The sequence below is a fragment of the Variovorax sp. LjRoot290 genome (assembly GCF_964253985.1).
Lineage (GTDB): Bacteria > Pseudomonadota > Gammaproteobacteria > Burkholderiales > Burkholderiaceae_C > Variovorax.
In genome coordinates this window covers 2,183,306-2,238,599 of record NZ_CAXURW020000001.1, presented here as the reverse complement: position 1 = coordinate 2,238,599, position 55,294 = coordinate 2,183,306, and the positions used below count along the sequence as shown (strand labels likewise).

Here is a 55,294-nt window from a genome sequence, read left to right as displayed (position 1 = left end):
CTTCGAAAGAACAGCCATGGCCACCACCCCACCCGTCGTCGCACGGGCCCGCAAGCATTTCTCGATGATCCGCGGCTTCCACCTGGCCGACGTGTTCACGCTCGGCAACGCGGCCTGCGGCGTCGGCGTCGTGTTCCTTTCGATGGCCTATGTGGCGAGCCAGTCGCTCGCGCAGTTCCTCTGGGCCGCGGCGCTGGCGCCCGCCGCCTTCGTGTTCGACGTCTTCGACGGCCGCATCGCGCGCTGGCGGCAAACCCAATCGGCGCTCGGCCGCGAGCTCGACTCGCTGGCCGACGTGATCTCCTTCGGCGTGGCGCCCGCCGCGCTGGCCTTCGCCGCCGGGCTCGACGGCGGCTGGGATTGCGTGATCCTGATCTATTTCGTCGGCTGCGGCGTGAGCCGCCTGGCGCGCTACAACGTCACGGCCGAAGCGCTCTCGGCCGGCGCCGACAAGGTCAAGTACTTCGAGGGCACGCCGATCCCGACCAGCGTGGTGCTGGTGGGCGTGCTCGCCTGGGCCGCCTGGCAGGGCCGCATCGGCGACGCGGTCTGGGGCGGCGTGTGGATGCTCGGCCCCTGGGCCCTGCATCCGCTGACGCTGCTGTTCGCGCTCTCGGGCACGTTGATGATCAGCAAGACGCTGCGCATTCCCAAGCTGTGATGCGCGCCGCCCGCGTTGTCGCTTGCGTCGCGCTGGGACTGGCTCTCTCGGGCTGCGCCAGCCTGCCCGACCGTGTCGAGCGCAGCGAGTCGGTGGCACTCGCCGACACCGCCGGCACCCGCCTCGGCCAGGCGCTCGCGCCGGAGCTGGCGACGCATGCGGGCAAGTCGGGCATCCTGCCGCTGGTCGCCGCGCAGGAAGCTTTCGCGGCCCGCGTGGTGCTGGCCCAGGCCGCGGAGCGCAGCCTCGATCTGCAGTACTACATCTGGCGCGGCGACACCACCGGCCAGCTGCTGTTCGAGGCCGCGTGCAAGGCGGCCGAGCGCGGCGTTCGCGTGCGCCTCTTGCTCGACGACAACAACACCAGCGGACTCGACGCCACCCTCGCCGCGCTCGATGCGCATCCGAACATCGAGGTCCGGCTCTTCAATCCCTTCGCGAATCGCGGCTTCCGGGTCGGCGACTTCGCGCTTGACTTCTCGCGCGTCAACCGCCGCATGCACAACAAGTCCTTCACGGCGGACAACCAGGTCGCGATCGTCGGCGGGCGCAACGTGGGCGACGAGTACTACGGCGCCGATCTGCAGCTCGGCTTTCAGGACCTGGACGTGATCGCGATCGGGCCGGTGGTGCGCGAGGTCTCGCGCGAGTTCGACCTGTACTGGAACAGCGAGGCTGCTTATCCGGTCGCGAGCCTGCTGCCGTCGGCGCCTGCGGATGCCGCAGCGCGGCTGCGCGAGCAGTGGGCGCAGCTGCGGCAGCAAGCCGAGACGCAGCGTTACCTCGAAGCCGTGCGCCAGACGCCGCTGATGCGCGAGGTGGCCGAGCGCCGCCTGCCCTTCGAGTGGGCCGATGCGCGCGTGGTGAGCGATGTGCCCGCCAAGGTGCAGTCGGCGGCGGGGCAGGAAGAGCAGCTCATGTTCCCCCTGCTCAAGGAGGCCATGGGTGAGCCGAAGCGCGAGCTCGACCTGGTGTCGCCCTACTTCGTGCCCGGCGCCGGCGGCACGCGCGAGCTGGCCGCGCTCGCCGCACGGGGCGTGAAGGTGCGCATCCTGACCAACTCGTTGGCCGCGACCGACGTGGGCGCGGTCCATGCAGGCTACGCCCGCTACCGCAAAGAGCTGCTCGTCGGCGGTGCCGTGCTCTACGAGCTCAAGCCGAGCGCCGCTGCGCCGCCGCGTCCGGAGGAGGAGAAGCGCCAGAACCCAGGCGGAAGTTCGGCCGCGAGCCTGCATGCCAAGACATTCGCGGTGGACCGCAGCCGCATCTTCGTCGGCTCGCTCAATCTGGATCCGCGCTCGGTGCACCTCAATACCGAGATGGGCGTCGTGATCGACAGCCCCGTGCTCGCCGAGCGGCTGGCCGTTGAGATCGACAATGTCGTTCCGACGCTCGCCTACGAGGTGCGCCTGCCGGCCGACGGACGCGGCATGGAGTGGATCGACCGCGGCCCGGCGGGCGAAACCCGCTACACGACGGAGCCGGGCGCCGGCGCCATGCGGCGCCTGTGGATCGACTTCCTCTCGATCCTGCCGATCGAGTGGCTGCTGTAGCGCTGGCTCGTCGGCGACAGCTCACCCGGGTTATCACGCAATCGTCACCTGCAAGCGGCAACCTGTAATCGACAGCTTCGTTTTCACTGCAAGGCCTCGACCATGACAATCACGACATCTTCCCGGTTTGCACCGAGCGCGATCGCCCTGGCCTTCGCCGCCTTGCTCGCGGCTTGCGCGAGCAACCCTGCGCCGGGCTCGCGCAGCGTGACGATCGAACGCACCACCTACGGCATCGCGCACATCACTGCGCCGGACTACGAAGGCATCGCCTACGGCGTGGCCTACGCGCATGCGCAGGACAACGTGTGCCAGACCGCCGAGCATCTGCTCACCGTGCGCGGCGAGCGCGCGCAGTTCCTGGGCGCGCAGGCCACCGGCGAACTCGGCCTGGGCCGGCTGCCGAACACGCAGATCGACCTGTTCGTGCGCGCCCACATGGACGACGCCGCGCTGGCGCGTGCCGCCGCCGCCAACAACGAGGACGTCAAGGCCTCGCTGCGCGGCTACGTGGCCGGCTACAACCGCTACCTGCAGGATGCGGGCCCGAACGGCCTGCCCGAAGCCTGCCGCAACAAGCCCTGGGTACGGCCGATGTCGCTGGCCGACCTGTCGCGCACCACCGAGATGTCGATGATCCAGGGCGGCATCGGCGCGCTGGCCGGCGCGGTGCTCGCGGCAGCGCCGCCCGCGCCGGGAACGCGGAACGCCGCAGAGCCGGTCGCGTTGCAGCAGGCGGTCGCGGAGATCGGCCGCCACAGCTTCAATGCGAACCCCGAGGGCGGCGAGCTCGGCTCCAACGGCTGGGCCTTCGGCCGCAACGCCACGCCCGACGGCCGCGGCCTGGTGCTGGGCAATCCGCATTTCCCGTGGGCCGGCACCAACCGCTTCTGGGAGATGCACCTCACCATCCCCGGCCAGCTCGACGTGATGGGCGCCACCGGCGGACTGAGCCCGGTGGTCGCGATCGGCTTCAACAAGGACGTGGCCTGGACGCACACGGTCTCCACCGGCAAGCGCTTCACGCTGTATGAACTCAAGCTCGACCCGGCCGACCCCACGGTCTACATCGTCGACGGCCAGCGCGAGAAGATGACGACCAGGAACGTCAGCCTGCCCGCCGTGGGCGGCCCGGCACCGCCGAAGACTTTCTACGGCACCGAATGGGGCCCGGTCGTCTCGCTGCCGCGCGCCGGCCTCGGCTGGACCGCCACCACCGCCTACGCGATCCGCGACGCCAACACGCAGAACGTGCGCTCGGCCCAGAGCTGGATGCAGATGGCGCTGGCGCGCAACGTCGGCGAACTGCGCGCCGCGATGGGCAACCAGGGCATGCCGTGGATCAACACCATCGCGGCCGACCGCGAGGGCAATGCGATGTACGCCGATCTCTCGGTGGTGCCCGACGTGTCGGCCGAAATGCTGAAGGCCTGCGCGCCCTCACCCCGTGCCGCCGCGCTGCTCAACGCCGCCGGCCTGCCGGTGCTCGACGGCTCGCGCTCGGCCTGCGCCTGGAACCGCGACGCCGCAGCCGCGATGCCCGGCGTGACCGCTCCGGCGCGCATGCCGGTCGTCGTGACGCCGGACTGGGTGCAGAACAGCAACGACAGCTTCTGGCTCAGCAACCCGCACATCGAAGCGCCCGCCGGCATCTCGCCGCTGGTTGGCTTCACCGGCACGCCGCAGCGGCTGCGCACGCGCAGCGGGATCATGGAAATCGAAGCCCGGCTGGCCGGCAACGACGGCCTGCGGGGCGACAAGATGGGCGCGGCCGAGCTGCGGAGCGTGATCTTCCGCGACCGCAACCTGGCCGGCATGCTGGTCGCCGATGACCTGGTGGCGGCCTGCAACGCCGGCGCCTCGGCGCTCACGCCGGACCAGGCGCTCGGCTGCCGCGTGCTCGCCGCCTGGGACCGCACCAGCAACGGCGCATCGAAGGGCGCGCCGCTGTTCCGCGAGTTCTGGCGCAAGGCCAAGGACGTGCCGAAGGTCTGGCGCGTGCCCTTCGACCCGACCCGTCCGGTCGCGACACCGGCCGGCCTCGACATGGCCACGCCGGCCACGCGCGAGGCCGTCTTCAAGGCGCTGGGCGACGCGGTCGCCATCGTGCGCACCGCCGGCTTCGCGGCCGACGTGCCGCTGGCCGAAGTGCAGACCCGCACGGTGCGCGGCCAGAAGGTCGCGATCCACGGCGGCGACGAGTTCGAGGGCGTGCTCAACAAGGTGGAGAGCCAGGGCCAGTCGCTGATCGATCCCAAGGGCTACAACATCAACTACGGCAGCAGCTACATGCAGGTGGTGGGCTTCGACCAGCGCGGGCCGGTGGCACAGGCCATACTGACCTACGGCCAGAGCAGCGACCCCGCATCGTCGCGCGCCTACGACCAGTTGCCGCTGTTCGCCGCCAAGCAATGGCATCCGCTGCCCTTCCACCGCGCCGACATCGAGGCGCAGCGCGTGGGCGCCCCCCTCCGACTCGCCTATTGAAAGAAACTCGATGAACGACGGTCTGGATCAACTGGTGCAACTGGCCGCCGCAGTGCCGCTGGCGCCGGCCTGCGATCACTTCTACTTCCTGCGTCACGGGCAGACCGAAGGCAACGCGCGGCGGATCTTCCAGGCGGTCAACACGCCGCTGAGCGTGCTCGGCCTGCAGCAGGCCACGCGCGCGGCCGAACTGCTGGCCGGCGAACCGATCAGGAGCGTGGTGTGCAGCGATGCGAAGCGCGCCTTCGACACCGCCCACACGGTCGCGGCCGGCCTGCGCATCGCGCCGCTGGTGCTCGAAAGCCTGCGCGAGCGCAATTTCGGCGCGCTGATCGGCACCTCCTCCGCCAACCTGGACTGGGCCTGCGAACCCGAGGGCGGCGAGACGCTGGCCCAGTTCATCGCCCGCAAACGGGCCGCGCTCGAAGTCGCGCTGGCCCATCCGGCACCGGTGCTGGTGGTGGCGCATGGCGGCTCGCTGCACGTGCTGGCGGCGCTGCTCGGCGTGGCTATCGACCTCGGCGTGATGGGCAATGCCCAACCCTTGCGTTTCGAGCGAAACGGTCCTACATGGCGGGTGAAGCCCCTCCTGCAACATGTGGATGGCGGAGCGGCGGTGGCCTAAAGGCCGCACCACGCATCCTCCACCCACCACCATGGAATTCAAGGACTACTACCAGGCACTGGGCATCGAACGCGGCGCGTCGGACGACGAGGTCCGCAAGGCCTACCGCAAGCTCGCGCGCAAGTACCACCCCGACGTCAGCAAGGAACCCGACACCGAGCGGCGCATGCGCGAGATCAACGAGGCCAACGACGTGCTGCGCGACAAGGAAAAGCGCGCCGCCTACGACGCGCTGGCCGACCAGGTCGCGCAGGGCCGCTACGCCGGCGGCCGCCCCGGCGAGGGCTTCCAGCCGCCGCCGGGCTGGGACGAGGGTTTCGAATTCCATCGCGGCCCGGGCCAGGGCCCGGCCGACCATGCCGAGTTCAGCGAGTTCTTCTCTTCGCTCTTCGGTGCGGCCGAACGGCGCAGCGCCGAGCGCCGCCACTACCGCGCACGCGGCGAGGACCACCACGCGGCCATCGAGATCTCGCTCGAAGACGCGCTGCACGGCGCCGAGCGCGAGATCACGCTGCGCTCGCAGGAGATCGACGCCCGGGGCCGGCCCGAATGGAAGACGCGCACGCTCAGCGTGAAGATTCCCGCCGGCGTTCATCCGGGCCAGTACATCCGGCTCGCCGGCCAGGGCATGCCGGGCCATGGCGGCGAGCCGGCCGGCGACCTCTACTTCGAGGTGCGCATCGCGCCCCACAAGCTCTACCGCATCGAGGACCGCGACCTCTACATGACGCTGCCCGTGACGCCGACCGAAGCCGCGCTCGGCGCCCAGGTGAAAGTGCCGACGCCCGCCGGCGGCGTGGTCGAGGTGACCGTGCCGCGCGGCGCGCGCAACGGCCTCAAGCTGCGGCTCAAGGAACGCGGCCTGCCGGGCAAGCCGCCGGGCCACCTCTACCTGCTGCTGGAGATCGCGCTGCCGCCGGCCGACACCGAGGCCGCGCGCAAGGCTTACGAGCAACTGGCGCAGGCCGCGCCCTTCGACCCGCGCCGCCATCTCGGAGTGTGACGAACATGGCTACCCATTCCTTCACTGCCACGATACTGAGCAGTTCGCACCCGCTCCCCGCGCACGAACTGGCGCATGCCTGCGGCGCCGAGATCGAGTGGGTCGTTCAACTGGTCGAGGTCGGCATCGTCGAGGTGCGCACGCCGGCCGAGCGCCCGGAGGACTGGTGCTTCCACAGCGCCGACCTGCAATGCGCGCTGGCCGCGCGCCGGCTCGAGCGCGACTTCGGTGTCGGGCTCGACGCCGCGGCGCTGATCCTCGACCTGGAGCACGAGGTGCGCCGGCTGAAGGCGGTGCTGCGCGCCCGGGGACTCGAACGCGAAGCCTGAGCGTTTTGCAGGGCGGCGCATGTCGCCGCAAAATCGTTATTTCACATACCATTCGCCCGCGTTGCCGCGCGGTTCGAAACATCACACCATGCAAAAGACATCCGTTGTCAAAGGAGTGCGCTTCGACGCTGCCGTGGCGCCACTGGTGTCGCGCATGGAGCTGGTGAACGACCATCGCGAGTCCCTGCAGCGCCTTGCGGACATCTGGGACCAGCTGGCGCTGCTCGGGCAGATGAGCGACAGCGGCACCGACATCGCATCCACGGGCGCCCGCTTCCACGAACTCACCGGCGTGCTGCTCGATTCGCTGGCGCGCAGGCTGCTGCAGGACGCGCTGCGCACCGCGCGGGCCAAGGCCCAGACCGGCATCGACATCCTGGTGCGCAACCTCTATGAGCGCACGGCCGACATCGGCTTCCTCGCAACCGACTCGGCGCTGCGCGATGCCATCGCCGGAGGCGCCCAGGTGCGCCAACGGCTGCGCGCCTACGCGACCAAGTACAGCGTCTATGACGACGTGATCCTTCTAGGCACGGATGGCGCGGTGCTCGCTCGCCTGGACGAGAGCGTTGCCGCTACGGCTGCCGACGGCGAGCTCATGCAGGCCGTGCTGCACTCGGGCGCCCCCTTCGTCGAATCGTTCGGACGCTTCGAACTGCTCGGCGGCCGGCGCGGCCTGCTCTACGGTGCGCCGGTACGGGAGAGCGATGCCGGCGCCGTGATCGGCGCCCTGTGCCTGTCGTTCCGCTTCGACGACGAGATGCGCGCGATCTTCGCCGCGCTGGCCTCGCGCGACGACGCCTCGGTCGTGCTTCTGCTGGACGCTGGCCGCACGGTGATCGCCAGCTCCGACCCGCAACAGGTCCCGGTCGGCGCCGTCCTTCCCCGTGCCAATGCGCTGGGCCATGGCCTGCGCTTCGGGGGCCGCGATTACCTGGCGGCGCAAACGCCGGCAGCGGGCTACCAGGGTTATCGGGGCCCCGGCTGGGATGGCTGCGTCCTGGTGCCCGTGGATCTGGCCTTTCGCGCCGACATCGCAGGCAGCACGAGCGATGCGGCGCTGTCGAGCCGCGTCGTGGCGGCCAGCCGCCTGTTCGGCGAGGAGCTGCAGGCCATTCCGGCGCACGCCAAGAGCATCCAGCGCGGGCTCGAACGCCTGGTGTGGAACGGCCAGGTGCGAATCCGCCACGAGCAGGACGGCCATGCCCCCAATGCGCACTTCGCTGGCGCGCTGCTGGAGCGCGTGACGCGCACCGGCCAGCGCATCAGCGCGGTGTTCGAGCACGCGATCGGCGACCTGCAGCAGTCGGCCGTGGCCTCGGTGCTCGAAGAGGTGCGTGCCTGCTCGGCGCTCGGCATCGACATCATGGACCGCAGCTTCTACGAGCGGGCCAACGACTGCCGCTGGTGGGCCCTGGACAGCAACTTGCAGCGCGCCGCCCGCGAGCGCGACGCGCGGGCCTGCAGCGAAGCGACGGCGGTGCTGGGCCGCATCAACGGCTTGTACACGGTCTATTCCCAGTTGCTGCTGCTTGACCCGCAAGGGCATGTGCTGGCGGCCTCCAACGGCACGCCCGCCACTGCGCCGCTCGTGGCCGCATGGCTTCCGGCCGCGCTGGCCTTGCGCGACGAACAGGCCTTCGTGCGCTCGAGCTTCGCCGCCTCGCCGCTCTACGGCGACCGGCACACCTACGTGTTCGCGGCGCCGGTGCAGGGCGCCGGCGGCAACGCCGGCTGCGTCGCCATCGTGTTCGACAGCGAGCCGCAGATGCAGGCCATGCTGCGCGACGCCCTGCCGGTGGACGCCGAAGGCCGGCCGATGCCGCAGGCACTGGGCCTCTTCGTCGCACGCGGCGGAGCCGTGGTGGCCAGCACCGGCGGAGCCTGGAAAACCGGCACCACGGCCCCCTTCGCGGACCGCCTCGCGCAACTTGCGCGCGGCGCCTCCAGCGGCACGGTGCTCGAGATCGATGGCATGCTGTATGCCGCCGGCATCACCATGTCCTGCGGCTACCGCGAATACGAGAGTGGGGGCACCTGCGGACCGGACGACGTGGCTTGCGTGATCCTCATTGCCCTCTGCGAACGTGCGGCCCAGGATGGCGCGGCAGCGTTGGAACCCTTCGATCCGCCGGCGGGTTCACTCCCCGGCACGGACCGCGTCGCCATCGCCAGCGCGCTCGTCGGCGACCAATGGCTGGGGCTTCCGGCCTCACAGGTGATCGAGGCCGTGGTGGTGCCGCAGGTCGCATCGGTGAGCGGCGTTGCCGCCGGCACGACAGGCATCGCGATGCACGATGGCCAGGCGCTTGCCGTGGTCGATCTGCAACGGCGGCGCGGCCAACCCTCGACGGCTTCGGGCGCCGACCGCCTGCTCGTGGTGTGCAAGACGGCTTCGGGCCAGCGATTCGCGCTGCGGGTCGACGAAGTCGGCACGGTGTTCGACGCGCAGCGATCGGCCCTGCAGGATCTGCCAGCCGCGCTGGCGGCGCATGATCCGCTCGCGACCGCGGTCGTGCGCGGGGGCAATCCCTCGGATCAGCGCATGCTGACCGTCATCTCGGTCGACAAGCTGATTTCGAAGTAGGAGGCGGCTGGCAGACAGCGGCCGCCGGTCGTGCAGACTCCTAGGGCCTGTTAACGCTAGCATTCCGGCTTCGAAGGAGTTCCCCATGTCCGTGGTCTGCGCCGCCTGCAAGACCGAGAACCGCGCCAATGCCATGTTCTGCCGCGGCTGCGCGGCCAAGCTGCCCGGCTTTGCCGCCACCGGGCCGTCCGCGCTCGAAGGCATGAAGCCGGTGCGGACGGCGCCCGCACCGGCGCAGGCCGCGGGCCCGACGCCCGGCATGCTGCCGATCGAGACGCGCGCCTTCTGGATCCGCTTTGCGGTGTTGTCGATCGTGATCACCGCCTGCTTCGGCAGCTGGGTGGCCTATGTGACGCGCAAGCCGCCGGCACCCGCGCCCGCTGCCGTGGCGGCCGCTCCAGCGTCACGCGCGGCACCGGTGCGCGCATCGGCGCCTCCGGCGGCGCCGCTCGATCGCGTGCCCATGGTGCCGTCCGTGCCGGTGCGGACCGTGGAAACGCTCGGCCCGGCCGAGACGATCGTGGAGCCGGGCCCCGTGCGCTCGGAGCCGGAACGCCCCATCGCCTCCTACCAGCCCACCGTCCCGGTCGAGCGGACGGTTCCGCCCCGAAAGATCGTGGCCCGCAACGACGGCAACGGCGGCAACGGCGCCGCCGATCCGCGGCCCGGCTGCGCGCACCTCAACTTCATCGCCGCGGCCCGTTGCGAGGCGGCGCAATGCGCCAAGAGTCCGTTCAACCACCACCCGCATTGCAATGCGGTGCGAGAGCAGACGCGGCGCGACATCGCACGGCGCAACCCGAGCTTCTGAGCCCTACTGCATCTGCCCCAGGTTGCCGATGCGCACCAGCATCTCGGTGAACATCTGCATGTCGGCGTCGAGGTCGGCGACTTCCTTGAACTCCTTGGCGTTGTGCGCGGTGTACTTCTTGCCGGGCATGGCCGGGCCGAAGTTGATCGCGTTGGGCATCAGCTTGGCGGTGGTGCTGCCGGCCGTGGACACCGGCTTGGCTTCGAGGCCGGTGGTGTCGCCGAAGATGTTGAGCAGCGTGGACAGCCACGCGCCCTTGGGGTCGCGCGCCATCCAGTCGCCCTGCTGGTAGTCGATCTCGACCTTGGCCTGGCTCTCGGCCGCCCAGCCCTTGACCCTGGCCGTGATGGCCTGAGTCAGCTTCTCGGGCGTGTTGCCGCGCGGCATGCGCACGTTGGCCGTGACTTCGAGCTTGCCGTCCTTCTCGCGGATCAGGTTGGGCGACATGGTGAGCGGTCCCATGAAATCGTCCTTGTAGCCCACGCCCATCTTCTCGCCGAGATAGTCGGTGCCGTAGAGCGCGTTCAGGTACTTGACGGCCTTCGCATGGTGGTTGTCGTCCAGCGCCACGCCGGACTCCTGCAGGAAGAGCGCAAGGCGCGGGAGGGGATTGACGCCCTCCTCCGGCCGCGAGCCATGGGCCGAGACGCCGACGACCTTGATCTCGATGCTGTCGGCACTTTTCGCGATGTCGATGCCGAACTTGCCGCCCTGGCCTTCGTACTTCTGGATGAAGGCGGCCTTCGCGCCTTCCAACTGCGACGCGGCCCGCGCGAGATCGCCAGCCTTGAGCGTGGCGGTGGCGTTCTGCGGCACCGCGTTGGCGGCCGCTGCGCCGGCCATCGCGGTGATGGCGGTGCGCTTGCCGTCCGATGCTTCGACCGGAAAGAACACCTTGAGGGCGCCCGATCCCTTCTCCGCCACCACCGCCGGGTACTTGCTGTCGAGCACGATGTTGTACTCGGGCAGCGACGTTTTCTCGCGGTAGTACTTCATGGCGTCGCCGCCGGTTTCCTCGGTGGTCTCGATCATGAGGCGGATCGTGCGGTCCAGCGGCAGGCCGCTCTCCTTCACCGTTTTCATTGCATAGAGCACGGCCGCGATCGAGCCCTTGTCGTCGATGGTGCCGCGGCCGTAGAGGTAGTCGCCCACGCGCGTGAGCTTGAAGGGGTCGAGCCGGGTGCCGTCGTCCAGCACCCATTCCGCGAGCACCGCGGGCACCACGTCGGCATGGGTGAGGATGCCAAACTCCTCCTTGCCGCGGCCCGGCAGCTCGACCTCGAAGATCCGGTTGTCGACGTTGCGGTATTGCAGGCCGAAGTCACCCGCCATCTTCTCGACCAGCCGGCCGAACTCGATGATCGCCTTGTTCTCGTGCGGCGGCACGCGGTCGATGCGCACGGTGGGAATCGCCACCATGGTCTCCATGCTCGCGATCACGGCCTTCTGGTTGTGCAGGCGGTTGTAGAGACCGAGCAGGCGGGCGATGTTGACCAGGTCGTCGCCGGCCAGCGGCGCCTTCTTCTCGTAGGCCGCGACGCTGGCCTTGAGCTTCGGCTGGGTCTTGGCGGCCTGCGCGAGGAAGGCGCGGAAGCTCGGCGACGACTTGGCCTGCTGGGCTGCGGCCAGCTGGTCGAGCTCGGGTTTCTTGAGAGTGTCTGCTTGCGCCGGCAGGCCGAGCGCGAGGGCCAGGCCCAGGGACAGGATGGACAAGGAGAGATGCTTCATGGGTGACTCCCGGGGAGGGAAATTCGCTTGGGAGCGGCGAGTCTACAAAGCGCAGTCCGCCCGCGTGGTCAACACATCTCCATGCAGAAGGCTTTGCGCAGGATGGTGGTTGTCGGCGCCCGGCCGGACTCCGAATACTCGGGTTCACATGAATGAAATGTCTATCCGTCACCCAGTCGACGGGACTAGACTTTCCATGCTCGCGCATCGCGAGCGGCACGGAACGCTGGAAGGAGGGTTGTGGCCATGGCTTTCTATCTGACGCGCTTCAGCTACACGCCGGAAACCTGGGCTCGATTGACGAAGAAACCCGAAGACCGTCGCGAAGCTGCACGCAAGTACATCGAGTCGGTCGGCGGGAAGCTGCACGGCTTCTGGTACGCGTTCGGCACCTACGACGGCTACAACCTCTGGGAGGCGCCTGACAACGTCTCGATGGCCGCAGTCGCGATTGCCTTAGGTGCAGGCGGCGCGCTGTCGAAAGTCGAGACGACGCCGCTGCTCACCGTCGAGGAGACCCTGGACGCCCTCGGCCGTGCGCAGGCGGTCGGCTACCGGCCGCCCGGCGCGTAGTTGTCGATGTCAGATCGGCGACAGACCAGGTCCGTAGCGATCCAGCTTGAGGGCTTGCATGAGCGCCACAAAGCGTGGCTCCGAACGCAGGCCCGTCCAGTGGGCATCGCCTTTCAGAAACACCATTCGAGTGTCTCGCAGCACCAACCCCTGTTCCAGTGCAGTGAGAGCCGACCCGACTTCACCCAGCGCCGCATGCAACGATGCAATTGAAGTCGGGGTGACATAGCGCGACTTCGATGCGGTCAAGAGCTGGTTCAGGATCGATCGAGCCTCTTCGGTTTCTCCAAGGCGCGCCAATTGCACGCCCAGCACCGACCAGGACCGGGTGGTGGCATCGGACAGCGCCACCGCGCGCCGGATCGAGGCAATGCCTTGTTCCGGTCGCGCATCGGACATGTGCATCAAGCCCGCTGCGAGATGGGTAAGCCAGAGATCCGGAGAAATATCGAGCGAGCGGTTCAGCCGAATTCGGGCTTCTTCTCGTTGACCGTTTGCCAGCAGAAGGCTTGCTTCCACGGTGTTGTAGACCGGGGACATCGGGTCGAGTGATCGCGCTGTCCGCAAATGGACGAACCCGTCGGCGAGGCGGCCTTGGCTCAGGAGCAGCAGTGCCAGGCCCCAGTGCGCAGTGGCCGTGTTCGGGTTGATGGTCAACCCGCGACGAAATGCATGCTCGGCGCCCACCCAGTCGAAGTCGAACCAGAAGCGGCTGAAGCCGAGACCCGCGTGAGCCTCCGCCAGACTGGGGACCAGCGCGAGCGCATGCTTCAAGGCAGCGTTCGCCGGCTCGAACACCTCGGCAGCCAAACCATCGGAATTCCACAGCTTGCGCCGATGGACCTGGGCCAGTTCCACCCACGCCATCGCATATGCAGGATCGACGCTGAGCGCCTGATTGAGCAACGCCACGCCCTTGTCGACTTCATCGGCCCGGCCTCCCTGCGCCCGCCATCGCGCGGCCAGATAGAGCTGGTAGGCGTCCATGTCGCGCGTGCCACCGATGTCCGCAAGCCGCGCAGGGGTACCCAGCCCCACGCGCAGCACGGGCAGCAATGCCTGCGTCACCAGATTCGAGATCTGATCCTGCACGTCGAATACGCTCGTGAACTTCTCGTCGAACCCGCCGCTCCAGGCGGCGACACCATCGGCGGCATGCAGCAGGCGGGCCGTGGCGCGCACCAGATCGCCGCGTCGCTGCAGCGATCCATCGACGATCCAAGTCACTTCGAGTTCCCTTGCGGCACGCACCGGGTCTTGCATGGGACCGGCGTAGCGCTGCACCGAGCCGGTCGAGCGCACAACCAGCCCGGGTACCGTGGATAGCCTGGCGATCAAACTGTCTGCCATTCCGACTTCAAGCAGCTCGTCCCGGCTTTCTGTCGCCAGTGGCTTGAAGGGCAGTACAGCAAGGGTGGCCGTTGATTGCCCAGCCGGCGGGCGACTCCGGATCCACCAGCCCGCAGCTCCCAATGCTGCGGCCGCAGCCGCTCCCAATGCCAGAAGGATCTGGCGACGTCGGCCGGGAGCCGCATTCGGCAAATCAGGAGCCTCCTCAGGGGCCGGACTCGAAACATTCGCCGTGGATCGTGTGGTGGACCGCCTCGCAACGGGCGCAACAAAACGGAATCCGTGTCGCGGCACGGTCTGGATGAAGCGGCCGCCTTGAGCGTCGTCGCCCATCGCCCGCCTCAAGCCCGCTACTACCTGGCTCAGGTTGTTCTCCTCTACGACCAGGCCAGGCCAGAGGGCCTGCAACAGCGCCTCCTTGTGGAGCAACTCGCCCGGATGCTGGACAAAGAACAGGAGTGCACTGAACAGGCGCGGCGTGAGGTCGACGGACGTGCCGTCGCTGCGCAGCACCCGCCGCTGGGACGGCTGCAGCAGGAACCCGCCGAATTCGTAGTCCTCCTCGTCAATCATGGCCGAATTTCATCCTTTTTCAGGATTCTTTCAAGGCCCGCTTCGTGACGAGCGGACTGCAAGCCGCGATGGTGAAAACCTCTGATCAGCGCCTTGCTGATCAGAGTACCCCCAACTCCTGGAGTCAGTCATGATCAAGCCTCAAGCTCTCTATACAGTCACCCTCGTGAGCGTATCGGTCGCTGCAACCATGTTGATGATCCAAGCCTGCGGCGGTGGGGAAGGCGGTTTCGGAAACGCCTTCGCTGCCGGTGAAAGCAGTCCGAACAGCGCACCGGACCCCATCGTCGGAGTGTGGGAGTCAACGGCCACCGGCAAGGACTGCAACACCGGCGCGGTGCTTGCCGGCTTCAAGGGATTGGCCGTGTTCAATAGCGCAGGCACGGCGTCGTTCGACAATTCCCGCCCTCCTACCTCTCAGGGCTCTGCGTTCGGAACATGGAAGCGCGAGGCCGGCGACAACTACAGCTTGACACTGGTGTTCATGCGCTTCAATCCCGACGGCACGCTCGCCGGCACGCAAAAGGCAAAGGTAGTTCGTACCCTGTCAGCAGATGGCAACAGCTACACAGGCACAGTGGCCGGTCAGATCATCGACACCGCGGGCAATGTGATCTCGTCATACTGCGCAACAGATGCAGGTTCGCGCGTGAGTTGGTGATCGCTGCCGGAAGGTCCTATCGAACCCGCCACAGAAAAGGAAGAAACACATGCCCAGCGCCGAAACACTGGAACGCTTCATCGCCCGCGTCGAAGAGAACGCACATGCCGAAGCCGTCGAGGAGTTCTACGCCCCGAATGCCTCGTTGCAGGAGAACCAGGAAGCGCCGCGCGTCGGCCGCGACGCGGCCGTGGCACGCGAACGCGCCATGCTGGCCAAGGCCTCGTCGATCTCCTCGACCTGCGTGCGCCCGGTGTTCGTGAACGGCGACCGCGTCGTCATCCGCTGGATCTTCCACTTCGAGTGGAAGGACGGCACGGCCACGCACATGGAGGAACTCGCCTACCAGCGCTGGGAGGGCGAACGCATCGCCGAGGAGACCTTCTTCTACGACCCGGCGCAGCGCGTGCCAGTCAAGTCGAAACTCTAGAACGCCGGATTCCTGCGCAGCGCGTAGGAAGCTGCCGACAGACATGCGGCAGTCTCTATGGAAAGTGGGGAACCTTGGTTCAATTCAAGGAGTTCCCCCATGTCCGTGGTCTGCGACGTCTGCAGAACCTCCAACCCCAACAGCGCGATGTTCTGCGACGGCTGCGCCAGCGCGCTGCGAGGCCTCGCGCCCACCGGCTTCTCCGCGATGGAATGGAGCAAGGGGCCGCGCCTGAACGGCTGGCCGATATCGAACAGGGCGCCGCTGCTTGCTGACAGGCAGCCCGGCCAGAAGACCACGGGGTTGCGAACGCGCCTCGGCCTGCTGGCGTTCGCGGTGGGCACCGCCTCGCTGGCGGGATTCCTGTTCCTCCAGCGCGTTCACATCACGTAGAGATCGACGTACTCGTGCACCGGCAGCGCTTCGAGCGCCTGCTGGTCCAGCGAGACGGCGAGGATCGCGTCCTGCTGCTTCTTCGGGAAGCGCCGCGCGAGGTTGGTACGGAACTTGGCTTCCAGCAACGGGATGCCGTCCGCGCGGCGGCGCTTGTGGCCGATCGGGTACTCGACCACCACTTCCTCCAGCGTCTTGCCGTCCTTGAACTCGATCGTGAGCGCGTTCGCGATGCTGCGCTTCTCGGGGTCGTGGTAGTCGCGGGTGAACTGCGGGTCCTCCACGCAGGCGATCCTGTCGCGCAGCGCATCGATGCGCGGATCGGCCGCCACCGCGTCTTCGTAGTCGCCGGCAGTGAGCCGGCCGAAGATCAGCGGCACCGCCACCATGTACTGGATGCAGTGATCGCGATCGGCCGGGTTGTCGAGCGGTCCCTTCTTGTCGATGATGCGGATGCAGGCCTCGTGCGTGCGGATCGTCAGGCGCTCGATCTCCTCCACCGTCCTGCCGGCCTTCTTCAGCTGCGCCTGCAGGGTCATCGCGGCCTCTACCGCCGTCTGGCTGTGGAACTCGGCCGGAAAGCTGATCTTGAACAGCACGTGCTCCATCACGTAAGAGCCGTAGGGCCGCTGGAACTTGAAGGGCTGGCCCTTGAACAGCACGTCGTAGAAGCCCCAGCCCTTGGCCGTCAGCACGCTCGGGTAGCCCATCTCGCCGGTCTTCGCGATCAGCGCCAGGCGCACCGCGCGGCTGGTGGCGTCGCCGGCGGCCCAGCTCTTGCGGCTGCCGGTGTTGGGCGCGTGGCGGTAGGTGCGCAGCGACTGGCCGTCGACCCAGGCCAGCGACACCGCATTGACGATCTCGTCGCGCGAAAGGCCGAGCATCTGCGCCACCACCGCGGTCGAGGCCACCTTGACCAGCACCACGTGGTCGAGCCCGACCTGGTTGAAGCTGTTCTCCAGCGCGATGCAGCCCTGGATCTCGTGCGCCTTGATCATGGCGGTGAGCACGTCCTTCATCGTCAAGGGCTTCTTGCCGGCGGCCACCGCGTTGCGGCTGAGCCAGTCGGCCGTGGCGAGGATGCCGCCCAGGTTGTCACTCGGATGGCCCCATTCAGCCGCGAGCCAAGTGTCGTTGAAGTCGAGCCAGCGGATCATGGCGCCGATGTTGAAGGCCGCCTGCACCGGATCGAGCTGATGCTGCGTGCCCGGCACCCGGGCGCCGTGCGGCACCACCGTGCCGGGCACGACGGGGCCGAGCAGCTTGGTGCAGGCCGGGTACTCGAGCGCCTCGAGGCCGCAGCCCAGCGTGTCGATCAGGCAGTTGCGCGCGGTCTGGTAAGCCAGCGCGCTGGTGATTTCGTAGTCGAGCACGTAGTCGACGATGTCGACGAGCACGCGGTCGGGTTCGGGGCGGATGTTGCTGATGGGGGCGGACATGGTTCCTTCTTCAAACGCGTTCTTCGATCGGCACGAAGCGCAGGTCTTCGGGCCCGGTGTAGTTGGCGCTCGGCCGGATGATCTTGTTGTCGATACGCTGCTCGATGATGTGCGCGGCCCAGCCGCTGGTGCGGGCGATCACGAACAGCGGCGTGAACATCGCGGTGGGCACGCCCATCATGTGGTAGCTCACAGCGCTGAACCAGTCGAGGTTGGGGAACATTTTCTTGGCATCCCACATCACCGTTTCGAGCCGCTCGGCGATGTCGAACATCTTGGTTGACCCAGCCTCCTGCGACAGCTTCTTCGCGACCCGCTTGATGACCTCGCTGCGCGGATCGGCCACCGTGTAGACCGGGTGGCCGAAGCCGATCACCACCTCCTTCGCCTCGACGCGGCGGCGGATGTCGGCCTCGGCCTCGTCGGGCGAGTCGTAGCGCTTCTGGACTTCGAAGGCCACTTCGTTGGCGCCGCCGTGCTTGGGCCCGCGCAATGCGCCGATGGCGCCGGTGATGGCCGAGTACACGTCGGAGCCGGTGCCGGCCACCACGCGCGCGGTGAAGGTGGAGGCGTTGAACTCGTGCTCGGCATACAGGTTGAGCGAAGTGTGCATCGCGCGCTCCCAACTCGCCGTCGGCGCCCTGCCGTGCAGCAGGTGCAGGAAGTGCGCGCCGATCGAGTCGTCGTCGGTCTCGACCTCGATGCGACGCCCCTGCGTCGACCAGTGGTACCAGTAGAGCAGCACGGAGCCGAGCGAGGCCATCAGACGATCCGCGATGTCGCGCGCGCCGGGCGCGCCATGCTCGTCCTTCTCGGGCAGCACGCAGCCGAGCGCCGAGACGCCGGTGCGCATCACGTCCATCGGATGCGCGCTCGCCGGCAGGTGCTCCAGCGCTTCCTTCACGCTGGCCGGCAGGCCGCGCAGCGCCTTGAGCCTGGCCTTGTAGGCGCGCAGCTCGGCGGCGGCGGGCAGCTTGCCGTGCACCAGCAGGTGCGCGATCTCCTCGAATTCGCAGACCTCGGCGATGTCGAGGATGTCGTAGCCGCGGTAGTGCAGGTCGTTGCCGGTGCGACCCACCGTGCACAGCGCCGTGTTGCCGGCGGTCACGCCCGAGAGCGCCACGGACTTCTTGGGCTTGAAGCCAGGCTGCAGGGTTTCTTGCGTCATGCGGGTACTTTCATTTCGTTGAGCGGGTCGTGCGCGGCCTCGGCGATCGGCGACGGCCGGCCTGCCGCGTCGACCGCCACCATCTCGAACACCGCCTCGAGCGCCACCCCGGGCTGGTCTGCGGCCAGGTCGTCGGCGAAACCCGTGACATGGACCGTGAGCGAGCTGCGGCCAACGCGCAGCACCTGCGCATTGAGCGTCAGCACGCTGCCCAGCCGCACCGGCACATGGAACTGCGCATCGCTGCAGCGCGCCATAACCACGTCGCGCCGCGCGAAGCCGCGCGCGGCCAGGAAGGCGGCCTTCGCCATCAGGTGCAGCGCGTTGCCGCCGAACAGCGTGCCGTAGTGGTTGGCATGTTCGGGAAACACCACCTCGGTGAGCTGCGCGTGGCGCTTGCGGGTCGTCATGCTTCGCAATTTACGCAACATCCGTCCCATAATGAAGGACTGAATTAGCGAATGATTGCGAATGCAGCAGCCTCGAGTTGCGAAGTTTGCGAATCCACGGACGATGAAAAAGACCTTCATGGGCGTACGCCTGCGCCGCCTGCGCGAAGAGCGCAACCTGAGCCAGGTGGCGCTGGCGCAGCAGTTGGGCCTCTCGCCCAGCTACCTGAACCAGATCGAGCAGAACCAGCGGCCGCTCACGGTGGCGGTGCTGCTGCGCATCAGCGCCACGCTGGGCGTGGACGTGCAGGCCTTCTCGGACGACGAGGAAGCGCGGCTCATTGCGGGCATGCGCGAAGCGCTGGCCGACAACCCCGGTGGCGAGGCCGTGTCGCTCGCCGAGCTGCGCGAACTCGCCACGCAGATGCCGGCGGTCGGCCGCAGCCTGGTCGCGCTGCACCGCCGCCAGCGCGAGGCGCTGGAGCGCATCGAGGCGATCGCCGGCGTTCTGGGCGACGGCCGCGACGAACTCGCGCAGTTGCGGCCCATGCCTTTCGAGGAGGTGCGCGACTTCTTCTTCGCCCACCAGAACCACATCGCACCGCTCGACGATGCGGCCGAGACGCTGGCCGCAGCGTGGCGGCTGCGCGAAGGCAATCCCGGCGACCGTCTGGCCCGGCGCCTGCTGGAACAACACGACGTGCGCGTGGTGCCGATGGAAAGCTTCGGGCCCGAGGACCAGCGGCGCTACGACCCCGCGACGCGCGTGCTGCGGCTCTCACCCGATCTCGAGCCCGGGCAGTACGCCTTCCAGATGGCCACGCAGCTCGCCTTTCTGGAGATGGACGACGTTCTGCGTCAGCTCGTCGAGGCGGCGGCCTTCACCGGCGACACCGCGCGTGAGCTGGCGCGCATCGGCCTGGCCAACTACTTCGCAGGCGCCCTGCTGCTGCCCTACGGCACCTTCCTCGCGGAGGCCGAGGCGCTGCGCTACGACATCGACTTGCTTGCGCGCCGCTTCGGTGTCGGCTTCGAGACCATCTGCCACCGGCTCAGCACGCTGCAGCGGCCCGATGCGCGCGGCGTGCCCTTCTTCTTCGTGCGAGTCGACCGGGCCGGCAACATCTCCAAGCGCCAGTCGGCCACGCATTTCCACTTCTCGAAGACCGGCGGCACCTGCCCGCTATGGAACGTGTACGAAGCCTTCGCGCAGCCCGGCCGCATCCTGCCGCAGCTCGCGCGCATGCCCGACGGCCGCGTTTACCTGTGGATCGCGCGCACCGTCTCGCGCGGGCACGGCGGCTGGGGCGCGCCGACCAAGACCTTCTCGATCGGCCTGGGCTGCGACATCAGCCACGCGCCGCGGCTGGTGTACTCCAAGGGCCTGGACCTGCGCGACCCCGAGGTGCCGACGCCCATCGGCATGGGCTGCAAAGTCTGCGAACGCGCCGCCTGCCCGCAGCGCGCCTTCCCCTTCCTCGGGCGGCCGCTCGATGTCGACGAGAACCAGAGCCGGTTCGCGCCTTATGCGGTGGCGGAGCTGCGGCCAGCGGGCGCAATCGGGACGAGACAGGGTGCTGGCCGCAGCAAAGCCATATAATTCCTTACCCTTCGTAAGGAGCTCAAGAAATGGCCGTCGCCACAATGACCAGCAAAGGACAGATCACCATGCCGCAGGCCGTGCGCACTGCACTCGGCCTGCGTCCTGGTGCCAAGGTGGATTTTGTCGCCGAGGGTGACGGCTTCAGACTGGTCCCGCTCAAGACCGATGTCTCTGCTCTCAAGGGCCGCTTTGCTGGACGCGTCGCAAAACCCGTCAGCATCAAGGCAATGAACGACGCCATCGGCGAAGCAGCATCGGCTCGGCAACGCAAACCCGGCCGGTAGCCTTACATGATCGGCCTCGACACCAATGTGCTGGTGCGTTACCTCGCGCAAGACGATCCCAGGCAATCCGCGAGCGCCACACGCTTCATCGAAACGCGCCTTAGCGAACGTTCGTCCGGCTTCATCAGTCTGGTTGTGCTGGTCGAACTTTGCTGGGTGCTGGAGCGAATCTACAGCGCGACGCCTAGAGAAATCGGCGAAACCATCAGCGACCTTCTGGAGACGCCACGGTTCCACCTGCAGCAGCGCGAAGTCGTCCAACAAGCCGTTCGCCGCTTTCAAGACAAGAAGGCGGGAAAGGCTGGTTTCGCGGATCTGCTCATCGCACAGATTGCTTTGGACGAAGGCTGCAGCTCGATCGTCAGCTTCGACCGAGGAGCTGTTCGCACGGCGGGCATGACACTGCTCGACTGACTCAAGGTTCAAGCGCCAGTTCCTGGCGCAGCACCTTCGCTGCCGCCACCATGTTCACCAGCGCCGCCTCGGTCTCCGGCCAACCGCGGGTCTTCAGGCCGCAATCGGGGTTGACCCACAGGTTGCCCGGCGGCACCACCGCAGCGGCCTTGCGCATCAGGCGCAGCATTTCGTCGACGGCCGGCACGCGCGGCGAATGGATGTCGTAGACGCCCGGGCCGATCTCGTTCGGGTACTTGAACTCGCCGAAACCGCGCAGCAGCTCCATGTCGGAGCGGCTGGTCTCGATGGTGATGACGTCGGCATCCATCGCCGCGATCTCGGGCAGGATGTCGTTGAATTCCGAGTAGCACATGTGGGTGTGGATCTGCGTGCGGTCGGCCACGCCCGAGGCGCTGATGCGGAAGGCGCGCGTTGCGCTCTCGAGGTAGGCCTTCCAGCCGGCGCGGCGCAGCGGCAGGCCTTCGCGGATGGCCGGCTCGTCGATCTGAATGATGCCGATGTCGGCGCGCTCCAGGTCGACCACCTCGTCGCGGATCGCCCAGGCGATCTGCTCGGTGGTCACGCTGCGCGGCTGGTCGTCGCGCACGAAGGACCATTGCAGGATGGTGACCGGCCCGGTCAGCATGCCCTTCATGGGCCGCGCCGTGAGGCTTTGCGCATAGACGGTCCATTCGATCGTCATCGGCGCCGGGCGCGCGACGTCGCCGTAGATGACGGGCGGCTTGACGCAGCGCGAACCGTAGGACTGCACCCAGCCGTTGGCGGTGAAGGCGAAGCCGTCGAGCTGCTCGCCGAAGTACTCGACCATGTCGTTGCGCTCGGCCTCGCCGTGCACCAGCACGTCGATGTCCAGTTCTTCCTGCTTGCGCACCGCGAGCGCGATCTCGGCGCGCATCTTCTCGCGGTAGCCTGCGGCATCGAGCGCGCCGCGCTTGAAGGCGGCGCGCGCGGTGCGGATCTCGACCGTCTGCGGAAAGGAGCCGATGGTGGTGGTCGGCAGCGACGGCAGCGTGAAGCGCACGCGCTGTACGGCCTGGCGCACGGCGAAGGGCGAGGCACGGCTGTCGTCGCCCGCCACGCGGCGCGCGAGGCGCAATGCGACGTCGGCGCGGTGCACGCGCGGGCTGGCGCGGCGGGCAGCCACGGCGGCGCGGGCTGCCGAAAGCGCGTCCTGCACTTCGGCCTCCTTGCCGTCGAGCACGGCGCGCAGCATGCGCAGCTCGTCCAGCTTCTCCACCGCGAAGGCGAGCCAGCTCTTCAGTTCGACATCGAGCTTGTTCTCCGCCGCGAGGCTGAAAGGCACGTGCAGCAGCGAGCACGAAGGCGCGATCCACAACTCGCCCTGGTGCTTGTCCGCCACGGGCCGCAGGCGCGCGAGCGCGGCATCGGGATCGGCGCGCCAGATGTTGCGGCCGTCGACGATGCCGATCGACAGCACCTTGTGCGCCGGCAGCCAGTCGGCCACGCCGGTGAGCTCGTCGGGCGCGCGCACCGCATCGACGTGCAGGCCGGCCACCGGCAGTTGGCAGGCCAGGCGCAAGTTGTCCGAGAGCGGCGAGAAGTAGGTGGCAAGCAGCAGCTTCGGCGCTCGGCGCGCGAGCTGCCAGTAGCTGCGCTCGAAGGCATGGCGCCAGGCGTCGGGCAGGTCCAGGCCGAGGATGGGCTCGTCGATCTGCACCCATTCGACGCCCTGCGCCTTGAGGCGCGCGAGCACCTGTTCGTACACTGGCAACAGCGATTCGAGCAGCGTGAAGCGGTCGAAGCCGGCCTCCTTCTCCTTGCCGAGCCAGAGAAAGCTCAGCGGCCCGAGCAGCACCGCCTTGACTGCATGGCCGGCCTTCTGCGCCTCGGCCACCTCGTCGAACAGGCGGACCGATTGCAGGCTGAAGCGCGTCGCCGGCGAGAACTCGGGCACGAGGTAGTGGTAGTTGGTGTCGAACCACTTGGTCATCTCGAGCGCGAAAGTGCCGTGCTCGGCGTGCGCGCAGCCGTGATCGTGCACCTCGTCGGCCACGCCGCGCGCCATGGAGAAATAGCGCGAGAGCTCGGGCTCGTCGCCCCGGAAGTCGAAACGCGCCGGCTCGCAGCCCAGCAGCTGGATGTGGTTGGCCACGTGATCGTAGAAGGCGAAGTCGCCCACCGTCACGAAGTCGAGGCCGGCGTCGCGCTGGGCCTGCCAGTGGCGCGCACGCAGCTCGCGGCCGACGGCTTCGAGCGCATCGCGGTCGATCTCGCCGCGCCAGTGTTGTTCGAGAGCGAGCTTGAGTTCGCGTTGTGCGCCCATGCGCGGAAGGCCGAGAGTATGGATACGTGTCATCCCACGATGGTCGGCGTTCCTCGCCTATGATTCAAACGAAAGCTTTTGCCAGTCAACTTGAATTTCATTCATGGCCCAATCCATCCTCGAGATCCGCCACCTGCGCACCCTGGTGGCGCTGCGCGACACCGGCAGCCTGGTGCGCGCCGCCCAGCTGCTCAACCTCACGCAGTCGGCGCTGTCCCATCAGGTCAAGCTGCTCGAAGACCGTTACGGCGCGGCCTTGTTCGAGCGCAAGTCGGTGCCGCCGCAGTTCAGCGGCGCCGGCCTGCGCCTGCTGCAGCTTGCCGATGCCGCGTTGCCGCTGGTCGAGGAGGCGGAGCGCGACGTGTCGCGCCTGGCGCAGGGCGGCGCCGGCCAGCTTCGCATCGTGGTCGAGTGCCACACCTGCTTCGACTGGCTGATGCCGGCGATGGACGCGTTTCGCAACCGCTGGCCCGAGATCGAGCTCGACATCGTCTCGGGCTTCCATCCCGACCCGATCGCGCTGGTGCTGCAGAAACGCGCCGAGGTGGCCATCGTTTCCGAGCAGGACCCGGACGAAACCGTCGACTACCACCCCCTCTTCCGCTTCGAGATCATGGCCCTGCTGGCCAACGAGCATCCGCTCACGGCAAAGACGCATCTCACGGCCCGCCACTTCGCCGACCAGACGCTGATCACCTACCCGGTGCCCGACGACATGCTCGACATCGTGCGTCAGGTGCTGGCGCCGGCCGGCGTCGAGCCGGCGCAGCGCCGCACCACCGAGCTCACGGTCGCGATGCTGCAGCTGGTGGCCAGCGGCCGCGGGATCGCGGCGCTGCCGCTGTGGGCGGTGCAGGGCTACCTGGACCGCGGCTACGTCACCGCCCGGCCCGTGGGCCGCAAGGGATTGACCGGCGAGCTGCACATGGCCTGCACCGCATCGACCTCGGCTCGGCCCTGGCTGGAGGATTTTGTTCGCATCACGCGCGAGAGCTGCTTCAAGAGCCTGCCGGGGATCGAGCTGCTCTGAGGATGCTCAGGCGACCAGCGTCATCGGCCCGCGGTGCCCGACCAGTTCGAGCACGCGCTCGCCCGACACGGTCTCGTGGGCGAGCAGTTCGTCCGTGAGTTCGTCGAGCGCGCGGCGGTGCGTGCGCATGATCTGCTGGCATTTCACGTTGAGTCCTTCGAGCAGCAGGCTGGCCTGGCGCACCGCGGCCGAGACCTGCCGCGATGCGTGCTGCGCCGGCAGCGCGCCCAGGCTGAACAGCGCGCCGTCTTCGCCGAAGCCGTAGCGCCCGACCATGTCGAGCGCCAGCTTCGAGGCTTGCTGCAGGTCGTGGCTGGCGCCGCTCGATGCTTCCTCGAACACGGCCAGCTCGGCATTGCGGCCACCCAGCAGCATCTGGATGTGCTTTTCCATGTCGCTCTTCAACACCAGCGTCATGTCTTCTTCCTGCGTCACGAGCGTGGCGCCCAGCGACCCGCCGCGCGGCAGGATGGTGACCTTCTCGACCTTGCCGTAGCCCAGCACGACGGAGACGAGCGCGTGGCCGGCCTCGTGCACCGCGATGTAGCGACGCTCGCGCTCGCCGAGCGCACGCTGCGCGCCGTTGAGCTCGCCGATGCGGGTGGTCTCGATGGCTTCCATCAGGTGGCCCATCGACACCGCCTCCGCGTTCGCGCGCGCCGCCACGAGGGCCGCATGGTTGACGACGTGCGCGATGGTCGCCGGCGACAGCCCGGTGGTCAGGCGGGCCAGCTGCTCGTAGTCCACCTCGCCGGCGAGGCGCAGCTTGGCGGCATAGAGCCGGAAGATGGCGGCACGGTCGCGCACGTCCGGCAGCTTGACGTTCACGCGGCGATCGAAGCGCCCTTCGCGCAGCAGCGCCTCGTCGAGGTTGTCGACCAGGTTGGTGGCACCGACGACGATGACGCCCTCGTTGGCCTCGAAGCCGTCCATCTCGACCAGCAACTGGTTGATGATGCGGTTGCCCTCCGATTCCGCCGGTCCCGAGCCGCCGGCGCTGCGCCTCGAGATGCCGTCGATCTCGTCGATGAAGAGGATGCAGGGCGCGTTCTTGCGTGCGGTCTCGAAGAGCTTCTTGACCTTCTGCACGCCGACGCCATAGAACTTGGAAGTGAACTCGCTGCCGTTGGTGGCGATGAAGCGGGCGCCGCACTCGCCGGCAAGCGCCTTGGCGAGCAGCGTCTTGCCGACACCGGGTCCGCCGAGCATGAGCACGCCGCAGGGCGGTCGCGCGCCGAGCGCGCTGAAGCGCTTCGGGTTCTTCAGGTAGTCGACGATGTCCTGCAGCGCGTTCTTGGCCTCACCGGCGCCGATGACGTCGTCGAAGCGCAGGCCGGTCGGCTTCTCGACCAGCTTGGCGCTTGCACCGATGCTGTCGCGCATCATGTAGACAAGGACCGCGACGAGCAGGATGGGGAGGAACACCCCCACCAGATCGCGCGCCGCACTCAGCGTGCGGTCGTCTGCGGCAGGTGCGCCGACCGTGGTGTCCGGCAGCACGACCAGCTGGAACGATTTCGAATCGCCGGCCTTCGCCGCCTCGCCGACGACCAGTGCGGCGAAGGAGCCTCGGCCGTCGACCACGAAGTAGCGCTCTCCGACGGTCGTGGACACGAGGATGGCATTGGCCGCGATGCCGACAGTGCGGACCGCGCCGGCGCGCAGGTCGCGCATCAGTTCGGAGCCGTCCTTCTCGGTGGCGGTCCAGTCGGCCGGCGACGTGCGCATCTGCTGCGCGGCGCCGCCGAGCTGATGAAGCTGCGGCGTTTCGCGCAGCGCCAGGTACAGGGCGGCGATGGCCAAGGCGCCTAGGAAGGCGGCGAAAGCAAATCGAGCCACGCCCGATCGAACAAGTCTGTGGAGCTGCTTCATGGACGGCGGACGGGGCGCGGCATCCGACGATGGTAGGCAGCCCGGCAGCAATCGACACCGCCACAGCGGCGGCGGCGCAGCTTAAACACCGCTTGCGTGGAGTACTTCGCGGCCGGCCCGGCACCGGCGTTGCGCGCTCGCGTCAGCGCGGGCGGCGCAGCACCCTATTTCTTCTGCACCAGCTTGATCACACTCGAAAAATCGAGCGCTCCATTCCCAGCCAGGCTGTGCGCGGCATACAGATTGCGCGCCAGCCCGCCGAGCGGCGTGGCGGCGCGCACCGCGGCGGCGTTCTCCTGCGCGAGGCCCAGGTCCTTGAGCATCAGGTCAGTGCCGAAGCCGCCGGCATAGCCCTTGGAGGCCGGCGCGTTTTCCATCACGCCGGGCAGCGGGTTGTATTTTTCGAGCGCCCAGTTGCCGCCCGAGCTGCGCCGCATGATCTCCGACAGCACCTTGGGATCGAGCCCGTTGGCCACGCCGAGCGCGATCGCCTCGGAGGTGCCGATCATCAGGATGCCGAGCAGCATGTTGTTGCAGATCTTGGCCGTCTGGCCCGCGCCCGCCTCGCCGGCGTGGAAGATGTTGGCGCCCATCTTCTCCAACACCGGGCGCGCGCGTTCGAGGTCCGCCGACGAACCACCGACCATGAAGGTCAGCGTGCCCGCGATCGCGCCGCCGGTGCCGCCGGACACGGGCGCATCGATCACGGCCACGCCGCGCTTCGCGCCCGCTTCCGCCACCTTGCGCGAAGTTGCCGCGGCGATGGTGCTGCTGTCGATCACCAGCGTGCCGGCCGCGATCTTCTCCATCAGGCCGGGCTGGCCGTCGCTGCCGAGGTAGAGCGACTCCACATGCTGGCTTGCAGGCAGCATGCTGATCACCACCTCGGCGCCGGCGAGCGCGTCCACCGCCGACTTGGCGATCGGCAGTCCCTCGGCGCCGAGCTTCTTGCAGGCCTCGGCCGAAAGGTCGAAAGCGCTGAGTGCGTGGCCGGCCTTGTGCAGGTTGAGGGCCATCGGGCCGCCCATGTTGCCCAGGCCGATGAATGCGATCTTCATGTGTGTCTCCGTTTTGTGCTCTTCCCACCCGTTCGGGCTGAGCTTGTCGAAGGGCTCAGGGTGAACGGAGTCGGGGGTTGTTGTCATTCGCTCACACGAGCCCGGCGAGTTCCGGCGCCATCTCGCCGCGGACCTTCAGGTGATCTTCAATGAAGGCTGGCGTGATGTCGTCCAGCGTGGCCGGGTTCCACTTCGGATTGCGGTCCTTGTCGATCAGCACGGCGCGGATGCCCTCGGCAAAGTCCTTGTGCGCGCAGAAGCCCAGCGAGGACCAGTACTCGAGCCGGAAGACTTCGGCCAGCGACATGCGGTGCACGCGCTGCCAGAGTTCGAAGCTGAGCGCCGCCGAGCTCGGCGCGCCCTTGGCGAAGGTCTTTGCCGCGGTCTGCAGCCAAGGGTCGTCGCTTTGCAACGCGCGCAGCCGCTTGGCGATGTCGCCCAGGTCGTCGCCGGCCATCAAGGCGTTGATGGTGTCGAAATGCTCGCGCACCTTGGAAGGCGGCAGTTCGGTGCCTTCGCCCGCACGCAGCAGGATGCGCGAGAGCGCGGCGCGATCGGCCTTGGCCTCGCCGGTCCATGTGCCTGCGGCGATCTCGTCCAGCACCTGCGCCTTGCGCTCGTGCGGCACCAGCAGGTCGGCCAGGCCGCAGAAGATGGCATCGGCTGCATTGAGGTGGGCCCCGGAGAGCGCGAGGAACAAGCCCACGCGCCCCGGCATGCGGCGCAGGAACCAGCTCCCGCCCACGTCGGGGTAGAGGCCGATGCTGATCTCGGGCATCGCGAGGCGGCTCTGGGCCGTGGCCACGCGGTGCGAGGCACCCGCCATGAGCCCGATGCCGCCGCCCATCACGATGCCGTGTCCCCAGCACAGGACGGGCTTGGGAAAGGTGTGGATCAGGTAGTCGAGCTCGTACTCCTCGGCGAAGAAACGCTCGGCGTAGGGGTTGCGTTCGGGTCCGCATTCCAGCAGCGTCTGGTAGAGCTGGCGCAGGTCGCCGCCGGCGCAGAAGGCCTTCTCGCCCGCGGCCTGCAGCAGCACGCCGGCAACGCCCGCATCCTGCGCCCACTCGCGCAGCTTCGGCGTGAGCAGCCGCACCATCGCGACCGAAAGCGCGTTGAGCGCCGCCGGCGTGTTGAGCGTCGCCATGCCGAAGCGCCGGCCGCCGGTCGTTTGGATCTCGTCGAACAGGACCACTTCATCGCTCATCGGATATCACTCTCGCCTTCCAGCAATTTGCGCGCGATGATCACGCGCATGATTTCGTTGGTGCCTTCGAGGATCTGGTGCACGCGCGTGTCGCGCACCAGCCGCTCCAGCGGGAACTCGCTCAAATAGCCGTAGCCGCCGTGCAGCTGCAGCGCGTCGTTGCAGACGTTGAAGCCGACGTCGGTCGCAAAGCGCTTGGCCATCGCGCAATAGGTGCTCGCATCGGCATGCCCGGCGTCGAGCCTGCTCGCGGCCAGCCTCACCATCTGGCGCGCGGCCACCAGTTCGGTCGCCATGTCGGCCAGCTTGAACTGCAGCGCCTGGAAGCTCGCGAGCGGCTTTCCGAACTGGCTGCGTTCGTGCAGGTAGCGGCGCGACGCGTCGAGCGCGCCCTGCGCCGCGCCGACCGAGCAGGTCGCGATGTTGATGCGGCCGCCGTCCAGCCCCTTCATCGCGATGCGAAAGCCCTCGCCTTCGCTGCCGAGCAGGTGGGCGGCGGGCACGCGCACGTTGTCGAAGTTGATGGTGCGCGTGGGCTGGCTGTTCCAGCCCATCTTGTGCTCTTTTTTGCCGTAGCTGATGCCGGGCGCATCGGCAGGCACCGCGAAGGCCGAGATGCCGCCCGCACCGCCGCCACCGGTGCGCGCCATCAGCACCAGCACGTCGGTCGAGCCGGCGCCCGAAATGAAGGCCTTGCCGCCGTTGACGACGTACTCGGCGCCTTGCAACTCGGCGCGCGTCTTCAGCGAGCCGGCGTCCGAGCCGGCGCCCGGTTCGGTCAGGCAGTACGAGGCCAGCTTGCGCCCGCTCGTGAGATCGGCGCCCCATTGCTCGCGCACGGCGGGCCCGCCCCAGGTGCCGAGCATCCAGGTCGCCATGTTGTGGATCGTGATGAAGGCCGTGGTCGACGGATCGACCGCGGCCATCTCCTCGAACACCAGCGTGGCGTCAAGGCGCGGCAGCGCCAGGCCCTCGATGCTTTCGGGCGCATAGAGGCCGCAGAAGCCGAGCTCGCCCGCCTTCGCGATCGCCTCTTTCGGGAAGATGCCTTCGGCGTCCCAGCGCGCGGCATGCGGCGCGAATTCGGCCGATGCGAATTCGCGCGCGGTCTGCGCAAAGGCCCGCTGCTCTTCGGAGAGTTCGAAGTCCATGCGCCCTGAGATTACTTCAGGCTGATGGTCGTGTTGAGCCCGTGCGCCGTGTCGTCGTCGAACCAGCGCTCCGTCACCGTCTTGGTCTGCGTGTAGAACATGATGACCTGCTTGCCATAGGGGCCGAGGTCGCCGAGCTTCGAGCCGCGCGAACCGGTGAAGGAGAACATCGGCACCGGAACCGGGATCGGCACGTTGATGCCGACCTGCCCGACGTCGATGTCTTCCTGGAAGCGGCGCGCCGCGGCGCCCGACTGCGTGAAGATCGCGGTGCCGTTGCCGTTCGGGTTGGCGTTGATGAGCTCAATGGCTTCGTCGATGCTCTCGGCATTGGCCAGGCACAGCACCGGGCCGAAGATCTCCTGATCGTAGATGGTCATGCCGGGCTTGACGTCGGCGAAGACCGTTGGGCCGACGAAGTTGCCCTTTTCGTAGCCGGGCACCGTGGGGTTGCGGCCGTCCAGCGCCAGCGTGGCACCGTCGGCCACGCCGCGTTCGATCAAGCCGTTGACGCGCTCGTAGGCCGCGCACGACACCAGCGGACCGACGTCCACGCCCTTCTCGGTGCCGGCGCCGATCTTCAGCGTCTTGGCCTTCTCGACCAGTTCGGGCACCCACTTCTGCGCCTCGCCCACCAGCACCGCGACCGACACCGCCATGCAGCGCTGCCCGGCCGCACCGAAGCTCGCGCCGGCCAGCGCATTGAGCGTCTGCTCCTTGTTGGCATCGGGCATCACGATGGCGTGGTTCTTGGCGCCCATCATGCATTGCACGCGCTTGCCGGCGAGCGTGGCGCGGTTGTAGACGTGGGTGCCGACCTTGGTCGAGCCGACGAAGGAGATCGCCTTGATGTCCTTGTGATCGCAGATCGCGTTGACCACCGCCTCGCCGCCATGCACGACGTTGAGCACGCCGGCCGGGATGCCGGCTTCGAGCGCGAGCTCGGCCAGGCGCATCGTGACCATCGGGTCCTGCTCGGAGGGCTTCAGCACGAAGGTGTTGCCGGTGACGATGGCCATCGGGAACATCCACAGCGGGATCATGGCCGGGAAGTTGAAGGGCGTGATGCCCGCGCACACGCCCAGCGGCTGCAGCAGCGTGTAGGTGTCGACGCCGTTGGCGACGTTGTTGGCCAGCTCGCCGAGCTGCAGGTTGCCGATGTTCGATGCGTGCTCGACCACTTCGAGGCCTCGGAACACGTCGCCTTCGGCATCGGGCAGGGTCTTGCCCTGCTCGGCCGTGAGGGTCGCGGCCAGCTCGGCCATGTTCTCGCGGATGAGTTGCTGGTACTTCAAGAAGATGCGCGCGCGCGCGCCGATCGGCGTCTTGCGCCAGGTCTTGAAGGCTTCCTTGGCCGAGGCCACGGCGGCATCGACTTCGGCTTGCGTGGCGAAGGGCACGCGGGCCAGCACTTGCTGCGTGGCCGGGTTGACGATGTCGCGCCACTCGGTGGTTTTCGACTCGACGAACTTGCCGCCGATCAGCAGCTTGACGGTCGCGACCTGGGTCGCGGGTGTGGTGGTGGCGTCCATGAACTTTGTCTCCTGATGGGGTGCAGCAACCGATGCTAGCTTTGCACTTTTGCCATGGCAATAGACAAATACGCACCCACGATCTGCATAATTGCAAAGCATGGACTGGGACAACCTGCGCTTCTTTCTGGAGCTCGCGCGCACCGGCACGTTGGTGAGCGCTGCACGCCGGCTCGCGGTCGACCACACGACGGTGGCGCGCCGCATCCAGGCGCTCGAGAAGGAAGTCGGCAGCGCCCTCTTCTCGCGCGAGGCCGGCGGCCATCGCCTCACCGAAGCGGGCCGCCGGCTGCAACCGCAGGTGGAGGCGATGGAGAGCGCCTTTCTCGCGGTCGAGAGCGCGGCGCCCGCTTCGCGCGAGGGCCTGTCGGGCCTGGTGCGCATCGGCGCCACCGAGGGCTTCGGCACCATCGTGCTGGCGCCGAGGCTCGCGCTCTTCGCGCAGCAGCACCCCAAGCTCGTGATCGACCTGCTGGCGATGCCGCGGCTGGTGCACCTGTCGCGCCGCGAGGCCGACATCGTGATCTCGCTCGAACGCCCGGCGCGCGGGCCGGTGGTGGTGACCAAGCTGACGGACTACGTGCTGCGTCTCTACGCGTCGGAGCACTACCTGGCATCGCACAAGCCGATCGCTGCGCGCGAGGACCTGCGCGGCCACAGCTTCATCAGCTACGTGGACGACCTGCTCTTCAGCAAGGAGCTGCAGTACCTCGACGAGCTGTACCGGCCCGATTCGTTCGCGCTGCGCAGCACCAGCATCCTCGCGCAGCACCAGGCCGCCGCGGCGGGTGCCGGCATCGCGGTGCTGCCGGCCTTCATCGCCGAGCGCGACGCCTCGCTGCGCCGCGTGCTGCCGGGCGAGGCGAACTTCACGCGCACTTTCTGGATGTCGGTTGCGGCCGAGACGCGGCACCTGGCGCGCATGCAGGCCACCTGGAACTTCCTGCGTGAGACGGTGGAGGCGCAGCGCGAGGTGCTGCTGCCGGCGGATGCCGCCGCCGGCTAGTTGCGATGCTGCGAGCCCTGGCGCCTGCGGTACCAGTCCGCCGCTTCTCCGCGCGAGGCCAACTCCAGCCGCTCGAGGATGCGCGCCAGGTGTCGCTTGACGGTATGGGGACTGAGATTCAAAAGGCGACGGCGAAGGCCGGCATCCCGGAGTTGCTGAAACGGTTGGCGCCGCTGGGCCTTGCTGCCCGGGCGCGCCGGGTCTGGCACAGGCTCTCGCACAGAGCCAGGCTCCTGTGCGCCGCGCTCCTCATGACTGCGTCGAGCTTTGGCTTGTCGATGGTGGTCGCTTTTCTTGGCGCGCTTTAGGACTTACGGCCAGATCGGCGGGTGGCTGCCGGGTGGCATCGAGGGACGCGCCCAGCCGGCCGGCGTTCGCGCCAGCCGCGCGCTGTGGCGCATGGCGCGGAGTTCGCCGAAACCCGATGACGCGCTCTCGAGCCAGGGCTCCCTGTCGGGCTTGACCAGCGCCAGGCCGCCACGCACCCGCCCGAGCCCGCGCAGCCAATGCCCGGTCTGCGCCAGCGAGACCTGCACATGCCAGCTGCCGCCCTCCTGCTGCTGGCGCCACAGCGCAGCGGCTGCGCCCATCGCGATCAGGTAGCCGGTCGCCTCGTCGATGATCTGCATCGGCAAGGGCCTGGGCTTGCCGTCGCCGGCCGCCTCGCCCTCGGCGTGGTTGAAGCCCATGGCGGTCTGCACCAGGGAATCGAAGCCGCGGCGCTGCGACCAGGGCCCCTCGGTCCCATAGGCCGAGAGCGAAACGTAGACGATGCCCGGACGCCGGACTGCCGCGTCCTGGGCCCCGAACCCGAGCGCCGCCAGGCCGCCGGGCCGGTAGCCCTGCACGAACACGTGGGCATCGGCCAGCAGGCGCGCGAGCGCGTCGCGTCCCGCCTCGCTGCGCAGATCCGCGTGGGCCGAGAGCTTGCCGCGGCTGGTGTCGGCGATGGCTTCGATGTTGGGCAGTTGCGGCGAATTGACCAGCATCACGTCGGCACCGTAGGCCGCGAGCGCGCGGCAGCCGACCGGCCCCGCGAGCACACGCGTGAGATCGAGCACACGCAACCCGGCCAGGGGCCGTTCGTGGACGTGCAGCGGCGGCAAACCCAGCGGCGGCGCGTCGCCGATGCGCTCGATGGTGAAGAGCGGCTGTACCGCCACGGCCCGGCCCTGCGGCGTCGCGTCCCATTCGTCGAAGCGGCGCAAGGCAGTGGCCACGAGGCCGGCTTCGGCCGCCGCCTGTTCGAAGTCGTTGGCCCTCCACGCCGCCATGGCCGCCTCGGCGTCGGCGCGCTGCGCGGTCGCCGGCGCCAGCCCCATCAAGCGCAGCGCGCCGTCGCGATGGTGGGCAAAGTTGGCATGCACGCGCACCCAGCCGTCTGCGCAACGGTAGAGGCCGGAGAATGGATCCCATTGCGGCGGCACGTGGCCATCGATGCTGAACCAGGCCGTGCAATCGAGCGCGGCATGCAGCATGTCGACCACGACCTGCTGGCGCGGCACGCCGCGCAGGTGGCCCAGCTCGCAGGCCGCGAGCGCGGCAGCCGCGATGGTGCTCTGCGCCGCCGCGCCGACGGCGAATGACGAGGGCAGCACCGGATCGGCGCCGCTCAGTTGCACGAAGTCCAGCGCATCGGCGGGCAGGCCGGCCTGCTGCCAGAGCCCCTGCAACGCGCCGATGACCTTCATCTTCAGTGAAGCAGCTTCACACCCGTCTTGGCCTGTAGCGCCTCGAAAGTCACGCCGTCGGCGAGCTCGATCACCTTGAGACCCTCGGGCGTGACGTCCATCACGGCCAGGTCGGTGATGACGCGGTCGACCACGCCCACGCCGGTGAGCGGCAAGGTGCACTGCTCGAGGATCTTGAGGTCCTCGGTGCCGTCCTTCTTCTTCGCGACGTGTTCCATCAGCACGATCACGCGCTTGACGCCGGCCACCAGGTCCATGGCGCCACCCATGCCCTTGACCATCTTGCCGGGGATCATCCAGTTGGCGAGGTCGCCCTTGGCGCTGACCTGCATGGCACCGAGGATCGAAAGGTTGATCTTGCCGCCGCGGATCATCGCGAAGCTTTCGTGGCTGCCGAAGATGGCCGAGCCGGGAATGGTGGTTACGGTCTGCTTGCCGGCGTTGATCAGGTCGGCGTCGACCTGGTCCTCGGTGGGAAAGGGGCCAATGCCGAGCATGCCGTTCTCGCTCTGCAGCCAGACTTCCTTGTCGCCGACGAAGTTGGCCACCAGCGTGGGGATGCCGATGCCGAGGTTGACGTAGAAACCGTCTTCGAGTTCTTGCGCGGCGCGTGCCGCCATCTGGTCTTGGGTCCAGGGCATGTCAGGCTCCTTTGTTCTTGATGGTGGCGGGACTGCCCGTGTTCACGGCAGCCTGCGCGATGGCGGCCTGCGCCTCGACCTTGGCGGCAGCGACATCGACCGCGGCGCTCACGGTGCGCTTCTCGATGCGCTTTTCGGGCTTGTTGTTGAGCACGATGCGGTGCACGTAGATGCCCGGCAGGTGGATGTCGTCCGGCGCGAGCTCGCCGATCTCGACGATCTTCTCGACCTCGACGATGCAGATCTTGCCGGCCATGGCAGCGGCCGGATTGAAGTTGCGCGCCGTGAGGCGGAAGCGCAGGTTGCCCGACTTGTCGGCCACGTCGGCCTTGACCAGCGCCACATCGGGCACCAGCGAGCGTTCCATCACATAGGTCTCGCCATCGAACTCGCGCAGCTCCTTGCCCTCCGCGACCATCGTGCCCACGCCGGTCTTGGTGAAGAAGGCCGGGATGCCGGCGCCGCCGGCGCGCAGCTTCTCGGCCAGCGTGCCCTGCGGCGTGAACTCGAGCTCGAGCTCGCCGGCCAGGTACTGGCGCTCGAACTCCTTGTTCTCGCCCACGTAGCTTGCGATCATCTTCTTGATCTGGCGCGTGCCGAGCAGCTTGCCCAGGCCGAAGCCGTCGACGCCGGCGTTGTTGGAGATGCAGGTCAGGTTCTTGACGCCCGAGTCGTGCAGCGCATCGATCAGCGCCTCGGGAATGCCGCAGAGGCCGAAGCCGCCGACCGCGAGTGTCTGGCCGTCGGCGACGACGCCCTTGAGCGCTGCGTCGGCGGAGGGATAGATCTTGTTGGCCATGGTTCCTCGTTCGGAAATGGTTGATGAAGCGCCTGAGACGATACTACGTACAGGCATACGTAGTATTTCGTAATGGAGACACCCGACACTCTTTTGCACGCGATCGACTACCGGCTCGCCTTCGAGCAGGCACCGGTTGGCATGGTGCTGTCGCGCCACCGCATCATCGTCGACTGCAATGCGCGCCTGTGCGAGATGTTCGGCACCACGCCTCATGACCTCGTCGGTGAATCGTTTCGCGTGCTCTACCCGAGCGTCGCCGAATTCGAGCGCATCGGCAAGCGCATGGAGCCGATTCTCAACGCGAGCGGCCGCTATGCCGACAACCGCATGATGAGAAGGGTCGGCAGCCTGCATGGCGCCTTCGCGGGCGAGACCTTCTGGTGCCACGTGAGCGGCCAGGCGCTCAACCGCGCCGCACCGCACGAAGCCGGCATCTGGACCTTCGAGGACCTCGGCTCGCGCAGGGCGGCCAAGGCCGAACTCACGCCGCGCGAGCGCGAGGTGGCGGCCCAGGTGATGCAGGGCCTGACCTCGAAGGAAATCGGCAAGGTGCTCGGCATCAGCCACCGCACGGTCGAGATCCACCGCGCGCGGCTGATGCGCAAGTACGCGGCGGCGACCACGGCCGAGCTGGTGCAGAAGCTCATCGCCGGCTAAGCCGGCTACGGCACGATCCGACACCATGTCTTCGTCCCCCGGCCCCACCAAGCCGCCGCACCATCGCGCGCGCGGCTTCCAGAACAACTACATCGAGTTCCAGCCCAAGAGCCTCGCCGAGCTGCTGCGATGGCGCCGCGAGGCCGCGCGCGCCGGCCTGCCCCGCTCGCCGCTCGCGCCCATCCCCCAGGCGGCGCCCGATCTGCCGTGGCTGCACGCCAACGCAAAGGCTGGCGCACGGATGGCGCCCGCCGTCACGTGGATCGGCCACTCGACCGTGCTGGCCCAGCTCGGCGGCCTCACGCTGCTGACCGACCCGATGTTCTCCGAGCGCGCCTCGCCCGTGCAGTTCGCGGGGCCGCGGCGCCATGTGCCGCCCGGCATCGCGCTGCCCGAGCTGCCGCATGTGGACCTGGTGCTGGTCTCGCACAACCACTACGACCATCTCGATGCCGCGTCGGTGACGGCGCTGAACCGGCAGCCCGGCGGCCCGCCGCTCTTCGTCGTGCCGCTGGGCCTCCAGCCATGGTTCAGGGCGCAGGGCATCCGGCATGCCGTGGAGCTGGATTGGTGGGACAGCCATCGCATCGCGACGCCGCAGGGCGAGGCCGAGGTCGTGCTGGTGCCGGCACAGCACTGGTCCTCGCGCGGACCGCGCGATGCGCTCGCCACCTTGTGGGGCGGCTTTGCGGTGTTCGCGCCGGACTGCCATCTGCTCTTTGCCGGCGACACCGGCTACTCGCGCGACTTCAGCGACATCCGCCGGCATTTCGAGAACAGGCAGACAGCCGCACAAGGCGGCGGCTTCGACATCGCACTGCTGCCCATCGGCGCCTACGCGCCGCGCTGGTTCATGAGCGCGCAGCATGTGAACGTCGAGGAGGCGCTGCAGATCCACGACGACCTCGGCGCCAAGCGCTCGCTCGGCGTGCACTGGGGCACCTTCGAACTGACGGACGAGTCGCTGGACGAGCCGCCGCGGAAGCTGGCCGAATTGCGCGTGGCGCGCGGCATGCCGGAAGACGAATTCTTCGTGATGGCGATCGGCGAGACGCGCAAACTCGCTCCCCGGGTTGCCGCAACGAAGAGAACTTGAACCATGACGAACATGCCGCGCGCCGCCAGCTGCATCCTGGCAGCCATGGCCTTGCTGGCCGGCTGCAGCAACGCGCCGCCTCGCGAGGCCCGCGCCGCGCCGCCATCCACCGACTGCACGGCGCGCGTCGGCACCGACCGCAATGCCGAACTTCCCGGCTACCTCCTGCCGACCGCGGCCGGCGGCACGGTCTGCGTTCCCTTGCTGTTGACCGCAAACCGCCAGCCGAAGGACTACGCAGGCCGCGACTTCCACGTCGATGAATTCACCGACGCCAAGCTCAAGGCGCGCTGGAACGCTTGCAAGGCCGATGCCGCCTGCTTTCGCCGCATCGATGCGCAGATGCAGCGCTGGCTGCCGCCCAACAAGGAGCGCGCGACGCGCTCGACCGGCGTGGTCGATCCCTCGGGCCGGATCGATCCCGACGGCCAGGTCGACCTGCGGCAGATCCGGCGCCCGGCCTTCTTCGCCAAAGCGCCCTACAACGAATCGATCGCCGAGGCCGAGCCGCGCAGCTACACGGTCGAATTCAGCGCACCGCGCGACAGCTTCGAGCGCATCGACCTGAAGATGCACGACACCATCAAGCTGCGCGGCTGGTACATCGAGGGCAGCGGCGTGGACGACGGCAAGGGCGGCAAGCTGCGTGCGCTGGTCATCATGGCCAGCGGTGGTGGTGGCCAGCTCACGGCGATCCAGCATCCTGACGAGAAGTCCTACCGCATCGATCTGGCCACCGGCAAGACGGTGGACATCGCCTTCCCCAACGCCACCACCGAGACCATGGGCCAGCGCTGGTGGCGCGAGAACCTGCATGCGCTGAACATGGCCGGCTTCGACGTGCTGGGCTACGACCGCCGCGGCGAAGGCCTCTCGGGCGGCTTCAGCGACACCCACACGCTCGAACAGGGCGAGGACGTGTTCCGCGTGCTCGAGCAACTCGAGAGCGGGCGCGGCATGCGCATGCTGACGCCTTCGGGCCAACTGCTCGAAGGCAGCGCGGCCGGCGGCCGGCTGCTCGCGGGCATGAAGGCCGACCGGATTCCGATCATCCTCGCCGGCTATTCGCGCGGCTCGATGTCGACCGCCTGGGCCATGACGAAGAACTTCGTCGAATCGTGCAGCTACGACATGCCGAGCGTGACTTGCACGCCGCCCAAGGGCCTGAAGAACATCAAGGGCGCGATCCTGCTCGCGTCCTTTGCGAGCGGCGCGGGCTACGTGCCGGCATCGCCCGACCTGGCCGACCGCAACCTCTTCGCGGCCGGCATGGCGGCCGACCATCACATCGTCTTCTATCCGAGCTCGGCCACGCTCGCGGGCATGGACAAATGGCCAGCAGCCTTCTTCGGCAAGGGACTGTGGGACCGCGCCGAGAGCGTGGAAGGAACGATCGCGGCCTACGACCGCATCCGCGGCGCGAAGGAGATCGTGGTGGCCCGCGGGCCGCATTCGATGGAGACCTGGGCGCCGGCCGACCTGCGCTACCTGCGGGAGCGCATGGTGGCCTTCGCAAAGGTGGCGGTGACGGGCGGCACGCGCGTGCCGGGTGCGAAGCCGTGGTCCGATCTCAGGTCGCTCGTCGCGACCACGCCCGATTCGTGGGAGCCTTCCTCGCGCCCCCGCTAACCGGCTTTGCGAAAGGTCAGGTTGATGCGGCAGGCGCCCATGAAGGGATGCGCCTCTTCCTTCAGCGGCAGCACGCCGTGGTAGTGCAGCCGCGCCGGCCCGCCCCACACGACCACGTCGCCATGCGCGAGCGGCACGCGGCGCGCCTTGTCCGTGCGCTTCGCGCCGCCGAACAGAAAGACCGCCGGCATGCCGAGCGACACCGAGACGATGGGCCAGCGCATGTCGCGCTCGTTGCGGTCCTGGTGCAACGAAAGGCGCGTGCCTGCTTCATAGCGGTTGAGCAGGCAGGCATCCGGCACAAAGCCCTCGAAGCCGGCGGCCGCCGCGGCCTCGGTCGCGAGCTGCGAGAAGGCCTCCGGCATACATGGCCAGGGCCGGCCGGTGTCCGGATCGATGGTGTCGTAGCGGTAGCCCGTGCGATCCGTGACCCAGCCCAGCGCGCCGCAGTTGCTCATCGCGACCGACATGCGAAAGCCGCCCGGCGTGACCATGTGGCGCAGCGGCGCCTGCGCCGTCACTTCGTTCACGCCGGCCAGCAGCGCGGCTTCATGCGGCGTCGCAAAAGCACGCAGCCACACCGCGCCCGGGCCCAGCGATTCGACAGACGATTCAAACAGATCCTCTGTCACGCGCGGCTCCTTCGGGGAACACCGCGGAACCGGCTTTGCCGGGCCGCTGGTGTTGCCCCCCGGTGAGGGGGTTGGCGTAGCGACACGAAGTGCGCGAAGCCTGGGGGTGAGCTTCATGTCGCGTCGTGGAAGATGATGCCGGCCGTGTGGCGCTGGCCCGAACGCACGCGGCTCACACCATGCCGCAGATTGACGCGGTAGACGCCGCGCGTGCCCTGCACCGGACGGTGGTGCACCGCGATGACGGCCGCGTCGCCCTGGCGCAGCGGCAGCACCATCGGCCGCGACTGCATGCGCGGCCGCTGCTCGGTCATCACGAACTCGCCGCCGGTGAAATCGCGGCCGGGCTCCGACAGCAGGATCACGAGCTGCAGCGGGAACACGTGCTCGCCGTACAGGTCCTGGTGCAGGCAGTTGTAGTCGTCGGCGCCGTACTGCAGCAACAACGGCGTGGGCCGCGTCTGGCCCGCCGCATGGCAGCGCGCGATGAAGTCGGCATGCCGTGGCGGATAGCGCACCTCGATGCCCATGACCTGGTTCCACCGGTTGGCGATGGGCGCGAGCTGCGCGTAGACCGCTTCGCGCAAGCCCGCCAGGCGCTCCGGCAAGGGATAGTCGAAGTACTTGTACTCGCCGCGCCCGAAGCCGAGCCTTTCCATCACCACGCGGCTGCGAAACAGCGGATCGAGCGGGTACAACGCCGACAGCGCCTCGCACTCCTCGCGTGTCAACAACCGCTCGATCAAGGCGCTGCCCTCGGCATCGAGGTCCAGCGCCACTTGGTCCCAATCGATCATGCGGCGCTCGCCTCCCGCTCGAGCAAGGCACTCTTGCGCTCCACACCCCAGCGATAGCCCGACAGGCTGCCGTCGCTGCGCACCACGCGGTGACACGGGATCGCCACGGCAATCGCATTGGCGCCGCAGGCCTGGGCCACGGCACGCACCGACTTCGGGCTGCCGATGCGCCGGGCGATCTCGGCATAGCTCGCGGTCGTGCCGGCCGGGATCTCGCGCAGCGCCTGCCACACGCGCTGCTGGAAGGCGGTGCCGCGCACGTCCAAGGGCAGGTCCAGGCCCAGGCCCGGTGCCTCGACGAAGCCCACCACCTTGGCCACCAATTCCTCGAAGGCCGCATCGCCGCCGATCAACCGTGCCTGCGGGAACTGGTCCTGCAGCGCGCGCACCAGCGCATCCGGATCGTCGCCCAGCGCGATCGCGCAGACGCCGCGCTCGCTCTGTGCGACCAGGATCGCGCCGAGTGCGCATTCGCCGATCGCGAAGCGGATATCGGTGTTGGCGCCGCCGGCGCGCCACGCGGTCGGCGTCATGCCGAGCATCTTGTTCGAGCTCTCGTAGAAACGGCCGTTGGAGTTGTAGCCGGCGTCGTAGATCGCATCCGTCACCGTGTCGCTGCGCGCGAGCTCCTGGCGCACGCGCTTCGCGCGGTGCGCGGCCGCGTAAGCCTTGGGCGTGAGGCCCGTGACCTCCTTGAAGATGCGATGCAGGTGGTAGCTGCTGAGTCCGGCACGCTCGGCGAGCTGGCCCAGCGTGGGCGCCTCTTCGGCGCCCTCGATGAAGCGGCACAGCTCGGCCACCTGCGCCGCATGCTGTTCGGCCAGCGCGGGCTGGTCGGGCTTGCAGCGCTTGCAGGGCCTGAAGCCCGCACGCTCCGCGTCGGCGGCCGTGGCGTGGAAGTCCACGTTCTCGGGCCGGGCCGAGCGCGCGCCGCAGGAGGGCCGGCAGTACACGCCCGTGGTCCTGACCGAATAGAAGAACTTGCCGTCGGCCGCCGGATCGCGCGCGGCCACCGCCGCCCAGCGCGGATCGCTCACGGTCGCGAGGGCGCGGATTTCGTTGGGGTTGCTCATGTTCATGTGGATCCTCTAGCAGTGTCGTTGATCGATGCATCCACTCTAGGGATCAGGGGTTGCATGCGCACTCCGGCTCTTGCTTTCGAATTCGGACATTTCCGGCCTTGGCCTACGGGCCAGCGCGTCGGGCCTCGTTACCATTTCGGCCAATGATCGATCGCCGCTCACTCCTCACCGCCAGCGGCGCCTCCATGGCGCTCGCCGCTCTCGGATTCCCTCCAGATGCCCTCGCAGCCGGCGGAATCAAGCTCGCACAACCCCGGCCCTTCTCTTTCGAACGTCTTGTTACCTTCGCGAAATCGCAGGCCGCCAAACCCTATGTGGCCGACAACACGCTGCCGGCCGACGTGCTCCAGCGCATCGACTACGACGCGCACGGCAAGATCAAGTACAACCCCGACAACGCGCTGTTCCGCGACGGCCCCGGCCCCTTCCCGGTCACCTTCTTCCACCTCGGGCGCTACTTCCAGACGCCGGTCCACATGTATGTGACCGAGGCCGCGAGCGGCGACGGTTTTGCGCGCGAGATCCTCTACGACAGCGCATATTTCTCGATGCCGGACGACAGCCCCGCGCGCAAGCTGCCCGACGGTGCCGGTTTCGCGGGCTTCCGCCTGCAGGAAAGCCGCAACGGCGATCAGAAGAAGCTGCCCTGGCAGACCAACGACTGGGTCGCCTTCCTCGGCGCCTCCTACTTCCGCGCCATCGGCGAGCTCTACCAGTACGGCTTGTCGGCGCGCGGCATCGCGCTCGATGCGGCCATGCCCGACCGGCCCGAGGAGTTCCCGAACTTCACGCGCTTCTACTTCGAGCCGCCGGCTGCGCCGGATGCGAACACGATGACGGTCTATGCGCTGCTCGAGGGACCGAGCATCACCGGCGCCTACAAGTTCGTCATGCAGCGCGGCAAGGCGGTGCTGATGGACATCGAGTCGCGCCTCTTCCTGCGCCGCGACATCGGCCGCCTCGGGCTGGTGCCGCTGACCTCGATGTACTGGTACTCGGAAAGCAGGCCCACCGGCATCGACTGGCGGCCCGAGGTGCACGACTCCGACGGCCTCGCGATCTGGAACGGCGCCGGCGAGCGCATCTGGCGACCGCTGAACAATCCCACGCAGACCCGCGCCTCGTCCTTCAGCGACACGCGCCCGCGCGGCTTCGGCCTCCTGCAGCGCGACCGCGCCTTCGACCACTACCAGGACGGCGTGTTCTACGAGAAGCGCCCCAGCCTCTGGGTCGAACCGCTGGGCGACTGGGGCGAAGGCTCGGTGCAACTGGTCGAGATACCGACCGACGACGAGATCCACGACAACATCCTCGCCTGCTGGGTGCCTAAGGCGCCGGCCGCCGCGGGCTCCAGCTACAACCTCAAGTACCGGCTGCACTGGACCGACCAGGAGCCCTTTCCCTCCCCGCTCGCGCGCTGCGTGGCGACGCGCCTCGGGCGCGGCGGGCAGCCGGGCACGCAGCGGCCGCAGGGCGTGCGCAAGTTCATGGTCGAGTTCATCGGCAAGCCGCTGGAGACGATCCCCTTCGGCGTCAAGCCCGAACTCGTGCTCACGGCTTCGCGCGGCAAGTTCTCCTACATCTTCTCGGAAGCGGTGCCCAACGGCGTGCCGGGCCACTGGCGCGCGCAGTTCGACTTCACCGTGGATGGCAGCGAGCCGGCCGACATGCGCTTGTACCTGAAGAACGGCGACCAGACGCTGACCGAGACCTGGCTGTACCAGTACCAGCCGGGCTGATCCCCACGACCGACTTGGACGCTTCGTCCAATGTTGGATACATTCGGCCGATGAAGAAAAAGCCGAACAAACTCCTGCTGCGGGAGCTGCAGACCATCGCGCAGGGCCTCGGGAAAACCTTCGCTCCTTTCTGCGAGGTGGTCGTCCACGACCTCACCCATCCGAAGAACGCGATCTTCGCGATCGAGAACAACCTGAGCGGGCGCCGCGTGGGCCAACCGGTGACGGAGCTGGGCCTGGCGCGCATCGGCGACCCGGACTACCCGGCCGTCATCACCAACTACGCCAACCAGTTCGCCGACGGCCGCAAGGTCAAGAGCACCTCGATCGGCATCAAGGACGAGAGCGGCGAGTACGTCGCCGCGCTGTGCCTGAACGTGGACCTCACGCTGTTCCAGGGCTTCCAGGCTGCGCTCGCGCAGTTCACCCGCATCGAATCGAGCGAGATCAGTGAAACGCTGGACGCGCGGCATGCCGACCGCATCTGCGAGCGGGTCGACGAGTTCGCCGCCACGCGCGCCACCAGCGCACGATCGCTCAAGCCGGCGGACCGCAGGCAGCTTGTGCAGGACCTGAAGAAAGCCGGCTTCCTCGACATCCGCCGCGGCATGGAGATCGCCGCCGCACACATGGGCGTGTCGCGAGCGACGGTGTACAGCGACGCGAAGTAGGGCCTGTTAACTTGTCACGGCGTCGTCACCCGGCGCCGGCATGGTGCAAGGCTTTATCTCAAGCCACCCGGAACATGATGCGCATCGCCTCCCTCTCCTTCACCGCCCTGGCCGCCGCCCTTGCCTGCGGCAGTGCCATGGCACAGACCGCCTACCCCACCACGCTCGCCGGCCATGCGCTGCTGCCGGCGCAAAGCTTCATTGCCGCGCCGAAAGACGCGCCGGCCGACCTGCAAGTGAGCGGCAAGTTCACCAGCGGCAAGCGCGTCGAGGCGTTGGGCAGCATCGAAGGCCTGTCGGCCGGGCGCGGCACGGGCGTTTCGCTGCCCTTCAAGGGGCAGCCGGTACAGGGCCATTCGGGCATCAAGAAGATGGACGACGGCAGCTTCTGGATCCTCACCGACAACGGCGCCGGCGCCAAGGCCAACTCGCCCGACTTCATGCTCTACCTCAACCACTACAAGGTGGACTTCAAGAGCGGCAAGTTCGAGCGCACGGGCACGGTGTTCCTGCACGACCCGGACAAGAAGGTGCCCTTCCGCATCGTCCATGAAGGCAGCAAGCAGCGCTTGCTGACCGGCTCCGACTTCGACCCCGAGAGCTTCCAGTTCGCGGGCGGCGCGCTGTGGATCGGCGAGGAGTTCGGCCCCTACCTGGTCAAGGCTGATCTGAAGGGCAAGGTGCTCGCGGTGTTCGAGACCCAGGTCGACGGCAAGACGGTGCGCTCGCCCGATCATCCCGCCGTGACGACGCCGGGCGCCCCCGGCGGCGCGGTCGATTTCCAGATCCGGCGCTCCAAGGGCTTCGAAGGCATGGCTGCATCGAAGGACGGCAGCAAGCTCTACGCCCTGCTCGAAGGTCCGGTGTGGAACGCCGAGGCCAAGGACTACGAGCGCATCGACGGCAAGGAGGCGCTGCGCGTGCTCGAGTTCGACGTCGCGAGCGAGAAGTGGACCGGCCGCCACTGGAAGTACCCGCTGGAGGCCAACGGCCACGCGATCGGCGACTTCAACATGATCGATGCGACGACCGGCCTCATCATCGAGCGCGACAACGGCGAAGGCACGGCCGACAAGGCCTGCCCCGAAGGCCAGAAGCGCAGCGACTGCTTCCACGACCTCGCGAAGTTCAAGCGCGTCTACAAGATCGAGCTGAACGACGCCAACGCCGGCCAGGCGGTGCGCAAGATCGGCTACATCGACCTGCTCTCGATCGCCGATCCCAACAAGCTGGCGCGCAAGCCGCTCAACGACGGCGTGCTCAAGTTTCCCTTCTTCACGATCGAGAACGTCGAGGTGGTCGATGCCACGCACATCGTGGTGGGCAACGACAACAACCTGCCCTTCTCCAGCAGCCGCGAGCCGAACAAGGCGGACGACAACGAGCTGGTGCTGCTGGAGGTGGGGGAGCTGCTGAGGGCCAAGTAGTGCAATTGCCCAACCAACCGTTCGGCCTGAGCTTGTCGAAGGCGGGGCGAGCCCTTCGACAAGCTCAGGGCGAACGGCTGTTGGCGCCTCACACCGCCCGCGTTCATCCTTCGACCTGCTGCGTCAGCTCGCCGCTCTGCAGCTGTTCGATGCTGCGGCTCAGAAAGCTCCAGAGCCGCTCGTCCTCGCTGAATGCGACATTGAAGCGCAGCCAGCCGGTCGGGTGCGGGTTGACCAGGAACAGCTGGCCCGGGCCGAGCATGATGCCCTCGGCGGCCGCGCGCGTGGAGAGTTCGGCGCTGTCGACGATGTCCGGGTGCCTGGCCCACAGGTACATCCCCGCCGATGCCTCGTGGAACAGCTCGAAGCCGAGCGCGTCCAGCCTGCGCGCCACGCCGGCCTGCGCCTGGGCCAGCCGGTCGCGCAGCGACTTGAGGTGCTTGCGCCAGCGGCCGTCGGTCACGGTGCCGAAGGCCAGCCGCTCGGTGATGTCCGAGGAGGTCAGGCCGGAGACCATCTTGAGCTGCGCCAGGTCTTCGAGCAGTTCGGGCCTGGCGACGACGTAGCCGACGCGGATGTTCGGCGAGATGGTTTTCGAGAAGCTGCTCACGTAGACGACCTGGCGCAACTGGCCCAGGCTGGCCAGCGACGGGCGCATCGAGGCGTCCATGTCGGCGTAGATGTCGTTCTCGACCAGCATGAAATCGTGCGCCTGGGCAAGTTCCAGCAGCCGCACGAGTTGCGGCAGGGAAGCCGTCGAGCAGGTCGGGCTTTGCAGCCGCGGCTGCGTGAAGAAGGCCTTGGGCCGGTGCGCCGCCAGCAGCGCCTCCAGCGCCGGGAGGTCGTAGCCGGTCGGCGTGCGCGGCACGCCGATGAGATGGACGCCCAGGAAGCGCAGCATGAACATCAGGTTGGGATAGCCGGGGTCGTCCACCAGCACCGCTTCGCCCGGCTTCAGCAGCCGGCGAGCCACCAGGTCCAGCGCCTGGCTGGAGCCCTGGGTCAGCAGCACCTGCGCGGCGTCGACCACGATCTGGCGCTCCGAAAGCGATTCGGCCACCGCCATGCGCAGCGCCATGTGCCCGAAGGGCAGGCCGTAGCCGCCGATGTCGGTGCCGCCGGCAGACAGGTGGCGCAGGCTGCGGCGCATGCCGTCCTCGAACAGCCAGTCGTGCGGCAGCCAGCCGCAGCCCGGCTTGAGCTGCAGGTTGCGGTTCTCGAAGATCTGCTGCAGGTACCACCGGGCGTCGAAGCGCGGGTCGGCGCGCGGCGTGCCGGCCGCACCGGCGGCGCCCTCCTCGCTGCGTCGCTTGACGAAGAAGCCCGCGTTGGCGCGCGACACCAGCAGGCCCTGCGCCACCAGCCGGTCGTAGGCCTCGACCACGGTGAAGACGCTGACGCCGTGGGCGGCGGCAAAGGCCCGGATAGACGGCAGCTTGCTGTCGGCCTTGAGTTTCTGGGTGCCGATCAGCCCGCGCAGCCCCTCCACGATCTGGCTGACCAGAGGTGTCGGAAGTTCGGGGCGAAGAATGAGCATCGGGTGTGCCTCGGCAGACCGATCTGCACCATATGGAGGAAAGTATGTACAGGATACAAGACCAGTACAGTCCGCCGAACGAGCGCTCCGGCTGTACATGGCCGCGCCGGCTTGCGAAACCTAAAGTGCCGCCATTCCCATTCAGGCACAGGTCGTATCCATGCAGCGCGAACCCCATCTCAGCAACGCCGCCCTCATGGCACGCCGCACCGCGGCCGTCGCCCGCGGGGTCGGCCAGGCCCATGACATATTCGTCAGCCGCGGCAGCAACGCCGAGATCTGGGACGTCGAGGGCCGCCGCTATATCGATTTCGCCGGCGGCATTGCCGTGCTCAACACCGGGCACTGCCACCCCGAGATCAGTGCGGCGGTCAAGGCGCAGCTCGATCTCTATTCGCACACCTGCTTCCAGGTGCTGGCCTACGAGCCCTACGTCGAGCTGGCCGAACGCCTCAACACGCTGGCGCCCGGCGACTTCGCGAAGAAATCGATCTTCCTGAGTACCGGCGCCGAGGCGGTGGAGAACGCGGTCAAGATCGCGCGCTCGTTCACCCGGCGGCCCGGCGTCATCGCCTTCACCGGCGGCTACCACGGCCGCACGATGATGACGCTCGGCCTGACCGGCAAGGTGGCGCCCTACAAGCTCGGCTTCGGACCGTTCCCGGGCGAGGTGTTCCATGCCCTGTATCCGAACGCACTGCACGGCGTGAGCGTCGACGACGCGCTGCACTCGGTCGAACTGCTGTTCAAGAACGACATCGAGCCCGGGCGCGTGGCGGCCTTCATCCTCGAGCCGGTGCAGGGCGAAGGCGGCTTCTACGTGGCGCCCAACGATTTCGTCGAAGGCCTGCGCGCGCTGGCCGACCGCCACGGCATCCTGCTCATCGCGGACGAGGTGCAGACCGGCGCCGGCCGCACCGGCACCTGGTTCGCCAGCGAGCAGTGGCCGGTGGCGCCCGACCTGATCACCACCGCCAAGTCGATGGCGGGCGGCTTCCCGATCTCCGGCGTGGTGGGCCGCGCCGAGGTCATGGATGCGCCCGCGCCAGGCGGGCTGGGCGGCACCTACGCCGGCAGCCCGATCGGCTGCGCCGCGGCGCTCGCGGTGCTCAAGGTGTTCGACGACGAGCAGCTGCTGGCGCGCAGCAAGGCCCTGGGCGAGCGCCTGAAGACCGGCCTGCGCCGCATCGCGGCCGAGGTGCCGGCGATCGGCGATGTGCGCGGGCTCGGGGCGATGGTGGCCATCGAGCTGTTCGAGGAGGGCGATACCACCCGCCCCGACGCCGCCCTCACCCGCAAGGTGGTCGCGGAGGCGGCACGGCGTGGGCTGATCCTGCTGTCCTGCGGCAGCTACGGCAACGTGATTCGCGTGCTGGTGCCGCTGACGGCATCCGACTTGCTAGTGGACGAAGGCCTGGCGATTCTGGCGGACAGCTTCGCCGCGCTGCGCTGATCGGTCCATACTTGAACACCTCCATGACCCAAGAACCTCTGGTGCGCTTCCAGCGCGTCCAGAAAACCTACGACGGCGAGCACCTGGTGGTGCGCCAGCTCGACCTGGACATCCACCGGGGCGAGTTCCTGAGCCTGCTCGGGCCTTCGGGTTCGGGCAAGACCACCACGCTGATGATGCTGGCCGGCTTCGAGTCGCCGACCTCCGGCGACATCCTGCTCGATGGCCAGCAGATCACCGGCACGCCGCCGCACAAGCGGCACTTCGGCATGGTGTTCCAGAACTACGCCTTGTTCCCGCATCTCAGCGTGGGCCAGAACGTGGCCTACCCGCTCACGGTGCGCAAGGTGCCGAAGGACGAGCAGCAGCGCCGCGTGCAGCGCGCACTCGAGATGGTCCAGCTGCGCGGCATGAACGACCGCCTGCCCGGCCAGCTTTCCGGCGGCCAGCAGCAGCGCGTGGCGCTGGCGCGCGCCCTGGTGTTCGAGCCGCAGCTGGTGCTGATGGACGAGCCGCTCGGCGCACTCGACAAGCAGCTGCGCGAACACATGCAGATCGAGTTGAAGGAACTGCATCGCCAGCTCGGCGTGACCTTCGTCTACGTGACGCACGACCAGGGCGAAGCCCTCACCATGAGCGACCGCGTCGCGGTGTTCAACGAGGGCGTGATCCAGCAGCTCGACTCGGTGGAGCAGCTCTACGAGGCGCCCGCCAACCGCTTCGTGGCCGGCTTCGTCGGCGACAACACGGTGCTCAAGGGCGTGCTGCGCAGCGCCGGCGACTGCGCCGAAATGGCGCTGCCCGACGGCCGCGTGCTGACCGGCCTGAACGTGAGTGGCGCGGCCGCGGGTGCCAAGGTCGAGGCCTGCATCCGCCCCGAGCGCGTGGTGCTGCAGCGGCAGAGCGAGGCATCGGGCCCCGACGTGCTCGCGGCCGAGGTGGCACGCGTCATCTACTTCGGCGACCACCTGCGGCTGCTGTGCAGCATCGGCGGCGGCCAGGCGGACGCCACGGTCAAGCTGCCGCTCAGCGGCCTGCAGGGCGCCGCGCCACCGCAAGGCGGCGAGCGGGTCTCGCTCAGATTCCCGGTCGACCACGTGCGCATCTATGCGGCTTGAGCGCCTTCGCATCCCATTTCTCGTCACCGCCAACCCACAAGGAATCTTTCTATGAAAAAGACCCGCCTCGCCCTCATCGTCGCCGCCGCGCTCGCGCTGCCGGCATTTGCGCAGCAGCAGATCACCGTCGTCAACTTCGGCGGCGCCAACGCCAATGCCCAGAAGAAGGCCTACTACGAGCCCTTCGAGAAAACCGGCATCAAGGTCATCCCGGTCGAATACAACGGCGAGCAGGCCAAGATCAAGGCCATGGTCGAGACCAAGAAGGTCACCTGGGACGTGGTCGAGGTCGAATCGCCCGACGCTGCGCGCGGATGCGACGAAGGCCTGTTCGAGAAGCTCGACTACTCGAAGATCGGCAACAAGGCGGACTTCCTGCCGGCCGCTGTCACCGAATGCGGCGTCGGCGTGTTCGTGTGGTCCACCGTCATGGCCTACAACGGCGAGAAGCTCAAGACCGCCCCCACCTCCTGGGCCGATTTCTGGGACGTGAAGAAGATCCCGGGCAAGCGCGGCATGCGCAAGGGCGCGCGCTACAACCTCGAATTCGCGCTGATGGCCGACGGCGTGAAGCCGGCCGACGTCTACAAGGTGCTGGCCACCAAGGAAGGCGCCGACCGCGCCTTCAAGAAGCTCACCGAGCTCAAGCCCAACATCCAGTGGTGGGAAGCCGGCGCGCAGCCGCCGCAGTTCCTGGTGGCCGGCGATGTGGTGCTGACCACGGTCTACAACGGCCGCATCGACGCCGCCAACCGCGAAGGCCGCAAGCTGAAGATCTTCTGGCCGGGCGGCATCTACGACCTCGACTACTGGGTCATTCCGAAGGGCGCGCCCAACAAGGAGGCATCGCTCAAGTTCATCCAGTTCGCCATGCAGCCGGCGGCGCAGGCGGTCTATGCGCAGAACATCGCCTACGGCCCGACCAACACCAAGGCCTTGGCTTCGCTCGACAAGAAGGTGCTGGACGACCTGCCGACCTCGGCCGCCAATGCCAAGGAAGCCATCCAGTTCAGCGTCGCCTTCTGGGCCGACCAGGGCGAGGCGCTCGAGAAGCGCTTCGCCTCGTGGGCCACGCAGTAAGCGGCCATGCACGCGGCAACGCTCGCCTCCCACCTCCCGGCGGAGGCCCCGCCGGGAGAGCTTCGGCGCGCCCTGGCGCGCGCCGAGGCGCGCCGCAAGTGGCGCGCGTTCGCGCTCACGCTGCCGCTGCTGCTGTTCCTGCTGCTCACGCTGCTGGTGCCGATCGTGGCGCTGCTGCAGCGCGCGGTCGAGAACCCGGAGGTGGCCAACGCCCTGCCCCGCACGGTGCGCGCGCTCGACGGCTGGAATCGCCAGGAGGCGCCCGCGCCGCAGGCCTACGCGGCGATCGCGGCCGACCTCGGCCAGCTGCCCGACAGCGCCGATGCGGGCGCGCTGGCGCGCCGGCTCAATACCGAAATCGCCGGCGCCCGCTCGCTCGTGATGAGCACCTACCGCGCGCTGCCGATCGCCGGCACGCCGGAGGAAATCAAGGCGCGCCTGCTGGAGATCGACGCGCGCTGGGGCGAGGTGCCCTACTGGCAGGCGATCGCCAAGAACGGCTCGCGCTGGACGCCCGACTACCTGCTGGCCTCGGTCGACCTGCGGCGCGACGCCGCGGGCAGCGTCGAGCGCATGCCGCCGGACCAGCGCGCCTTCGGCGGCATCCTCTTGCGCACCTTCGAGATCAGCGCCGTGGTCACCTTCTTCTGCCTGCTGCTGGCCTACCCGCTCGCATGGTGGTTGTCGACGCTGCCGGCGCGCAAGGCCAACGTGCTGATGATCCTGGTGCTGGTGCCCTTCTGGACCTCCATCCTGGTGCGCGTGGCGGCGTGGATCGTGCTGCTGCAGTCCGAAGGGCTGGTCAACCGCGGCCTCATGGGCATCGGGCTGATCGACCACCCGCTGGCGCTGCTGTTCAACCGCACCGGCGTGATCATCTCGATGGTCCACATCCTGCTGCCATTCATGATCCTGCCGCTGTACAGCGTCATGAAAAGCGTGCCGCCGACCTACCTGCGCGCGGCCGTCTCGCTCGGCAGTCCGCCGCTGGCGGCCTTCTTCCGCGTCTACGTGCCTCAGACCTACCCCGGCATCGGCGCCGGCGCGCTGCTGGTGTTCATCCTGGCGATCGGCTACTACGTGACGCCGGCGCTCCTGGGCGGGGCCGACGACCAGATGCTGAGCTACTACGTCGCGCGCTACACCAACGTCGAAATCAACTGGGGCATGGCCTGTGCGCTCGGCGCGCTGCTGCTGGCCGCCACGCTGGTGCTCTATGCCGTGTACCGCCGCGTCGGCAAGGCCGACCTGAGCCTGGGCTGAAGGCACGAAAGACAAGCATGCCGAAGCTTCTTCCCGAATTTCCCGCCTACGCCACCTTCGCCGACAAGCTCGGCTGGTGGGCGGTGCGCGCCGGCTGCGTGGCGGTGCTGGCCTTCCTGCTGGCGCCGATCCTGGTCGTGATCCCGCTGTCCTTTTCCGACAGCTCCTTCCTGGCCTACCCGATCCCCGGCTGGTCGCTCAAGTGGTACCGCAACCTGTTCGAGTCGCCGGAATGGGCCCGGGCCGCGCGCAACAGCTTCATCGTCGCGCCCGCCGCGACGGTGCTCGCCACCGTGCTGGGCACGCTGGCCGCGGTGGGCCTGTCGCGCACGGACTTCGCGTTCAAGGGCCTGCTCATGAGCGTGCTGATCTCGCCGATGGTGGTGCCGATCGTGGTGGTGGGCGTGGCGACGTACCTCTACTTCGCGCCCATCGGCCTGGCCGACAGCTACCTCGGCCTGATCGTGGTGCATGCCGCGCTGGGCGCGCCCTTCGTGCTGACCACCGTGCTGGCGACGCTGGCCGGCTTCAACCACAACCTGGTGCGCGCCTCGCTGAGCCTGGGCGAAACGCCTTTCAACACCTTCATGCGCATCACGCTACCGGTGATCGCGCCGGGCGTGATCTCGGGCGCGCTGTTCGCCTTTGCCACCTCCTTCGACGAGGTGGTCGTCACCCTGTTCCTGGCCGGGCCCGACCAGGTCACGCTGCCGCGCCAGATGTTCACCGGCATCCGCGAGAACATCTCGCCCACCATCGCCGCCGTCGCGACGCTGCTGATCGTGTTCACAACCAGCCTGCTGCTGGCGCTCGAATGGCTGCGCGGCCGCCGCCGCTGAATCTGCCTGGGCGACATCCAGAAGATCGCGCGCCAGGCATGCTTCCTATCCATGCACATGCAGTACCGCGGCCTCGCGCGTCGGCGCCGGCCGCGCTGCCAGCGAAGCGATTGCAATAGCGGCGACGATCGAGGCGCAGCCGATCAGAACGAACATGGGCATGGGCCCTGCAGAAACCTGCTGCAGCGTACCGACGACGAACGGCCCGAGGATCGCGCCGAAGCGGCCGACGCTGAGCATCATGCCAACCGCCGTTGCACGGACGTTGGTGTCGAAGGAGCGGGCCGTGAAGTTGTTCAGCACGTACTGCGCACCGATCACGAAGAAACCGGCCGCTGCCGTGCACACGATGTTGACGACATGCCCGTCGAAGAAGACCAGCGAGAGCACCGAGAGCCCGCCCAGCGCCCACCAGGTCGCCAGCACGCTGCGGCTCGAGCCCCGGCGGTCGGCCAGGTAGCCGCAGGCCAGGCCGCCGGCGAATGACATGATCTGCATCAGCGCTCCGAATCCGAAGCTCGCCGCGAAGGTCTCGCCCCGCTTCATCATCACGGTCGGAATCCAGCCCGTGAGGCCGAAGATGCAGAAGAGGCTCAGGAAGGCGGCCAGCCAGATCGTGAGCGTCGTGCGGCGCGTCTGCGGCCTGAGGAGCGCGGCGACCGGATTGCGTTGAGTGACCGCTCCCGTCACCACCAGGCGCGCATTGCGGTACACCTCGGCGCGTTCGGGACGCAGGCGCGTCAGCAGCGCCCGGATGTCTTCGATGCGGCCCTTCAGCGCCAGGAACTTGACGGACTCCGGCAGGCAGAAATGCAGCGCGATGGTCAGCGGGATCGACAGCGAGCCGATCCAGTACAGCACCTTCCAGCCGAACAGCGGCGTGAGGAACACGCCCACCAGGCCGGCCATCGTGCCGCCCAGGGCCCAGCCGAACGCAACGCCCCACAGCGAGAAGGTGTTGGCCACGCGGCGCGGCGCGAGCTCGTTGATATAGGTCGTCGCGAGAGGCAGCAGCACGCCGAGGCCGAGGCCGGTCAGGACGCGAAGCGTACAGAACATCACGAACGAGTCGCCGAACAGGGGCGTCGCCAAGGTGAAGACACTGGTGATCCAAAGGCCGCCGAGCAAGGTCGCCCGCCGCCCCACGCGGTCGGCCACGATGCCATGTACTCCGGCGCCGATCAGGAAGCCCACCAGCCCGCTAGAGACCAGAAAGCCCGCCTGTCCCGGCGCGAGGCCCCAGGGTCCCGCCACGTAATGGATGACGTAGGCCGGATTGAATGTGTCGTAGCCGTCGAACAATGTGAGCGTCGCCATCATGACGCCCAGCCACTTGTGCAAGCGGCCGACCTTCGCTTCGGCCAGCTCCTCGTTGACGTCGATGTTGACGTGATCGGTCATGTCTGTCTCCTTTGTAATGTGTCCAGCCCGAACAGTTCGATCGCGTTGGTGCGCCCTATCTTTTCGCGATCGCGCTCGCTGATGCTGGCCGAATCGAACCAGCGGGCGGCATGGTCGACGTTCTCGAACGGCCAGTCGGTCGAGAACAGGATCCGGTCGGCGCCGATCTCCAGGATCGCGTCGATGAGCGTCTGCGTGCGGAAGTTGCCCGAGGTCGTGAGGTAGAAGTTCTCGCGGAAGTACTCGGCGATCTTCCGGCGCGCGGGATAGGCGGGCGGCGTCTCGAGCCACGCATTGCGGTTGTCGATGCGCCACATGCTGTACGGCAGCCCCTCGCCCATGTGTCCGAGGATCAGGGTGAGCTTCGGATACTCGTCGAACAGGCCGCTGCACATCAGACGCAAGGCGTGAACGGCCGTCTCCTGGCCGAAGCCCCAGGTCGGCCCCAGCAGCCAGGGATGACCGTCGTAGATGCGTGCGTCGGCCGGCAGCGGGTTGCGCGGATGCAGATAGAAGGGCACGTCGAGCTTCTGCACGACGTCCCAGAAGGGCCAGTACCGGGCATGGTCGTAGTAGAGGACCGAGTTGGGATCAGCGGTCTGGGAGAAGCCATTGACCAGCGCGCCCTTGAAGCCAAGTTCCTTGACGCAGCGCTCGAGCTCGCGGGCCGCCAGCTCCGGGTCCTGCATCGGCAGTGCCGCGAACGCCTGGAAACGGTCCGGCCGCCTGGCGACCTGCTCGGCGAGGAAGTCGTTCGCGCGGCGAGCGACGTCGTTGGCACGCGCCGTGTCCAGGATCGCCTGAACGGCCGGCGCGTTGAGCGACAGCAGCATCATCTGCATGCCGTTGGCGTCCATCTCGCGCAGGCGCCGGTCGTGGATGTCGAGCAGGCGGGAGCGCAACTCCGGCCAGTGCGTCTGCGGAACGAAGCCCGCGGAGTCCATCAGGGTTTCTTCGAGAGCGAAGTGCTCTTCGAGTCCAATCTTTCCTTGCATGTCCGATCCTTAGTATTGGCCCTTGGGCTCGAGACCGAGCGCCATCTGGCCGGCCATGGTTCCCACTGCATCCCAGTTCAGGCTGATGTGGCGACCCACGGCGTTGGCGTCGCGCCAGGCGCGCTGGACCGGGTTGGACATCGCGAGTCCTTGCCCGCCGGTGGAAGCATTCAATGCCTCTGCGCTGCGGATCGCAAGCGAGACCGCGAAGGCCTGCCCGCGCCGGCTGGAGATCCGGTCTTCCACCGTGATCTCCTCGCCGGACCGGGCCGTCAGTGCCCGGGCTCGGAGGTCGCGCAGCAGGATCTCGCGGGCCGCATCGGTGCCCGCCCCCGCTTCCGCCACACGCAGCTGGATGGTCGGGAATTCCGCCATCCGGTTGTTGCCTCCGGCCACGGCCCCGCGGGTCACGCGCTGGCCGGTCGCCTCGAGGTAGTCGTCCAGCGCGCCGGCCGCAGCACCCACACCCGCCGCTGCAAGGCATGACGGGATGTTCGACAGCATCGGGATGCCGAAGCCCGGGTTGTCGTGCACCCGACT

The 55,294-nt window shown here is 68.1% G+C and carries 50 protein-coding genes (1 of these 50 only partly in view); 28 read left to right on the top strand and 22 right to left on the bottom strand.

Annotated features, from left to right (window positions below):
- The first annotated feature begins 16 nt into the window (after window positions 1–16).
- The 8 genes from ACSQ9A_RS11310 (at window position 17) to ACSQ9A_RS11275 (ending at window position 10,056) form a co-directional block, all read left to right on the top strand.
- On the top strand, window positions 17–661 hold the full coding sequence (locus ACSQ9A_RS11310; protein WP_093109306.1) for a CDP-alcohol phosphatidyltransferase family protein: 645 nt from the start codon (window positions 17–19) through the stop codon (window positions 659–661).
- A complete protein-coding gene (locus ACSQ9A_RS11305) occupies window positions 661–2,214 on the top strand; it encodes a phospholipase D family protein (RefSeq protein ID WP_436303712.1) in 1,554 nt (517 codons plus the stop codon). Before ACSQ9A_RS11310 ends, ACSQ9A_RS11305 begins: the two co-directional genes overlap by 1 nt.
- Before the next feature lie 102 nt (window positions 2,215–2,316).
- On the top strand, window positions 2,317–4,701 hold the full coding sequence (locus tag ACSQ9A_RS11300; protein ID WP_436303711.1) for a penicillin acylase family protein: 2,385 nt from the start codon (window positions 2,317–2,319) through the stop codon (window positions 4,699–4,701).
- A gap of 10 nt (window positions 4,702–4,711) precedes the next feature.
- A complete protein-coding gene (locus ACSQ9A_RS11295) occupies window positions 4,712–5,326 on the top strand; it encodes a histidine phosphatase family protein (RefSeq protein ID WP_436292436.1) in 615 nt (204 codons plus the stop codon).
- A 31-nt stretch (window positions 5,327–5,357) separates the two neighbouring features.
- Window positions 5,358–6,329, top strand: coding sequence for a DnaJ C-terminal domain-containing protein (locus ACSQ9A_RS11290; RefSeq protein WP_093109310.1), 972 nt, complete (start codon window positions 5,358–5,360; stop codon window positions 6,327–6,329).
- Between the two features lie 5 nt (window positions 6,330–6,334).
- Window positions 6,335–6,658, top strand: a complete 324-nt coding sequence (locus ACSQ9A_RS11285) for a chaperone modulator CbpM (protein ID WP_093109311.1) — start codon at window positions 6,335–6,337, stop codon at window positions 6,656–6,658.
- Between the two features lie 88 nt (window positions 6,659–6,746).
- Window positions 6,747–9,245 (top strand): chemotaxis protein CheW, encoded by a 2,499-nt coding sequence (locus ACSQ9A_RS11280; RefSeq protein WP_436303710.1) that lies wholly within the window; start codon window positions 6,747–6,749, stop codon window positions 9,243–9,245.
- An 85-nt stretch (window positions 9,246–9,330) separates the two neighbouring features.
- The gene (locus ACSQ9A_RS11275) at window positions 9,331–10,056 is read left to right on the top strand and encodes a hypothetical protein (protein ID WP_436303709.1); all 726 of its coding nucleotides are present in this window, start codon (window positions 9,331–9,333) and stop codon (window positions 10,054–10,056) included.
- A gap of 3 nt (window positions 10,057–10,059) precedes the next feature.
- Here the strand turns inward: ACSQ9A_RS11275 and ACSQ9A_RS11270 are convergent, their stop codons facing one another.
- Entirely contained in the window at window positions 10,060–11,784 is a 1,725-nt protein-coding gene (locus ACSQ9A_RS11270) for a dipeptidase (protein WP_436303708.1), read from the bottom strand.
- A gap of 246 nt (window positions 11,785–12,030) precedes the next feature.
- Here ACSQ9A_RS11270 and ACSQ9A_RS11265 point away from each other — a divergent pair, with 246 nt between their 5' ends.
- Window positions 12,031–12,357 (top strand): GYD domain-containing protein, encoded by a 327-nt coding sequence (locus tag ACSQ9A_RS11265; protein WP_093109315.1) that lies wholly within the window; start codon window positions 12,031–12,033, stop codon window positions 12,355–12,357.
- A 9-nt stretch (window positions 12,358–12,366) separates the two neighbouring features.
- Here the strand turns inward: ACSQ9A_RS11265 and ACSQ9A_RS11260 are convergent, their stop codons facing one another.
- Window positions 12,367–14,280: a winged helix-turn-helix domain-containing protein gene (locus ACSQ9A_RS11260; RefSeq protein WP_436303707.1), complete on the bottom strand. Its 1,914-nt coding sequence runs from the start codon at window positions 14,278–14,280 to the stop codon at window positions 12,367–12,369.
- Window positions 14,281–14,410: 130 nt separating this feature from the next.
- Between ACSQ9A_RS11260 and ACSQ9A_RS11255 the strand changes: the two genes are divergently transcribed.
- The 3 genes from ACSQ9A_RS11255 to ACSQ9A_RS11245 all read left to right on the top strand — a co-directional run bounded on the left by ACSQ9A_RS11255 (window position 14,411) and on the right by ACSQ9A_RS11245 (window position 15,764).
- Window positions 14,411–14,941 (top strand): hypothetical protein, encoded by a 531-nt coding sequence (locus ACSQ9A_RS11255; protein WP_436303706.1) that lies wholly within the window; start codon window positions 14,411–14,413, stop codon window positions 14,939–14,941.
- A 49-nt stretch (window positions 14,942–14,990) separates the two neighbouring features.
- The gene (locus tag ACSQ9A_RS11250; RefSeq protein WP_436303705.1) at window positions 14,991–15,371 is read left to right on the top strand and encodes a nuclear transport factor 2 family protein; all 381 of its coding nucleotides are present in this window, start codon (window positions 14,991–14,993) and stop codon (window positions 15,369–15,371) included.
- Between the two features lie 99 nt (window positions 15,372–15,470).
- Window positions 15,471–15,764, top strand: a complete 294-nt coding sequence (locus ACSQ9A_RS11245) for a hypothetical protein (protein ID WP_436292430.1) — start codon at window positions 15,471–15,473, stop codon at window positions 15,762–15,764.
- Here the strand turns inward: ACSQ9A_RS11245 and ACSQ9A_RS11240 are convergent.
- From ACSQ9A_RS11240 to ACSQ9A_RS11230, 3 genes are read right to left on the bottom strand one after another with little or no spacing between them, the layout of a single operon-like run.
- Window positions 15,752–17,203 (bottom strand): bifunctional 2-methylcitrate dehydratase/aconitate hydratase, encoded by a 1,452-nt coding sequence (locus ACSQ9A_RS11240; protein WP_436303704.1) that lies wholly within the window; start codon window positions 17,201–17,203, stop codon window positions 15,752–15,754. The genes ACSQ9A_RS11245 and ACSQ9A_RS11240 overlap by 13 nt on opposite strands.
- 10 nt (window positions 17,204–17,213) lie before the next feature.
- The gene (gene prpC / locus ACSQ9A_RS11235; RefSeq protein WP_436303703.1) at window positions 17,214–18,371 is read right to left on the bottom strand and encodes a bifunctional 2-methylcitrate synthase/citrate synthase; all 1,158 of its coding nucleotides are present in this window, start codon (window positions 18,369–18,371) and stop codon (window positions 17,214–17,216) included.
- Window positions 18,368–18,781, bottom strand: coding sequence for an acyl-CoA thioesterase (locus tag ACSQ9A_RS11230; RefSeq protein WP_436303702.1), 414 nt, complete (start codon window positions 18,779–18,781; stop codon window positions 18,368–18,370). Before ACSQ9A_RS11230 ends, prpC begins: the two co-directional genes overlap by 4 nt.
- A gap of 103 nt (window positions 18,782–18,884) precedes the next feature.
- Between ACSQ9A_RS11230 and ACSQ9A_RS11225 the strand changes: the two genes are divergently transcribed.
- The 3 genes from ACSQ9A_RS11225 to ACSQ9A_RS11215 are packed head-to-tail and all read left to right on the top strand — an operon-like array spanning window position 18,885 to window position 21,061.
- A complete protein-coding gene (locus ACSQ9A_RS11225; protein WP_436303701.1) occupies window positions 18,885–20,360 on the top strand; it encodes a short-chain fatty acyl-CoA regulator family protein in 1,476 nt (491 codons plus the stop codon).
- Window positions 20,361–20,389: 29 nt separating this feature from the next.
- Entirely contained in the window at window positions 20,390–20,647 is a 258-nt protein-coding gene (locus ACSQ9A_RS11220; RefSeq protein WP_093109324.1) for an AbrB/MazE/SpoVT family DNA-binding domain-containing protein, read from the top strand.
- A gap of 6 nt (window positions 20,648–20,653) precedes the next feature.
- Entirely contained in the window at window positions 20,654–21,061 is a 408-nt protein-coding gene (locus ACSQ9A_RS11215) for a PIN domain-containing protein (protein WP_436303700.1), read from the top strand.
- Between the two features lies 1 nt (window position 21,062).
- Here the strand turns inward: ACSQ9A_RS11215 and metE are convergent, their stop codons facing one another.
- Complete coding sequence (gene metE / locus ACSQ9A_RS11210) at window positions 21,063–23,381, bottom strand: 5-methyltetrahydropteroyltriglutamate--homocysteine S-methyltransferase (protein ID WP_436303699.1); 2,319 nt, start codon at window positions 23,379–23,381, stop codon at window positions 21,063–21,065.
- 70 nt (window positions 23,382–23,451) lie between these two features.
- On the opposite strand from metE, the gene ACSQ9A_RS11205 reads away from it, so the two are divergent.
- The gene (locus ACSQ9A_RS11205) at window positions 23,452–24,378 is read left to right on the top strand and encodes a LysR family transcriptional regulator (protein WP_093109327.1); all 927 of its coding nucleotides are present in this window, start codon (window positions 23,452–23,454) and stop codon (window positions 24,376–24,378) included.
- A 6-nt stretch (window positions 24,379–24,384) separates the two neighbouring features.
- Here the strand turns inward: ACSQ9A_RS11205 and ACSQ9A_RS11200 are convergent, their stop codons facing one another.
- From ACSQ9A_RS11200 to ACSQ9A_RS11180, 5 genes are all read right to left on the bottom strand, one after another.
- Complete coding sequence (locus ACSQ9A_RS11200; protein WP_436303698.1) at window positions 24,385–26,250, bottom strand: ATP-dependent metallopeptidase FtsH/Yme1/Tma family protein; 1,866 nt, start codon at window positions 26,248–26,250, stop codon at window positions 24,385–24,387.
- 164 nt (window positions 26,251–26,414) lie between these two features.
- Window positions 26,415–27,308 (bottom strand): 3-hydroxyisobutyrate dehydrogenase, encoded by an 894-nt coding sequence (gene mmsB, locus ACSQ9A_RS11195; protein WP_436303697.1) that lies wholly within the window; start codon window positions 27,306–27,308, stop codon window positions 26,415–26,417.
- Between the two features lie 91 nt (window positions 27,309–27,399).
- Window positions 27,400–28,515 carry an enoyl-CoA hydratase/isomerase family protein gene (locus tag ACSQ9A_RS11190; protein ID WP_436303696.1) on the bottom strand — a complete coding sequence of 372 codons (1,116 nt, stop codon included), beginning with the start codon at window positions 28,513–28,515 and terminating at the stop codon, window positions 27,400–27,402.
- Complete coding sequence (locus ACSQ9A_RS11185) at window positions 28,512–29,666, bottom strand: acyl-CoA dehydrogenase family protein (protein WP_436303695.1); 1,155 nt, start codon at window positions 29,664–29,666, stop codon at window positions 28,512–28,514. Before ACSQ9A_RS11185 ends, ACSQ9A_RS11190 begins: the two co-directional genes overlap by 4 nt.
- Before the next feature lie 11 nt (window positions 29,667–29,677).
- Window positions 29,678–31,198, bottom strand: coding sequence for a CoA-acylating methylmalonate-semialdehyde dehydrogenase (locus tag ACSQ9A_RS11180; protein WP_436303694.1), 1,521 nt, complete (start codon window positions 31,196–31,198; stop codon window positions 29,678–29,680).
- A 100-nt stretch (window positions 31,199–31,298) separates the two neighbouring features.
- Between ACSQ9A_RS11180 and ACSQ9A_RS11175 the strand changes: the two genes are divergently transcribed.
- The gene (locus tag ACSQ9A_RS11175) at window positions 31,299–32,204 is read left to right on the top strand and encodes a LysR family transcriptional regulator (RefSeq protein ID WP_093109333.1); all 906 of its coding nucleotides are present in this window, start codon (window positions 31,299–31,301) and stop codon (window positions 32,202–32,204) included.
- On the opposite strand, the gene ACSQ9A_RS11170 is transcribed toward ACSQ9A_RS11175, so the two are convergent.
- The 4 genes from ACSQ9A_RS11170 to ACSQ9A_RS11155 all read right to left on the bottom strand — a co-directional run bounded on the left by ACSQ9A_RS11170 (window position 32,201) and on the right by ACSQ9A_RS11155 (window position 35,335).
- Window positions 32,201–32,413, bottom strand: coding sequence for a LuxR C-terminal-related transcriptional regulator (locus ACSQ9A_RS11170; protein ID WP_436306287.1), 213 nt, complete (start codon window positions 32,411–32,413; stop codon window positions 32,201–32,203). The genes ACSQ9A_RS11175 and ACSQ9A_RS11170 overlap by 4 nt on opposite strands.
- Window positions 32,414–32,515: 102 nt before the next feature.
- Complete coding sequence (locus ACSQ9A_RS11165; protein ID WP_436303693.1) at window positions 32,516–33,895, bottom strand: CoA transferase; 1,380 nt, start codon at window positions 33,893–33,895, stop codon at window positions 32,516–32,518.
- A 2-nt stretch (window positions 33,896–33,897) separates the two neighbouring features.
- The gene (locus ACSQ9A_RS11160) at window positions 33,898–34,536 is read right to left on the bottom strand and encodes a 3-oxoacid CoA-transferase subunit B (RefSeq protein WP_093109336.1); all 639 of its coding nucleotides are present in this window, start codon (window positions 34,534–34,536) and stop codon (window positions 33,898–33,900) included.
- A gap of 1 nt (window position 34,537) precedes the next feature.
- Window positions 34,538–35,335: a CoA transferase subunit A gene (locus tag ACSQ9A_RS11155; protein ID WP_436303692.1), complete on the bottom strand. Its 798-nt coding sequence runs from the start codon at window positions 35,333–35,335 to the stop codon at window positions 34,538–34,540.
- A 93-nt stretch (window positions 35,336–35,428) separates the two neighbouring features.
- Between ACSQ9A_RS11155 and ACSQ9A_RS11150 the strand changes: the two genes are divergently transcribed.
- Genes ACSQ9A_RS11150 through ACSQ9A_RS11140 form a run of 3 tightly spaced genes read left to right on the top strand, consistent with a single transcriptional unit; the run spans window position 35,429 to window position 38,720 of the window.
- On the top strand, window positions 35,429–35,995 hold the full coding sequence (locus ACSQ9A_RS11150) for a LuxR C-terminal-related transcriptional regulator (RefSeq protein WP_093109338.1): 567 nt from the start codon (window positions 35,429–35,431) through the stop codon (window positions 35,993–35,995).
- 25 nt (window positions 35,996–36,020) lie between these two features.
- Window positions 36,021–37,091 carry an MBL fold metallo-hydrolase gene (locus tag ACSQ9A_RS11145; RefSeq protein ID WP_436303691.1) on the top strand — a complete coding sequence of 357 codons (1,071 nt, stop codon included), beginning with the start codon at window positions 36,021–36,023 and terminating at the stop codon, window positions 37,089–37,091.
- Window positions 37,092–37,094: 3 nt separating this feature from the next.
- The gene (locus ACSQ9A_RS11140; RefSeq protein WP_436303690.1) at window positions 37,095–38,720 is read left to right on the top strand and encodes a hypothetical protein; all 1,626 of its coding nucleotides are present in this window, start codon (window positions 37,095–37,097) and stop codon (window positions 38,718–38,720) included.
- Here the strand turns inward: ACSQ9A_RS11140 and alkB are convergent.
- From alkB to ada, 3 genes are all read right to left on the bottom strand, one after another.
- Window positions 38,717–39,352, bottom strand: coding sequence for a DNA oxidative demethylase AlkB (gene alkB, locus ACSQ9A_RS11135; protein WP_436303689.1), 636 nt, complete (start codon window positions 39,350–39,352; stop codon window positions 38,717–38,719). The two genes, ACSQ9A_RS11140 and alkB, sit on opposite strands and share 4 nt — an antisense overlap.
- A gap of 113 nt (window positions 39,353–39,465) precedes the next feature.
- Complete coding sequence (locus ACSQ9A_RS11130) at window positions 39,466–40,149, bottom strand: 2OG-Fe(II) oxygenase (RefSeq protein WP_436303688.1); 684 nt, start codon at window positions 40,147–40,149, stop codon at window positions 39,466–39,468.
- Window positions 40,146–41,228 (bottom strand): bifunctional DNA-binding transcriptional regulator/O6-methylguanine-DNA methyltransferase Ada, encoded by a 1,083-nt coding sequence (gene ada / locus ACSQ9A_RS11125; protein WP_436303687.1) that lies wholly within the window; start codon window positions 41,226–41,228, stop codon window positions 40,146–40,148. Before ada ends, ACSQ9A_RS11130 begins: the two co-directional genes overlap by 4 nt.
- Before the next feature lie 146 nt (window positions 41,229–41,374).
- Between ada and ACSQ9A_RS11120 the strand changes: the two genes are divergently transcribed.
- The 3 genes from ACSQ9A_RS11120 to ACSQ9A_RS11110 all read left to right on the top strand — a co-directional run bounded on the left by ACSQ9A_RS11120 (window position 41,375) and on the right by ACSQ9A_RS11110 (window position 45,068).
- Window positions 41,375–42,970, top strand: coding sequence for a glucan biosynthesis protein (locus ACSQ9A_RS11120; protein WP_436303686.1), 1,596 nt, complete (start codon window positions 41,375–41,377; stop codon window positions 42,968–42,970).
- Window positions 42,971–43,020: 50 nt separating this feature from the next.
- The gene (locus ACSQ9A_RS11115; protein WP_436303685.1) at window positions 43,021–43,641 is read left to right on the top strand and encodes a helix-turn-helix transcriptional regulator; all 621 of its coding nucleotides are present in this window, start codon (window positions 43,021–43,023) and stop codon (window positions 43,639–43,641) included.
- Between the two features lie 74 nt (window positions 43,642–43,715).
- Window positions 43,716–45,068 (top strand): esterase-like activity of phytase family protein, encoded by a 1,353-nt coding sequence (locus ACSQ9A_RS11110; protein WP_436303684.1) that lies wholly within the window; start codon window positions 43,716–43,718, stop codon window positions 45,066–45,068.
- Window positions 45,069–45,171: 103 nt separating this feature from the next.
- Here ACSQ9A_RS11110 and ACSQ9A_RS11105 read toward each other — a convergent pair whose 3' ends face one another.
- Complete coding sequence (locus ACSQ9A_RS11105; RefSeq protein ID WP_436303683.1) at window positions 45,172–46,605, bottom strand: PLP-dependent aminotransferase family protein; 1,434 nt, start codon at window positions 46,603–46,605, stop codon at window positions 45,172–45,174.
- Between the two features lie 160 nt (window positions 46,606–46,765).
- On the opposite strand from ACSQ9A_RS11105, the gene gabT reads away from it, so the two are divergent.
- The 5 genes from gabT to ACSQ9A_RS11080 are packed head-to-tail and all read left to right on the top strand — an operon-like array spanning window position 46,766 to window position 52,358.
- Window positions 46,766–48,058: a 4-aminobutyrate--2-oxoglutarate transaminase gene (gene gabT / locus ACSQ9A_RS11100; protein WP_436303682.1), complete on the top strand. Its 1,293-nt coding sequence runs from the start codon at window positions 46,766–46,768 to the stop codon at window positions 48,056–48,058.
- Between the two features lie 23 nt (window positions 48,059–48,081).
- On the top strand, window positions 48,082–49,176 hold the full coding sequence (locus ACSQ9A_RS11095) for an ABC transporter ATP-binding protein (protein WP_436303681.1): 1,095 nt from the start codon (window positions 48,082–48,084) through the stop codon (window positions 49,174–49,176).
- Between the two features lie 51 nt (window positions 49,177–49,227).
- On the top strand, window positions 49,228–50,256 hold the full coding sequence (locus ACSQ9A_RS11090; protein WP_436303680.1) for a polyamine ABC transporter substrate-binding protein: 1,029 nt from the start codon (window positions 49,228–49,230) through the stop codon (window positions 50,254–50,256).
- A gap of 6 nt (window positions 50,257–50,262) precedes the next feature.
- Window positions 50,263–51,519 (top strand): ABC transporter permease, encoded by a 1,257-nt coding sequence (locus ACSQ9A_RS11085; protein WP_093109350.1) that lies wholly within the window; start codon window positions 50,263–50,265, stop codon window positions 51,517–51,519.
- A 17-nt stretch (window positions 51,520–51,536) separates the two neighbouring features.
- The gene (locus ACSQ9A_RS11080; RefSeq protein WP_093109351.1) at window positions 51,537–52,358 is read left to right on the top strand and encodes an ABC transporter permease; all 822 of its coding nucleotides are present in this window, start codon (window positions 51,537–51,539) and stop codon (window positions 52,356–52,358) included.
- A 45-nt stretch (window positions 52,359–52,403) separates the two neighbouring features.
- On the opposite strand, the gene ACSQ9A_RS11075 is transcribed toward ACSQ9A_RS11080, so the two are convergent.
- The 3 genes in view from ACSQ9A_RS11075 to ACSQ9A_RS11065 are tightly spaced (at most 9 nt apart) and all read right to left on the bottom strand, a layout consistent with a single transcriptional unit that may run on beyond the window.
- A complete protein-coding gene (locus ACSQ9A_RS11075) occupies window positions 52,404–53,759 on the bottom strand; it encodes an MFS transporter (protein WP_436303679.1) in 1,356 nt (451 codons plus the stop codon).
- Window positions 53,756–54,754 (bottom strand): amidohydrolase family protein, encoded by a 999-nt coding sequence (locus ACSQ9A_RS11070; RefSeq protein WP_436303678.1) that lies wholly within the window; start codon window positions 54,752–54,754, stop codon window positions 53,756–53,758. Before ACSQ9A_RS11070 ends, ACSQ9A_RS11075 begins: the two co-directional genes overlap by 4 nt.
- Window positions 54,755–54,763: 9 nt before the next feature.
- Window positions 54,764–55,294: the 3' portion of an acyl-CoA dehydrogenase family protein gene (locus ACSQ9A_RS11065; RefSeq protein ID WP_436306286.1), read on the bottom strand. Its footprint extends 621 nt past the window's final position; 531 of the gene's 1,152 nt are visible here — the last part of the coding sequence; its start codon lies beyond the right edge, outside the window; its stop codon occupies window positions 54,764–54,766.

Excerpts from the sequence above, each read along its gene's own strand:
- ACSQ9A_RS11310 (WP_093109306.1), top strand. The coding sequence starts at position 17 with ATGGCCACCACCCCACCCGTCGTCGCACGGGCCCGCAAGCATTTCTCG.
- ACSQ9A_RS11305 (WP_436303712.1), top strand. The coding sequence starts at position 661 with ATGCGCGCCGCCCGCGTTGTCGCTTGCGTCGCGCTGGGACTGGCTCTC.
- ACSQ9A_RS11300 (WP_436303711.1), top strand. The coding sequence starts at position 2,317 with ATGACAATCACGACATCTTCCCGGTTTGCACCGAGCGCGATCGCCCTG.
- ACSQ9A_RS11295 (WP_436292436.1), top strand. The coding sequence starts at position 4,712 with ATGAACGACGGTCTGGATCAACTGGTGCAACTGGCCGCCGCAGTGCCG.
- ACSQ9A_RS11290 (WP_093109310.1), top strand. The coding sequence starts at position 5,358 with ATGGAATTCAAGGACTACTACCAGGCACTGGGCATCGAACGCGGCGCG.
- ACSQ9A_RS11285 (WP_093109311.1), top strand. The coding sequence starts at position 6,335 with ATGGCTACCCATTCCTTCACTGCCACGATACTGAGCAGTTCGCACCCG.
- ACSQ9A_RS11280 (WP_436303710.1), top strand. The coding sequence starts at position 6,747 with ATGCAAAAGACATCCGTTGTCAAAGGAGTGCGCTTCGACGCTGCCGTG.
- ACSQ9A_RS11275 (WP_436303709.1), top strand. The coding sequence starts at position 9,331 with ATGTCCGTGGTCTGCGCCGCCTGCAAGACCGAGAACCGCGCCAATGCC.
- ACSQ9A_RS11270 (WP_436303708.1), bottom strand. The coding sequence starts at position 11,784 with ATGAAGCATCTCTCCTTGTCCATCCTGTCCCTGGGCCTGGCCCTCGCG.
- ACSQ9A_RS11265 (WP_093109315.1), top strand. The coding sequence starts at position 12,031 with ATGGCTTTCTATCTGACGCGCTTCAGCTACACGCCGGAAACCTGGGCT.
- ACSQ9A_RS11260 (WP_436303707.1), bottom strand. The coding sequence starts at position 14,280 with ATGATTGACGAGGAGGACTACGAATTCGGCGGGTTCCTGCTGCAGCCG.
- ACSQ9A_RS11255 (WP_436303706.1), top strand. The coding sequence starts at position 14,411 with ATGATCAAGCCTCAAGCTCTCTATACAGTCACCCTCGTGAGCGTATCG.
- ACSQ9A_RS11250 (WP_436303705.1), top strand. The coding sequence starts at position 14,991 with ATGCCCAGCGCCGAAACACTGGAACGCTTCATCGCCCGCGTCGAAGAG.
- ACSQ9A_RS11245 (WP_436292430.1), top strand. The coding sequence starts at position 15,471 with ATGTCCGTGGTCTGCGACGTCTGCAGAACCTCCAACCCCAACAGCGCG.
- ACSQ9A_RS11240 (WP_436303704.1), bottom strand. The coding sequence starts at position 17,203 with ATGTCCGCCCCCATCAGCAACATCCGCCCCGAACCCGACCGCGTGCTC.
- prpC (WP_436303703.1), bottom strand. The coding sequence starts at position 18,371 with ATGACGCAAGAAACCCTGCAGCCTGGCTTCAAGCCCAAGAAGTCCGTG.
- ACSQ9A_RS11230 (WP_436303702.1), bottom strand. The coding sequence starts at position 18,781 with ATGACGACCCGCAAGCGCCACGCGCAGCTCACCGAGGTGGTGTTTCCC.
- ACSQ9A_RS11225 (WP_436303701.1), top strand. The coding sequence starts at position 18,885 with ATGAAAAAGACCTTCATGGGCGTACGCCTGCGCCGCCTGCGCGAAGAG.
- ACSQ9A_RS11220 (WP_093109324.1), top strand. The coding sequence starts at position 20,390 with ATGGCCGTCGCCACAATGACCAGCAAAGGACAGATCACCATGCCGCAG.
- ACSQ9A_RS11215 (WP_436303700.1), top strand. The coding sequence starts at position 20,654 with ATGATCGGCCTCGACACCAATGTGCTGGTGCGTTACCTCGCGCAAGAC.
- metE (WP_436303699.1), bottom strand. The coding sequence starts at position 23,381 with ATGACACGTATCCATACTCTCGGCCTTCCGCGCATGGGCGCACAACGC.
- ACSQ9A_RS11205 (WP_093109327.1), top strand. The coding sequence starts at position 23,452 with ATGGCCCAATCCATCCTCGAGATCCGCCACCTGCGCACCCTGGTGGCG.
- ACSQ9A_RS11200 (WP_436303698.1), bottom strand. The coding sequence starts at position 26,250 with ATGAAGCAGCTCCACAGACTTGTTCGATCGGGCGTGGCTCGATTTGCT.
- mmsB (WP_436303697.1), bottom strand. The coding sequence starts at position 27,308 with ATGAAGATCGCATTCATCGGCCTGGGCAACATGGGCGGCCCGATGGCC.
- ACSQ9A_RS11190 (WP_436303696.1), bottom strand. The coding sequence starts at position 28,515 with ATGAGCGATGAAGTGGTCCTGTTCGACGAGATCCAAACGACCGGCGGC.
- ACSQ9A_RS11185 (WP_436303695.1), bottom strand. The coding sequence starts at position 29,666 with ATGGACTTCGAACTCTCCGAAGAGCAGCGGGCCTTTGCGCAGACCGCG.
- ACSQ9A_RS11180 (WP_436303694.1), bottom strand. The coding sequence starts at position 31,198 with ATGGACGCCACCACCACACCCGCGACCCAGGTCGCGACCGTCAAGCTG.
- ACSQ9A_RS11175 (WP_093109333.1), top strand. The coding sequence starts at position 31,299 with ATGGACTGGGACAACCTGCGCTTCTTTCTGGAGCTCGCGCGCACCGGC.
- ACSQ9A_RS11165 (WP_436303693.1), bottom strand. The coding sequence starts at position 33,895 with ATGAAGGTCATCGGCGCGTTGCAGGGGCTCTGGCAGCAGGCCGGCCTG.
- ACSQ9A_RS11160 (WP_093109336.1), bottom strand. The coding sequence starts at position 34,536 with ATGCCCTGGACCCAAGACCAGATGGCGGCACGCGCCGCGCAAGAACTC.
- ACSQ9A_RS11155 (WP_436303692.1), bottom strand. The coding sequence starts at position 35,335 with ATGGCCAACAAGATCTATCCCTCCGCCGACGCAGCGCTCAAGGGCGTC.
- ACSQ9A_RS11145 (WP_436303691.1), top strand. The coding sequence starts at position 36,021 with ATGTCTTCGTCCCCCGGCCCCACCAAGCCGCCGCACCATCGCGCGCGC.
- ACSQ9A_RS11140 (WP_436303690.1), top strand. The coding sequence starts at position 37,095 with ATGACGAACATGCCGCGCGCCGCCAGCTGCATCCTGGCAGCCATGGCC.
- ACSQ9A_RS11130 (WP_436303688.1), bottom strand. The coding sequence starts at position 40,149 with ATGATCGATTGGGACCAAGTGGCGCTGGACCTCGATGCCGAGGGCAGC.
- ada (WP_436303687.1), bottom strand. The coding sequence starts at position 41,228 with ATGAACATGAGCAACCCCAACGAAATCCGCGCCCTCGCGACCGTGAGC.
- ACSQ9A_RS11120 (WP_436303686.1), top strand. The coding sequence starts at position 41,375 with ATGATCGATCGCCGCTCACTCCTCACCGCCAGCGGCGCCTCCATGGCG.
- ACSQ9A_RS11115 (WP_436303685.1), top strand. The coding sequence starts at position 43,021 with ATGAAGAAAAAGCCGAACAAACTCCTGCTGCGGGAGCTGCAGACCATC.
- ACSQ9A_RS11110 (WP_436303684.1), top strand. The coding sequence starts at position 43,716 with ATGATGCGCATCGCCTCCCTCTCCTTCACCGCCCTGGCCGCCGCCCTT.
- ACSQ9A_RS11105 (WP_436303683.1), bottom strand. The coding sequence starts at position 46,605 with ATGCTCATTCTTCGCCCCGAACTTCCGACACCTCTGGTCAGCCAGATC.
- gabT (WP_436303682.1), top strand. The coding sequence starts at position 46,766 with ATGCAGCGCGAACCCCATCTCAGCAACGCCGCCCTCATGGCACGCCGC.
- ACSQ9A_RS11095 (WP_436303681.1), top strand. The coding sequence starts at position 48,082 with ATGACCCAAGAACCTCTGGTGCGCTTCCAGCGCGTCCAGAAAACCTAC.
- ACSQ9A_RS11090 (WP_436303680.1), top strand. The coding sequence starts at position 49,228 with ATGAAAAAGACCCGCCTCGCCCTCATCGTCGCCGCCGCGCTCGCGCTG.
- ACSQ9A_RS11085 (WP_093109350.1), top strand. The coding sequence starts at position 50,263 with ATGCACGCGGCAACGCTCGCCTCCCACCTCCCGGCGGAGGCCCCGCCG.
- ACSQ9A_RS11080 (WP_093109351.1), top strand. The coding sequence starts at position 51,537 with ATGCCGAAGCTTCTTCCCGAATTTCCCGCCTACGCCACCTTCGCCGAC.
- ACSQ9A_RS11075 (WP_436303679.1), bottom strand. The coding sequence starts at position 53,759 with ATGACCGATCACGTCAACATCGACGTCAACGAGGAGCTGGCCGAAGCG.
- ACSQ9A_RS11070 (WP_436303678.1), bottom strand. The coding sequence starts at position 54,754 with ATGCAAGGAAAGATTGGACTCGAAGAGCACTTCGCTCTCGAAGAAACC.